This window comes from Bowmanella dokdonensis (assembly GCF_017254865.1).
GTDB lineage: Bacteria > Pseudomonadota > Gammaproteobacteria > Enterobacterales > Alteromonadaceae > Bowmanella > Bowmanella dokdonensis.
Genome location: NZ_JAFKCV010000018.1, coordinates 1 through 56,115, shown reverse-complemented (window position 1 = coordinate 56,115; position 56,115 = coordinate 1). Strand labels below are relative to the sequence as shown.

Below are 56,115 nucleotides of genomic sequence, written 5' to 3'. Positions count from 1 at the left end.
GGGCCAGGCCAGGTGACTGGTTATATGTGACCGGGACCCTCGGCGACGCCGGACTGGGCCTGGATATGCATCAGGGTAGGGCAGACGTTGCCCCCAAACATCGCAATTTTCTTGGCAACCGCCTGAATTATCCGACGCCCCGGGTGTTGGTAGGAACCATCCTGCGTCGTATCGCCACCAGTTGTATCGATATCTCCGACGGCTTGATTTCAGATCTCGGCCATATCCTCACCTCCTCGGGCTGTGGTGCCCAACTGGCAGTCGACAAGCTGCCCCTGTCTGAAGCCATGCGCGATTCCGTCGGGGCAGAGCAAGCAATCCGCTATGCCCTGACAGCCGGGGATGACTATGAGCTGTTATTCACCGTCTCTGAAGAACAGAAAGGCAATCTGGATCTGGCCCTGACCAGTGCCAGCGTGTCGGCCACCTGTATTGGCCAGATAAACGGCGTGCAAGGTAAGCTGGAGCTGCGCCATGGCAAGGACAGGTATGAGTTTGAGGGACAGGGTTATCAGCACTTCAGTTGAGTCCTCGGCCGATCCGGTTGAGCTGCTGAGCCTGAAAAACCCGGTTCACTTTCTGGCACTTGGCTTTGGTTCGGGTCTGGCGCCCAAGGCCCCCGGCACTTTTGGCACCCTGGCAGCGCTGCCCCTTGTCTGGTTGCTCATCCAACCAGGTCTTTGGTTCTATCTTTGTCTGACCCTGATTGCCTGTCTGGCCGGTGCCTGGATTTGCGGTCATGCAGCAAGGGACATGGGAGTGCATGATCACGCCGCCATCGTCTGGGACGAAGTGGCTGGGATGCTGCTGACCATGTTTGCCGTGCCCCTGAACTGGTCAACCCTGCTGGTTGGCTTTGTACTGTTTCGCCTGCTCGATATCCTCAAACCCTGGCCTATCAGTTACCTCGACAAACATGTGCATGGCGGGGTGGGAATTATGGCTGACGATATACTGGCAGGCATACTGGCCTGCGTGGGGATGCACCTTCTGCTGGAGATGGGCTGGCTGACCTGACTTTTAAAGACGAGAAGGGGCCATGCAGCCCCTTTCTCATTTTATGCGCTCGTTAAAGGCGCTGATTTGTTGGCGGATACCGGCCGCATCTATCTTCAATTCTGCGTACATCTCGGCCTGGGTTCCCTGCATAATAAACTGATCCGGCAGTCCCAGTTTGAGCAGCCGGTTGTTCAGTTGCTGTTGATGCAGGGATTCGCCTACCGCACTACCGGCTCCCCCCATGATGGCGCCATCTTCCAGGCTGACCAGCAGCTCGTGGCTGCAGGCCAGCTCTTTGAGCAGGCCTTCATCCAGGGGTTTGACAAAGCGCATATCGACGACAGTCGCATTGATCTGTTCTGCAGCCTGTAGGGCTTCACCCAGCAGGGTGCCGAAATTCAGGATGGCAATATGAGCGCCCTCTCTCACGACCTTACCCTTGCCCAGTGGCAGTTCCTGCATTTCTTTCTGGATCTCTGCACCACAGCCCTGACCCCGCGGATAGCGCACCGCTGCCGGCTGATTGAGCTTGTGGCCGGTGAACAGCATCTGCCGGCATTGATTTTCATCACTGGGGGCCATAATCACCAGGTTGGGAATACAGCGCAGAAAGGGTATATCAAAGGCGCCCTGGTGAGTGGGACCATCGGCCCCCACTATGCCGGCCCGGTCGATGGCAAACAGCACCGGCAGGTTTTGCAGGGCCACATCGTGAATTAACTGGTCATAGGCCCGCTGCAGGAAGGTCGAGTAGATGGCCACCACGGCATTCATGCCATCCTTGGCCAGGCCGGCGGCAAAGGTCACAGCATGCTGTTCGGCAATTGCCACATCGAAATACTGTGCGGGGTATTCCTGTGAGAACCGTACCATGCCCGAGCCTTCGCGCATGGCCGGCGTCACCGCCATCAGTCTGGGGTCCTGGGCGGCCATATCGCACAACCAGTCGCCAAATACTTTGGAAAAAGTCGGCCCGCTGGCCTTAGACTTGGGCAGACAGCTGTCTTTGGGATTGAATTTTGGCACCGCATGGTAGTTTATGGGGTCTTTTTCCGCCAGCTCGTAGCCTTTCCCTTTCCTGGTCACCACATGGAGGATATGCGGACCTGACAACTTGCGCATATTGCGCAGGGTATCCACCACGGCGTTCACATCGTGGCCGTCGATAGGGCCGATATAGTTAAACCCCAGCTCCTCGAAGATGGTGCCGGGTACCACCATGCCTTTGATATGCTCTTCGGCGCGGCTGGCAAATTCCTTGATGGGCGGGACATTGGACAGCAGCTTCTTGCCGCCATCCCGGATGGAGTTGAAGAAACGGCCGGTCAGTAACCTGGCCAGGTGACTGTTCAGGGCGCCGACATTTTCCGAGATGGACATTTCGTTGTCGTTCAGTACCACCAGTAGATCTTTCTTGATATCGCCTGCATGATTCATGGCTTCGAAGGCCATCCCGGCGGTCATGGCACCATCGCCGATGACGGCCACTACCTTGCGGCCCTTGCCTTCCTGTTCGGCGGCAACCGCCATCCCCAGAGCGGCACTGATGGACGTCGATGAATGACCCACGGCAAAGGTATCGTAATCGCTCTCCGGCGGCCAGGGAAAGGGGTGCAGGCCGCCTTTCTGCCGAATACTGGGCATGCTGGCCCGTCGACCGGTCAGGATTTTATGGGGATAAGCCTGATGGCCCACATCCCAGATCAGGCGATCGAAAGGGGTTTGATAGACATAATGCAGAGCCACCGTCAGTTCTACGGTGCCAAGTCCTGAGGCGAAATGTCCGCTGCTCTGACTGACACTGGTGAGCAAATACTGGCGCAGTTCCTTGGCAAGCTGGCGTAATTTGTCCTGAGACAACTCGCGGAGCTGCTCGGGTGTGTCGGCCAGGGCCAATGTGGGGTAGTGTGCTAAATCCAGGCTCATGGGTCTTTATAATAGTTAATGGTTGCGATTAATGATGTAACCGGCAAATGATCGCAGAAAGCCGGTATTGTAGGGTAAAGGCTCAAGGGCTTGAAGTGCCTGATGATAAAGCTTGTCCGTCAGCGCCCTGGCCTGTTCGAGCCCGAGCAGGGCGGGATAGGTGCTTTTATGCAGCAATTGGTCCGAGCCCTGGCGTTTTCCCAGGGTCTGGGTGTCACTGGTCACATCCAGTATGTCGTCATGGACCTGGAAGGCAAGACCGATAGCGTTGGCATAGCTGTCCAGCTGTATCTTTTCTGCTTCTGTGGCAGCCGATAAACAACAGGCCATCTGCAGAGCGGCTTTCAGCAGCGCCCCTGTCTTGTGTGTATGTAATCTTTCCAGTTGTTCCAGACTGACCGCCTGATTGGTGGCGGCCAGATCCATGGCCTGGCCTCCGCACATCCCCCCATAGCCCGATGCCCGGCTCAGCAATCTGACCAAGGCAATCCGGCGATTTTCCAGCTTCGGCGCCATGGGATAACTGGCCAGCAATTCAAAAGCCAGGGTTTGCAGGGCGTCGCCGGCGAGCACGGCGGTGGCTTCATCGAAAGCTCTATGGCAGGTGGGCTGCCCGCGGCGTAAATCGTCATCATCCATGCAGGGCAGGTCGTCATGGACCAGCGAATAGGCATGAATGCATTCAAGGGCCATGGCGCTGGCATCCAGATCCTTCAGCGGGACATTCAGCATCTCACCGGTGGCATACAACAAACCGGGCCTGGCCCGCTTGCCGCCGATGAGCAGGGCATATTCCATGGCGGATTTAAGCCTCGGCGCCAGATCAGCCAGAGACTGTACCTGTTCGCTCAACAATCGGTTGATTCTGTTCTGATATTCAGCCAACTGGGTTGGCCATTGCTCGGCCATGGCTTACTCTTTGTCTTCGTCGAACGGGATCAGCTCCGCCTGGCCCTGCTGTTGAAGCAGGATGCGGACCTTTTGTTCGGCCTGACTGAGTTTGTGCTGACTTTGCTTGGTCAGTTGAATGCCGCGCTCGAACTTTTCCAGGGCCAGTTCCAGCGGCAGATCCCCTTTTTCCATCTGTTCGACAATGGCTTCGAGTTCGGCCAGCGACTCTTCAAAGGAGAGGTTTTCGGTTTTCTTTCGACTAGTCATAGAATGTGCTTCAGGGAGCCGTTTTGCTGCGCCCGTGATGGGCTTGGAAACAGGTTTTGCACCTTACCTGAGGCCCTGTAAGGGGTCAAACACTTTCGCCGGATGACAAAAAGCCACTTCAGAAAGCGCTGTAATCGTCGATAAATTGGTGAAATAACTCAGTCACTTAAACAATAAAAACGGCTGCGATAAGCTTAATGCCCAAGTATGATGTGAAAAATGATCAGATTCTTGTCAGTCTGTCTGGCGATCCGGTTGAACCTGAGCCGCTCAGGCAGGTCTATCGCGCGTTTGCCACAGGAATCAAACTGTCAGTGTTGGACCCGGTGAAGACCGGGGTTTTGGGGAGGAGAGTGTGGATTTAGCAACCCTGATCGGCATGCTGGGGGCCATCGGCTTTATTGTCATGTCCATGGTGCTTGGCGGCGATATCATGATGTTTGTCAACGTGCCGTCGATTCTGATTGTATTTGGCGGTTCCTTATTCGTGGTCATGTCCTCCTATACCCTGGGCCAGTTTTTCGGGGCAGGGAAAATAGCCGCCAAGGCGTTTATGTTCAAGATTGAACAGCCTGAGGAGTTGATTCAGAAAATAGTGGAAATGGCAGATGCCGCCCGGAAAGGGGGATTCCTGGCCCTCGAGGAGGCAGAGATTGGCAATCCCTTTATGCAAAAAGGGGTCGACATGCTGGTGGACGGTCATGATGTGGACGTGGTGCGCGCCACCCTGGCCAAAGACATCAATATGACCAGTGAGCGACATGAATTTGGCGCTTCAATATTCAAGGCACTGGGCGATGTGGCGCCTGCCATGGGGATGATCGGTACCCTGATTGGCCTGGTAGCCATGCTGTCGAACATGGACGACCCCAAGGCCATTGGGCCTGCCATGGCAGTGGCTTTGCTGACCACTTTGTACGGTGCTTTTTTTGCCAACGTGGTGGCTCTGCCCATTCAGCAGAAACTGGTCAACCGGGCGGGGCAGGAGAAACTCAACCAATCCCTGGTGCTCGACGGCATACTGGGCATTGCCGACGGCCAGAACCCCAGAGTAATTGAGGGCCTGCTGAAGAATTACCTGGCCGCCAACAAACGCGCCACCGGCGAGACCGAGGAGTAAGCAACCAATGTCAGACGAGCAGCAATGTCCAAAGTGCCCCTCAGGCCTGCCGGCCTGGATGGCGACATTTGCCGATCTGATGTCGTTGCTCATGTGTTTCTTTGTCTTGTTGCTGGCCTTTTCTGAGATGGATGTCCTCAAGTTCAAACAGATTGCCGGCTCCATGAAGTTTGCCTTCGGTGTGCAGAACAAGATTGAAGTCAAGGATATTCCCAAGGGCACCAGTGTGATTGCCATGGAATTCCGTCCTGGCCGGCCCGATCCCACTCCTATCGAGAATATCCAGCAGCAGACCATAGAGATGACCCAGCAGATGCTGGAATTCCAGGCCGGTGAGGAAGATTCGGCCGGCGGAAGGCAGAAACAGCGGGGTAACCAGCGGGGCGGCAAGTCGCAACAGACAGCGCAGGAAACGGCCGCCAGTGCTGCACAGGCCGCCGCCCAGCAACAGCAGACCAATGATCTGGTGAAAAAGATCGCCCAGCAACTGGAGAAGCAGATCCTCGATGGCGCCATTGAAATGGAGTCATTGGGCCAACAGATCACCATTCGGATCCGTGAAAACGGTTCATTCTCTGCGGGCTCCGCCTTCCTGCAGCCCCAGTTCGTTCCAGTCCTGCGTAAGGTCGGCAGCCTGCTGGCGGATATCCCGGGTAAAATTGAAGTGTCCGGCCACAGCGACAATCAGCAGGTTTCCAATGAACTCTATCGCTCAAACTGGGATCTTTCTGCCCAGCGGGCGGTGGCCGTAGCGGAGGCCATGCGCGGAGCAGAGGGCTTCGACGAATCCCGCATGTCGGTGGTGGGCAAGGCCGACAATGCGCCCCTGGCCCCCAACACCACAGCAGAAGGTCGCAGCCGCAACCGTCGTGTGGAAATTGCCATTAATCAGGGTGAGCCCATGCAGTCAGAACCCATTTCCATCGTCGAGCCCGAAGCCCAGCAATAACGGACGATCGCCCTGCGGCTCCCCAGGGCCTCCCCGGTCTGCTATAATCCCGCGCACTTTTTTCCCTGCAGGCCAGTCTAAGCTGCCCATGAAATATATCCTCAAACTGCACCCCGAAATTGCCATCAAGAGCGACTCGGTCCGACGTCGTTTTACCCGGATGTTGGAATCCAATGTGCGCAATATCTTCAAGGCCTATGAATTCAAGGTATCCGTCTGGAACCGTTGGGACAAACTGGTCCTGCAGGCCCGCACCGAAACGCCCGAGGACGACGCCCTGGTGGTGGACCAGCTAAGACGTATACCCGGTATCGAACAGTGCCTGCGGGTCCGGGAATCAGAGTACCAGGATCTGGATGATATCTATCAGCAGGTTCGTGCGGTCTGGGGAGACAAGTTAGCCGGGAAGCGCTTTGCGGTCAGGGTCCGCCGGCGCGGCAAGCATGATTTCACTTCAATGGATGTTGCCCGTTATGTGGGTGGCGGCCTGAACCAGCACTGCCAGACCGGTGGCGTGGACCTCAGCCAGCCGGAGGTGGTGGTCGAGTTGGAAGTGGACAAGGAACACCTGTTGATCATTGATGCACGCTTTCGTTGCCTGGGCGGCATGCCCTTGCCAACCCAGGAGGATGTGTTGTCACTAATCTCCGGCGGTTTCGATTCCGGGGTGGCCAGCTACCAGATGATCCGCCGTGGCGCCCGCACCCACTATTGCTTTTTCAACCTGGGCGGCCGTCAGCATGAAATTGGGGTCAAACAGGTGGCCTGTTACCTGTGGAGGCAATTCGGGGTTTCGCACCGGGTCAAGTTTGTTGGAGTGGATTTCGAGCCGGTAGTGGCGCAGATACTGGAGCGGGTCGACAACGGCCTGATGGGGGTGGTGCTTAAACGTCTGATGCTCAAAGCTGCCAGTATCGTGGCGGACAACCTGGCCATTTCCACCCTGGTCACGGGAGAGGCCATGGGCCAGGTGTCCAGTCAGACCCTGTCTAATCTGGCGGTCATCGATCGGGCCACCGACAAGCTGATGCTGCGGCCCCTTATTTGCTGGGACAAGTCGGACATTATTCAGCAAGCCAGACAGATAGGCACGGAAGATTTTGCCAAGAGTATGCCGGAGTATTGCGGGGTAATTTCGAAAAAGCCTACCGTCAAGGCCGATTTGGCTCTGGTAGAGCTGGAAGAGGCCAAACTGGATGAGGGACTGATCGAGACAGTGGTCAGGGCGGCCAATGTGCTGGATATCCGCCGTATCGCCCAGGAAGCTGACCAGGAGGTACAGGAAGTGGCTTCCAGTGATTCACTGCCTCCTGGGGCCATAGTGCTGGATATTCGCGGCCCGGAAGAGGAGGAGGAACAGCCGTTGGAGGTCAGCGGCCATGAAGTCAAGCATCTGCCCTTTTATAAGCTTTCAACCCAGTTTGCCGATCTGGATCCTCAGCAGCAGTATTATCTGTTCTGTGGCCGGGGCGTGATGAGCAAGATGCAAGCCCTGTTGTTGCATGAACAGGGGCACCAGAACGTGTGGGTGTACCGGCCCTAGGCCGGTGCAGGCCCCGCAGGGTGGCTTTTCCTGTATCTGTCGGTCGCCCTTGGAGGAAGAGGGCGAAAGTTCAGGATCCCGTTGTTTGCTCCTGCGCCTTGATCTGGCGCCACAATGCTTCGTTGTGGGGTACCTGCAAGCCCAACTCATGGGCTTTCTTACAGACAAAACCATTGATATAGTCGATCTCAGTACGCTGGCCAAGGCGAAGATCCTGGTACATGGAGGAGTTGTTGTCGGCTGTGGCCTGAATGACCTGTAAGACCGTCGCCTCCAGGTTGCCGGCCCCCGGTAGTTTGAGGGTTTGCATCAGCTGGCCGATTTCTTTGCAAAGCTGATGGATAGCGCTGCGGTGCGCCTTGGCAGCCAGTTCACCGTTCTTAATCTGGTACAGGGCGGTCAGAGGATTGATTACCGCATTGACGGCCAGCTTCTGCCACATAGCCGGAAGCAGATCGGCATGCCAGGTGCAGGGAGACAACAGCGTGTTGAGGACGTCCTTTGCCTGAGCATTGCAGCCTGTCACCCAGGCCAGATCCGTGGCACCCCGGCCCGTCTCCCTGACCTGGCTTCCCTCTTTGAGCACCGCCAGACGGGTGATACCCTGAATCACAGTATGTCCGGCGAGCAACGGCTGTACTTCGTCCAGGACCCCCATTCCATTGTGCAAAAGCAGCAAGGGCTGTTGGTGCAGAAAAGGCTTGAGGGATTGGATGGCAGGCAATAGCTGATAAGCCTTGAGAGGAAGGAGCAATAACTCGTCGCCTCTGAGCTGGGCGGGGCTGATGGAGGGGGAGCTCAAGATCTGTCCCGCTCCGGTAAGGGGCTGGAAATGCAGAGTGTGCAAGCGGGTCTGACGCCCCATTACGGCATAGTCCAGGTGCAGTTGTTCGCACCTGGCTGCCAGCAGGGTGCCGATGGCGCCCTGGCCCAGAATCACCGTTTTCAATCTCGTTTCCTTTTTTGCCGCCAGGCAGTCATTGTGCTCAAGATAAAGCCCAGAGCAATACCCAGCAGGTTGGCCTGAAGATCTCCCCAGCTACTGTGCCGGTAGGCGATCCAGAACTGTGACAATTCGGTCAGAACGGCAAAAAGAATCAAAAGACTTACCAACCAAAAAAAGTGCAGGCGAAGGCTCAGTCTGCACAGCAACGTCAGACCGGTAAAAAACAGCAAGTGATAGTGCTTGTCCAGACTGGTATCAATAAACAGGTATTCGATGGGCACCCATAGCAATAGACAAAAGCAGGTCAGCGCCAGGAGCATCACAAAGAAAACCCGGGGATGGGTGACCAGGTTGGCAGGATAGGGATTGTTACTCATCAGCTTGTCTGCCGGATTTCAGCTCGGGCCAGGCTTGATCCCAGGGGGCAGTGAATGACTGTAGCGCGTGCTGGCAGCCGGTTGTCTCATATAGCTGGCCCTGGCTGGGTCTGCAAAGGAAGGCAAAATCCTGTTGTCGATGCCTGAATCGCAGGGCAAAAGCATGCAGATAGGTCCGATCCGCTGAGCTCCCCCCATAAAGGGTATCGCCGATAATCGGGCTGCCGAGACTTTTTAATGCCACTCTTAACTGGTGAGTCTTGCCGGTGGCAGGCTTCAACAGTACCAGACGTTGTCTGTCGCCGGTACTCCGGCTGAAAAACTGACTGACGGCAGGATTCTGGCGACTGCCGGTGAGCTTCCACTGGCCCCGCCTGGCCTTTTGCATGTCACCTATGATTGCGCCCTGCTTCTTGCCGGGCTTACGATCGATCAGGGCCAGATAGTATTTTTCCACTTCCCGTCTGGCAAACAGTCCACTGAGCTGGGCAGCACTGTCTGCATCCTTGGCCAGCAACAACAGGCCGGAGGTCACCTTGTCCAGCCTGTGGACCAGAAACAGCGGGGTATCGCCCAACTGTCGGCTGAGTACGGTAACCAGGCCGGGTGTCTCACCTTCCTGATGCATACCAAGGCCAATGGGTTTATTGACCAGAACAAAACTGTCACATTGGTACAGGATGTCAATGACGGAGGAGTTGGCCATCAGATAAGGGGATCCGGAGTACGTCTGTTTGTCAATTTCACGTCTCTTGCAGCAGCTCTAGAGCAGCGGAATAGTTGAGATCACTGATGCATTCCCTGAGTTCATGCCGTCGGGAAGCGCTCAGTGGCAGGGCCACCAGCAGAGCGTCCAGCCGATTGGGGGCGATAAATTCGTTTCGCCTGAGTGTCTCCAGCAGCATCTGACGAGCCTTGTCGCTATCCAGTTGCTGGATTGATGCTGCGGGACTGGCAGTCTGTCCGACTTGCTGGCGGCGAAATTCATTCAACGCCTCCAGGGTCAGTTGCAGGTCCTGCCGGTAATGAACCAGTTGGGCTGCCGAATCCGGCGACTTCTGCTTGAGCAACTGCTCCAATGCATTGCTCGTCTGATAAAGGGGTCGCATACCCAGATTACCAGCCACGCCTTTCACCGTGTGCACCAGTTGTCTGGCCTGTTGCCATTGACCCTGCTGCAGTAACTCTGCTACTTCTCCGGCGCTGGTGGCGTATTGCTCAACGAACCGATCCAGCAGGCGACAGAGCAGGGGCTCGTCGCCGCCCAATTGCTCGATGGCAAATGGACTGTCGAAGTATTCCTTGGCTTGCATATTAAACTCCTGACTTCAAACGATGGCTGATTTGACTGACAGCCGACCGAAAAGTGCTTCTCTTCGACGCAGGCAGTGACTTCCCACTGCCAGAGCCAGGGAGTATTCTGTTATAAGAAGCCCGGTACGGCAATGGAACATGATTTTGTTGGTCCATGCTCAGGCGGACAATACAGAGGGTGAAATCAATCTGTTGTCCGGCGGGTCATGGTGGTCCCTGGACGCAATGATTAATCAGATCGGATGGAAAGGCCAGGGTCTGGCCGTATCTGCATTGGTTGCATTGCTTGAAATTACCATTATGCTCCCCACTAAAGGGGTTCAGAAGCCAAACTAGGATCTATTTTGCAGCAACATGACTCAACTTTCGCCGCGCGGCTGGCCATATTGGCCAAACCGCAGGTCGCCGACACCCTGAAAGGCATTCTGCGGGGCATTGAGCGGGAGGCGCTGCGCATCAATGCCGATGGCAGTATTGCGCAAACCCCACACCCAAGAACGCTCGGCTCAGCACTTTGTCATGACCTGATCACCACGGATTTCTCTGAAGCCTTGCTGGAATTTATTACCCAGCCTCATGCCGATCCCAGACAAGCTCTGGCCCAACTGCGTGACATCCATAAGTTTGTGCTTGAACACCTGGGCGACGAGCGCCTGTGGCCGGTGAGTATGCCCTGTTATATAGACAGCGAGGACAGTATTCCCCTGGCCCGGTATGGCACCTCAAATGTGGGCAGGATGAAAACCCTTTACCGCACAGGGTTGAAAAATCGCTATGGCAGCATGATGCAGGCGATTGCCGGAGTGCATTTTAATTTTTCCCTGCCCAGGGCATTCTGGCAAAGTTGGCTGCCTGAGGTATCGAGTCGTCAGGCCGATCAGGACGGCATTTCCGAGGCTTATTTCGCTCTGATCCGTAACTACCGTCGCTTCTGCTGGTTAATTCCTTACTTATATGGTGCCTCGCCGGCGCTGTGCAGTTCGTTCCTGCAGGGCAAGGAAACCAGCCTGCCGTTTGAAACCCTGCCGGGCGGTTCCTGCTACCTGCCTTACGCTACCTCCTTGCGCATGAGTGATTTAGGCTATACCAACAAGGCCCAGTCCGGCCTGAACATCTGTTATAACCAGTTGGACAAGTATCTTGGTTCTCTGCGCGAGGCCATTCGTACACCTTCGAGGGAGTTTGCCCGTTTTGCGGGTAAGAAGGACGGCGAATATCAGCAGCTTAACGCCAATGTCCTGCAGATTGAAAACGAGCTTTACTCGCCCATCCGGCCCAAGCAGCCGACCCGGCGACTGGAAAAGCCGTCTGACGCCCTGGCCGAACGGGGAGTGAGTTACATAGAGGTACGGGCTCTGGACGTCAACCCTTTCAGCGAAGTGGGCATCTGTCTGAATCAGTTCTATTTTCTGGACGCGTTCTTGGTCTACTGTGCGATTCATCCGAGCGCCAGTATGACTCAGGAAGACTTTGCCGAGACGGACCGGAATCTGCGCGCCGTCGTGACCGAGGGACGCCGCCCCGGCCTGATGCTGAGCAAGTCCGGCCAGAGCTTGTCATTGCAGGCCTGGGCACAACAGTTGTTTGCCGATATAGGTCAGGTTGCCAGAGTGATGGATGAGGCAATGGGCTGTGATCATTATTCGGCTTCAGTGACCACTGAACTTGAGAAGGTGCTGGAACCGGCTCTGACACCTTCCGCCCGGATTCTGGACCATCTGCAAAGCAGCGGCCAGAATACCGGTCAGTATGCATTGGAAATGGCCCAGCAGTACAAGCAGCGATTGCTGTTGCATGAATACAGTTTCCATAGCAAGGAAGAACTACTTAGGATGGTGGAACAGTCCTGGCAACGCCAGGCAGAAGAGGAGGCATCGGACAGCCTCTCATTCGATGCGTTCCTGCAGGACTATTTTGCTTTGCAGGCCAGGACCTGTGCCTGATAAGCGAAGGTTGTGCAGATAAAAAAACGCCTGGCAGGAGCCAGGCGAAAAATAATTACAAGGGACACACTCAAACACACAGTCTGTATGAGTGGCACCAGAGAGAATAGTTCAGTGTGTTGAAGAAAAATTTTCATTATTTTTATTGTGCGCTGCTGGCAGTATCTCTGAGCGGATGTGCAACCAGTCCTCCGAAGGATACCAGCAACCTGTGTGAGATCTTTTACGAAAAACGGGACTGGTATGACGCGGCCAGCGATATGAACAGCAAGTGGGGGGTGCCCATCCATGTGCCCATGGCCATGATGTATCAGGAAAGCTCTTTCCGCCACGATGCACTCCCCCCCCGTGATTATGTCTTTTTTGGCCTGATCCCCTGGGGGCGGGTCAGTTCGGCCTATGGCTATTCCCAGGCCAAAACCCCCACCTGGCAGGACTATGTGCGTGAAACCGGCAACGGCTGGGCTTCGCGGGAGGATTTTGACGACGCCATGGATTTTATGGGGTGGTTTATCAGCAAGACCCATAAGATCAATGGTGTTTCCAAGTGGGACGCCTATGCCCAGTACCTGAACTATCATGAGGGTTGGGGCGGCTACAAACGCAAGACCTATAACCGAAAGGCCTGGCTGAAGACGGTCGCCGCCAAGGTCAAAGACAGATCCTACAGGTATGCCAAACAACTCAAAAGCTGCCAGGAAGATCTGGACACCCACTGGTTGTGGCGCTGGCTGACCAGTTAAACGCCGTCATTCAGGCCCTTGCCGACGGCGGATCCCCGTGGCTATTTTCCATACATACCCTGTTACGACCGCTGTGCTTGGCTGCATACAATGCCCGGTCGGCCCTGAGCAGTGCATCATCGAATGCCGCACTGTCTTCCTTTAAACGGGCAATGCCAAAACTGGCAGTGAGGCTTAGCTCGAGTCCATCCTGGATGCGCAGGGGACTGGCTGCCACTGTGGCCCGGAGTTTTTCAGCCAGGGCCTGAATGTCCTCCAGGCTGCTGTCGGTGACCAGTATGCCGAATTCCTCACCCCCCAGCCGGCCAAAACTGTCGTTACGGCGAATACTCTGCTGAATCAGTGCGGTGAAATGGCAAAGCATCTTGTCGCCCACGTCATGGCCGTGGCTGTCATTGACCCGCTTGAAGTGATCGATATCGGCGATAATGACAAATGAGGGCGGGCCGCCATGCCGTTTGCATCTGTTCCACTCCTGTTCAAGCTGATTGAGAAAAGCGCGTCGGTTTTCAATGCCGGTCAGTTCATCGGTCAAAGCCAGATTCTGAATACGGATCTCCATGTCCTTGCGTTCGCTGATATCGGTAATATAGCCATGCCACAGGGTACTGCCGTCCTCCAGTCGTTGTGGGCGCGAATAAGCCTCCCGCCAGCCGATCCTGGGGGAGTTCACCCTGAACTCGGCACGCCAGAGGCTGAGGTTTTGCCTGGATTCTTCGATGGACTCCAAAAAGCCAGGCAGATCATCGGGATGGATATTGGCAAAGCAGGGCTGCGCAGTTTCCCTGAGTTTCTCAACCGTTACGCCAAGCAGCTTTTCAATGGCCCCATTGGCGAAGGGAAAGCTGGCATGACCTTGCGCATCCATCCTGAACTGATAAATGGCGCCGGGTATCTGCTCAGAAATCCGGTTCAGGAAGTTGTAAGTCTTGTCCAGTTCCAGGCGGGTCTGCAACTGCTCGGTAATATCCATATGGGTGCCGCACATGCGCAGGGGGCTGCCACGAAAATCCCGCTCGGTGACAGCACCGGTAGACTGTATGTCACGCCAAGTGCCGTTGGCGTGGCGCATGCGCAACCGCAAACGGTATTGGTCGGTTTGCCCCTTCAGGTATTGTCCGATGGCCTTTTGGGTAGGATCCCGGTCCTGAGGATGCAGGAGCTCAGCAAAATCCACAAAGCGAATCTCTCCGCTTCGTGGAGGCTGACCTAACATCCTGAACCAGTTGTCGTTGACCTCAATACGGTCCTCGTCCATTCGCCAGTCCCAGGTGCCCAGATTGGTGGCACCGATAGCGTAACGCATCTGTTCGGCCTCCAGGCGGTTCTCCATGGACGTAACCGCCACGATCAGGGAGGCCATGCCCAGGCTGGTAATATATAGCCAGGTGCCCAACGGCGGGTCGGGCAGGCCGGCAAAGATGCCAGCCTGATTGAGAGCTCCGTATCCCGCCACACAGGAAAACAGCAGCACGACCCAGGACGTCACCGCCAGGTTGGTGCGCATGGCTATCCAGATAAGGCCCAGGACCGGCAACAGGGACAGAGCCAGTACGAAAGGGGTGGCTTGCCAGACAAAGAGTTCCATGCCGAGTAACAACATCAGCCCGAACACCAGCAGCATGCCCGGCTTGAACAGGATGGCCAGGCGGTTGAGATCGAATGTCAGCAGGGCAATACCAAAAATCAGCACACCTGTGATGTCTCCCAGCAACCAATTCCACCAGGCGGTGAAGAAATCTGTGACCATGATAACGTCATGCCAGGTGAGCAGTGCCACACCCATAAAGGCCAGCAAAGCCGGACAGCCAAGAATGGCAATCAGGCCAAAAAGTATCAGATCTTTTTGATGTTCCAGTCGTGCATCGAAGCTGAACTGCCTGAGCAGGCTGCAACACAGGTAAATGGGAATAGCGGAACTGAGCGAAATCTGCAGGCCAAACAGCCAATCCCTGTTTGAAGCGAGCATCTCAAGAGGGATACCACCGGCGATGATGGCGGGCCACAGTCGCAGATCCCAGCGCAACAGCAGTGCGATGGCAATGCCGATGGGTGGCCAGATCAGGCTGATGCCATAGGAGAGCGTGGCCAATTGAATGCCTAAATAGCCAAAAGCCAGGTAGCTGGAGGCCAGCAGCATAAAGCGGAGCAGGAACTGCAATGAAGCGATACGTGATCTGTCACCGGCTGCCACGGCGGTCTTGTACACCAGAAAAGGCCTGTTACTGCGGCTTACTGCTGGCAGCCCGGATCATGATTGGATCACGACTTCTGACTGCGGACTCGGTAAGCAATTATCGTTGCTTTGAGTTTAGTACGCTTTGGCATGGCTGAAAGTTCATTTGTCAGCGTTGGACAATTGTATCCGGGATCTCATTGGATACGCAGCAATACCAACAGGGCGCCCCTGCCGCCCCATTCCAGCGGTGCCTGGTGAAATGCCAGCACGTCAGGGTGTTGAATAAGCCAGTTCGGTACGCTGCGTTTGAGGACATGCTCTCCCAGGCCATGGACGATACAGACACAGGCGCAATGCTGCTTGCGGGCGGCGTGAAGCAGCGCGGCGATCTCCATCTTGGCGTCTTCCCGTCTGAGGCCGTGCAAATCCAGTATCAGATCCGGGGGATAGTCTCCCCGGCGTAGTCGCTTGAGTTCATGGCTGTCACTACCGGGTTGCACATACTTAAGCGGCTGGCTGGGGTCAAACCAAGCTTCGAAGCCATCAGAAAACTGGAAACTGGCCGCGGCCTGCCTGTCCAGCCTATGCTCTGGCTTAGACCGCTTTTGTCTATCTACTGCGGATTTCTGCTTGTTGCCCACTGAAGCAGAATGTATGTTGTCGCTGGCTTCAAGCCGCCTGTACCAAAGCGGACCATCCTCAGGGCTGGCGTGCTCAGGCAGCGTATCCTGACGCATTGGCTTGACATCCCTGATGGCTTGGCGAAACAAGGCCAGATCCTGCTCGTCGGGCTGCGGCTTCTTTGTCATTTGCTCTGCATTTGCTTGAAGAATAAGGGCATAATACCAATTCGAAACGATAATGACTGCATGAGATAACAGGTTATGAACCCGATGACTGACGATGCCCAATGGCTTGATGCCACAGGTGAGCTGCATACCCTGCTGGACTGGCTTCGATGGACGGCCAGCCGCTTCAACGAAGCGGAGTTGTATTTTGGCCATGGTACCGACAATGCCTGGGATGAAGCGGTCAGTCTGGTGTTACATGTACTGCACCTGCCTCATCAGGATCCCATGCCTTTGTTTGCCGCGCGTTTGACCAGCACTGAGAAACAACAGGTGCTGGAGCTGGTAACAAGGCGGGTAAAGGACCGGGTTCCTCTGGCTTATCTTACCCATCAGGCCTGGTTTTGCGGATTGCCCTTCTATGTGGATGAACGGGTACTGGTGCCCCGTTCACCTTTTGCCGAGTTGATTAACAGTCGCTTCGAACCCTGGCTGGGTTTCGAACCTGAGAACATCCTCGACATGTGTACCGGCAGTGCCTGTATTGCCATTGCCTGTGCCTACGCCTGGCCCGACGCCCAGGTGGATGCCGTGGATATCAGTGCCGAGGCATTGCAGGTGGCAGAGATCAATATCCAGGAGCATGGCCTGAATGAGCAGGTTTTTCCTATTCTGTCTGATGGCTATGGGGCGCTCAAAGGTCAGCGTTATGACCTGATTATTGCCAATCCACCCTATGTGGACGAAGAAGACATGGCCGACCTGCCTGAAGAATTTCATCATGAGCCTGAACTGGGACTGGCGGCCGGCCATGACGGACTGGATTTGGTGCACCGCTTGCTGAGGGATGCGCCGGACCATCTGAGCGAAAAAGGCTGGCTGTTTGTGGAAGTGGGTAATTCCATGGTACATATGCAGGCTCGTTATCCCACCCTGCCCCTCAGTTGGATAGATTTTGAGCGCGGGGGCCTTGGCGTATTTGCCATCAGCCGCCGTCAACTGGTGGAATACTTGTATCAACAACAAGCACAGGAAACGAACTAAGTGGCGGGAAATACTTTCGGTAAACTCTTTACCCTGACGACATTTGGCGAAAGCCACGGCACCGCTATAGGCGGCGTAATCGATGGCTGCCCGCCAGGACTGGCGCTCTGTGAAGCCGATTTGCAAGTGGATCTGGACAGGCGTAAACCCGGCACCTCACGCTACACCACCGCCCGGCGTGAAGCAGACGAAGTGAAGATCCTCTCAGGCGTATTTGAAGGCAGGACCACGGGCACCTCCATTGGTGTCCTCATTGAAAATACCGACCAGCGCTCCAAAGACTATTCCGATATCAAGGACATCTTCCGTCCAGGTCATGCGGATTACACTTATCAGCAGAAGTATGGCCTGCGCGACTATCGCGGTGGGGGGCGCTCCAGCGCCCGGGAGACTGCCATCCGTGTAGCCGGCGGTGCGATTGCCAAGAAGTACCTGCGTGACAGCCTGGGTATTGAGATTACCGGCTACCTTTCCCAACTCGGCCCCATTGAATTGGAACCAAAGGATTTGTCCCTGACCAATACTAACGCTTTTTTTTGCGCCGACGGGGACAAACTGGAGGCCTTGGATCAATACATGCGGGAACTGAAAAAGTCCGGGGACTCTATCGGGGCCAAAGTCTCGGTAGTGGCCCGCCATGTGCCGGTGGGGCTGGGAGAGCCGGTCTTCGACCGCCTGGACGCGGATATCGCTCATGCCATGATGGGTATCAACGCCGTTAAAGGTGTGGAGATAGGCGATGGTTTTGCTGTGGTCGGACAAAAAGGCAGCGAGCACCGGGATGCCATGACGCCCCGGGGCTTTGCCAGCAATCGTGCAGGTGGCGTGCTCGGAGGCATTTCTTCAGGACAGGATGTGGTGGTGCATCTGGCCCTCAAACCCACCTCCAGTATCAGCGTACCCGGCGCCAGCGTGGATGTGCACGGACAGGCAGCCGAAGTGGTGACCAAAGGCCGTCATGATCCTTGTGTCGGTATCCGGGCCGTGCCTATTGCCGAAGCCATGCTGGCTCTGGTGCTGATGGATCACTATCTGCGCCACCGGGGACAGAACGCCGGAGTGATGTCGTCTACGCCTGTCTTGCCGGGCAATCTGTCTGAGTAACACCATGTTGCCCTCAGGCCATCTGATGTGGCTGGGGCTGGCCTATCTGCTGTACTTTGGTCAGCTTGGTGTGCTGATCCCCTATCTGGCCATGTTTCTGGATGGGCGGGGCCTGAACTCGGTTGAAATCGGCCAGTTGCTGGCCCTGATTACCCTGACCCGCATTCTGGGTCCCAACCTGTGGGCCAACCTGGCCGATCGTACCGGAAAATGCCTGCGTATCCTGCAATTGGGCTGCCTGCTGGCGACATTGAGCTTTGTGCTGATTTTTATCGCCGACACTTTCTGGAGCCTGACCCTGTGTTTTGGCCTGGTGCTGATGTTCTGGACCGCCATCATGCCGCAGATGGAAGTCATTACCCTCAATTCGGTGGCCGGTGACTCCCACCGCTACAGCCAGATACGCCTGTGGGGCAGCCTGGGCTTTATCCTGCTGACCATCCTTGCAGGCCGGTTAATTGATTGGTTTGGGACTGAGGTACTGATACTGATCTGTGCTGCGGTGCTGATAGGCCTGCTGTTGGTCAGCCTGCGCCTGTCGGAACCGCAAAGCCTGCCAGATGACACTCCCCACACCGGCACCATCTGGCGTCGTATTGTGACGCCGGTATTCTTGGGGTTTATCCTGGCCATGTGTCTGTTACAGGTTGGCTTTGGCCCCTACAACAGCTTCTTCACCCTGTATATGAAAGACCTGGGATATTCGGGGCTGCAGACCGGTTTGTTACTGTCCCTTGGGGTGGTGGCCGAAATTCTGATCTTTCTCAAGGCCGGGCGTCTTATTCAACGATTTGGCATCAAGCATATCCTGCTGTTCAGCCTGGTTCTGACCCTGATACGTTGGTTGCTTCTGGCCTATCTGGCATTTTATCCCGGCATCCTGATCCTCAGCCAGTGTATTCATGCGGCCAGTTTTGGTCTGACCCATGCGGCGGCCATCCAGTTTATTCACCGATTCTTCGGCCGACGGTTCCAGAGTCGCGGACAGGCCTTGTATGTGAGTCTGGCCGGCGGGCTTGGCGGCGCCCTGGGAAACTTTGCCGCCGGCCTGTTATGGCAACAAGGCCAGGGCGCTACCGAGGCGTTTACTGCGGCAGCGCTGATACTGGCAGTGGCGACTCTGGTGGTAGCCCTCCTGCCAAAGGAGCAGTTGGAAGCACGGCAGCCCGTTGGCTGATTGGTCCGGTAAGTGGATTTGTCAGCAGCCCGGCCTCTGGTTACAATTCGCGCCGATTTTAGCCTAGATGGGGAACAGATTTGTCCGGCCAGCATCAGTACCAGCATCTGATTGCCCTTTTCAATGGGCAATTCGGCGCCAGTTTCAATACCCGACTGGTCCGGGGAGCCGGGGAACCCGTTTATTTGCCGGCCGACGCTGTCACGCCCTATCACAGGGTGGTATTTGCCCATGGCTATTACGCCAGTGCACTGCACGAGATTGCCCATTGGTGCCTGGCCGGGTTGAAGCGTCGCCAACTGGAAGATTACGGTTACTGGTATTGTCCCGACGGACGAAATGCCGAGCAACAGGCGGAGTTCGAGAAAGTGGAAGTCAAACCCCAGGCCATTGAGTGGGCCTTTAGTGTAGCTGCCGGCAAAGATTTCCAGGTCAGTAGCGATAATCTCAATGGCGTGGAATCCGATCGGCAGGCCTTTACCCGGCAGGTCCAGACTCAGGTCCGGCATTATCTCAATGAAGGCTTTCCGGCCAGGGCGGGCCAGTTTATTCAGGTCCTGCAGGGCTTTTACCATACCCCAGCCCTCAGGATGGAGCACTTTGCCCTGGAGTCCTGCCATGTTTAGGCTTGGTCTTATTATCAATCCCTATGCGGGAATCGGCGGCGCATTGGCCCTGAAGGGCAGCGACGGGGCTGAGGTAAGAAGCCAGGCCCTGGCCGGAGGAGCCAGGAAACTGGCTGGCGAGCGGACCAGACAGGCACTGGCTTTGCTTGCACCGCTCAAAGATCAGATCCGTATTTTCACCGCGTCGGCACAAATGGGCGAGGATTTGGCCAGGGAGATGGGCTTTGCCACCGAGGTGGTTTATCAGGCACCGAAGCAAACAGAAGCCCGGGACAGCGAAGCGACTGCCAAAGTGTTGCTCGGCAAAGATCTGGATTTGCTCCTGTTTGCCGGCGGTGATGGCACAGCGCGCAACATTTGTGCAGTGGTGGGGGACCGAATGCCGGTGCTGGGGATCCCGGCGGGTTGCAAAATTCATTCAGGAGTATATAGCGTCACCCCAAAAGCGGCCGGACGGGTGGTGGAGATGCTGGTCAGGGGGGAGCTGGTGAGTCTGGGTGAAGCCGATGTGATGGATATCGACGAGACGGCGTTTCGTCAGGGACAAGTGCGGGCAAAGCGTTATGGCGAGATGCGGGTTCCCACCGAACTGCGATATGTACAAGCGGTCAAGATGGGCGGGCGGGAATCAGAAGAATTAGTCCTTGCCGATATCGCCGCCCATGTCATTGAGTTGATGGAAGATGAAGTGTTTGTAATGGGATCGGGGTCAACAGTGGGCGGCATTATGAGCGAACTGGGCCTGGAGAATACTTTGCTTGGGGTTGACCTTGTCAGGGACAAGCAATTGCTTGGCCGCGATATGACTGCCGAGGAGCTGTTAAAAGCCATCGAGGGCAAACCGGCCAAGCTGGTAATCACCCTGATAGGTGGCCAGGGGCATGTGTTTGGCCGCGGTAATCAGCAGCTCAGCCCGACTCTGATCCGTGCTATCGGCCGGGAGAATATTCTGCTGGTGGCCACCAAGGGTAAGCTGCAAGCCCTTAATGGCCGCCCCCTGATTGCCGATACGGGAGATGCAGAGCTCGATCAGCAGCTTAGCGGCCTGATGCCGGTGATCACCGGCTATCATGACGAGGTCCTGTATCCCCTCAGTTCCCCCGATTAGTGAAAAGGTGTTAACTATGTCAGAGCAACAATTCGATCGGTTTGTGGAGCAGGTTGAAGAGGCCCTGGACCAGGTCGTGACGACGGGCAGTGATCAGCAACTCTTTGTGGCCAGTTACCTCAACGGACATTTTTCCTTGCAGGTGGCCCGGGCTCTGAATGAAAAGAACTATTGCCTCACTCAGTTGGATTTGACCATGCAGGAAAGCCTCAGTCTGGCGTTCCGAAACCGCGAGCTGGAAGGTGAAGATCAGCGCCAGGTGGAAAAACTGTGGCAATCCCTGCTGAGGGAGAATTGTCAGTCTAGTGTCCGCTCCAGTGCCTGAACCTCCGTCTGGCCAAGGGTGCGACAGGGCAGGTCCAGTTTGCGCAACAGTTTCAAGAGTGTTTGCATGTCCTGTTGATTGAGCCGCTCGCCCAAAGGCAGGCAGAGACCCCTGCCATTTATTGTCAGTTCTTGGGTGGACAGGGAGTGATGGGGCAGGTGGATGACAAACAGGCAGTCCTGACGGTCAAACTGCCACTGCTTTGTGGGGCGGGTATATCCCCATATTACCTGTATCTGCCGTTGATCGATCAGCAACATTTGTTGGCTGTAAGTGTCTTTGCAGACCCGGTAGGCCAACCAGCCGAATAACCCCACCTCCAGGCCGGCAAAAGGCAGAATCAGCCAGGCGCCGGCCAGACTCCAGAACAGGGCCACCATCAGACACAGCCCACCCAAAAAGGTGACCAACAGCTTTGTTTGTCCCCAGGAGGCGGATCGGTTGGGCTGCAACCTTATGCGAATCCGGTTATCGAAGTTGTCTTTCAGAACCATGGGTTATACCAATCGGGTTAATTTTTAGTGCAATCAGAGCAGCCCAGGAAGGATTACTTCTGCGTTCCGACTTCTCGACATAGCACCACTATGCCTTCGAAGCCGCGCCTTGAACTAATCCTTCCTGGGCACTCTCGACAACTGCTCCTGCGTTGTTCTACTTCACGCCATCCATGGCGCTCCCTGTGGGCGAAGTCAAAATGCCCGCTACCTTGTGTTGCTCGCATTCGATTTAGCGCCACTAGACCTTCATACGAGCGCCTTGGTATCGAGCATTTTGTCTTTCGCTGAATGCACTAAAGATTAAGCCGATTGGTATTAGCGATCATTAACAGTCTGTATTCTTTATAGCAGGCTGCGCAAAGGTTGCAGAACAGGGAGTGGCCGGGCTATATTGACTGTCCCGCCGGTGGGGACGACCCCACCAGGTCATTTTGGACTGCAAGGCTTTATGCAGGGACGACCCTGCCAGAATGGGAGATCCCCTGATGGCATGGTGTTACCTCACGTTTGCTTCACTTTTTGAAATCCTCTTTGCCCTGAGCCTGAAGCATTCAGACAGCTTTACCCATGTGGGCTATTCAACCATGGCGGTTCTGAATATGTTCCTGAGTCTGCTGTTATTGTCAGTGGCCATGCAGACATTGCCGCTGGCACTGAGTTATGCAGTGTGGACTGGCGCGGGCATTATAGGGACGAGTCTGACCGCTATGCTGTGGTTGAATGAGGCTGTTAATCCGCTCAAACTTGGCGGACTGGTCCTGATTGGCCTGGGTATTTTGTTGCTGAAACTGGGAGAAGCCTGATGAGCGGTGAAATTAACCTTGATCACCTGATCCAGTCCATGCAGCCCGTCTTGCATGAGGAGTTATTTGTATTTGTGACCCGGCCGGCAACTCAGGCACTGCCTGGCAATCTGATTCCCAGGATGCAATTTCTTGAGCAGGAGGGCATGACCCTTATCGTAGAACAGTACCAGGCCGATCTTCAGGGCTGGGACTATCAGTTTCCCTGTCGGATGATTACCCTGAATGTTCATTCCTCCCTGGAGGCAATAGGCTTTCTGGCGAAAATTACCGTCGCCCTGGCCAAGCGGCAGATGGGCGTTAATCCCGTGTCGGCCTTCTACCACGATCACCTGTTTGTTCCTGCAGATAAGGCCGATGAGGCGATGCAGTGCCTGATTCAACTCTCTGTTACTACATAAGCAAAATAAGTAAGGAAATCAGCCCAAAGTATTTGGCCTGCCAGAGGTATGTAGGCATACTTTTGTGTATCGATAACATTGAGCTGGGGGTTGTAAAGACGATGGCCAGTGCAACCTGTTACAGAATGGATGGAAAATGATTGCCAAACTCAGGGAATATCTGCAAATAGCTCAATACTGTGCGAGAGTCAAACAGGGGCTGACCTTGCTGCAACTCCTGAAGATAAGCTGGTGCAGACTCAAATGGGGGTTCGGGCCGGTAGATTACGTGCTGTTTGGTTTTGCCGATAAGCCGTTGAGTGCGCCTGGTTCTTATTTGAAAAAACATGAATTGGAGATTTTGCAAAAAGCGCTGAACCAGGAGGCGTTCAGGCCGCTGGTGGCAGATAAAATGAATTATCACCGCATCTGTCAGCAGCAAGGGCTGGCAGCGCCGGAGGTATTGGCGGTTGTACAAAACAGTAGCTTGTCAGACCCACAGCCCTTTGAGCAGATAAAAGACGCACAGGGGCTGCTTGTGCGACTGCAATCCTGGGGGGAAGGTCAGTATATCTTCAAACCTGCCGGGGGATCCCATGGTGAGGATATATTCTGCTTTAGGTTCGCCGGCCAAGGTTTACAGGATATCCATGGCAAGGAGCTCGACCCAACTGGCCTGATGCAAAAACTGCAGCTTGGACGATTTGTACTGCAACGTTACGCCGCTCCCCATCCTGCTCTGAACGACGTGATGCCCGGTCCCGGTCTGGGGACGCTGCGACTGGTGACGGTAAACCGGGAAGGGCAGGTCGAACTGGTCATCGGCTGCGCCAAGTTGCCGGTGGGAGGAAACCTGATAGACAATTTTAATGCAGGCAAGAGTCTTAACCTGGTATCGGCCATCAACCTGGACAGCGGCCGACTGATATCGACCTACGGGCCGGACCCGCTCAACGAGGGCAACATCAGGCTGTTTACCCAGCATCCCCAGACACAGACAAAGCTGTCCGGCTACCTGCTTCCCAACTGGCAGGAAATTGTCTCACTGGTCAAGCGGGGCGCTGAGGTGTTCAATCAACTGCCCACTATTGGATGGGATGTGGCCCTGACCACAGAGGGGCCCTTGTTAATCGAGGCCAATTCACTGTTTGACTGCGATATTCTTCAGGTAGCCCATAACCGGGGCCTGAAACCGGACTTCTCACAATGGTTGCAAAGCCAGCAGGCCCGGCCCGGCCCCTTAACCGGGGCCGAGGGGACCCTGTCTTAGATGCTCACCCGTCGGTACTGACGGTATTTGGGCGTCCAGAAGGAATGTTCTATCTTGTCTCTGAGCATCTCGTCAGACATCTCCAGCGCCAGTCCCTGCTGTTGTGCCACTTTTCCCACCTGAAAGGCAATGGCTTTGCTCAGGGAGGCCAGATCGGTCAGGGGCGGAAGCAGAGCCCCTTTGCCTTTATTGGCCAGAGGGGAGGCACTGGCCAGCGTGGAACTGGCTGCCATCAGCATTTCATCTGAGATAAGCCTGGCCTTGGTGGCCAGCACACCCAGGCCGATGCCCGGGAATATATAGCTGTTGTTGCACTGGGTGATCGGGTAGCGCCGGCCCTGGTATTCCACATCGCTAAAAGGACTCCCGGTAGCGATAATCACCTGGCCGTCCGTCCATTCGATGACCTGCTCGGGGCGGGCCTCCACTTGCCTGGACGGGTTACTGAGCGGGAAGATAATGGGCAGATCACAGCCTTGTTTCATGGCGCGGATAACCTGCTCGGTGAAGAGGCCCGCCTGACCGGAAACCCCGATCAAAATATCAGGTGTGGCGCAGTGCATGACGTCCAGCAGGGAAGGATATTCACCACTGAAATTCCAGTCACTGATAGCGTCCTTTGGCTGGCAAAGGGCTTGCTGGAAGTCACGTAAACCCGCCATGCCCTCGGTCAGCAGACCGTAGCGGTCAATCATATAAATGCGCCCCCTGGCCTGGGCATCACTCAGGCCTTCGGCGCGCATTTGCTGAATCACCTGCTCAGCTATACCACACCCTGCCGAGCCGGCACCGACAAATACTACTTTCTGTTCAGATAAGCTGGTCCCTTTGCTCCGGCATGCGGCCAGCAGGGTACCCACAGTGACAGCGGCGGTGCCCTGAATGTCGTCATTGAAGCAACACACCTTATCCCTGTACCTGTTCAACAGTGGTGTGGCGTTCTGCTGGGCGAAGTCCTCAAACTGAATCATCGCATCCGGCCAGCGACGTTGGACGGCGCGGATAAAGTCTTCTACGAAGGCATCATACTCGTCCTGGCTGATGCGCTTGTGACGAGCGCCCATGTACATTGGATCGGCCAGCAGTTTCTCGTTGTTGGTGCCGACATCCAGCATAACCGGCAACGTATACGCAGGACTGATACCGCCGCAGGCTGTATATAACGACAACTTGCCGATGGGAATGCCCATGCCGCCGATGCCCTGGTCGCCCAGACCCAGGATCCGTTCGCCGTCAGTCACCACTATCACCTTGACCTTGCGTTTGGTGGCGTTGTGCAGAATGTCGTCCATATGCTGGCGCTCGGCATAGGAAATAAACAGCCCTCGCGAACTGCGGTAAATATCGGAAAATTGTTCGCAGGCATCGCCGACGGTGGGGGTGTAGATGATTGGCATCATCTCTTCCAGGTGCTGGGTGACCAGCGCATAGAAAAGTGTTTCGTTGTTGTCCTGGATGGCGCGCAGGTAAATATGTTTATTCAGCGGGGTGTCAAAGCTGGAATATTGCATGTAAGCGCGACTGACCTGCTCCTCGATGCTTTCGTAACGGGGAGGCAACAGGCCGTTGAGGTTGAAGGCCTTGCGTTCTTCGGCGCTAAAGGCGCTGCCTTTGTTGAGCAGGGGGGTTTCCAGCAGCGACGGGCCAGCGTGGGGAATGTAGAGGGGGCGCTTTTTCGTTGTCATCCAACCTTTCCTGATTTGAGCTGATAGGGTACTTGGGCTAAGAGTGGCGGATCATCACCTATCCGGCAGGCGATTTCCAGCGATACCCGGCCTATCAGACCAGTAGCGCCCCATTAACAAATATTTTTTTGCCTGTTTAAACCCAACGCCATTATGCTGCGACTTATTGTTCGAAGCGCCAGTGACTGAATAACCAGTCTGACCGGCAAAGGTCCCGGATAACAACAAGATGGTGATGCATTGCAAACACAAGGACAGATAATAGACGCTGAGCAGCAATTTGCCGATCGCGCCCTGCTGACCTTGATTGAACAGGTCCGACAGGGAGATCGGCAGGCGTACCGGCAACTCTATACGGAGCATGTGGGCATGGTCCATGGACTTTGTTACCGCCTGACGGGGGGGGACCGGGCGCTGGCTGAGGATGCAACCCAGGAAGTCTTTATCCAGCTATGGAGGAAGATTGGCAACTACCGGGGGGATAGCAAGTTCAGTACCTGGCTTCACTCGGTGAGTTCCAATGTCTGTGTGTCATATATACGCAAGCAGCGGGGCTGGTGGCAACGCATGTTTAATATCGAGGACAGTGCGGCCATGCAGGAAACGGCCGAAGGGTCCACCGGCGAGGTAGATATTGAGGCCTATGTGCAAAGGTTGCCTGAACGGGCCAGAATGGTCTTCGTGTTGCATGCCATAGAGGGCTACCGTCATGAAGAGATTGCCGAAATGATGGACATGGCAGTGGGTTCCAGCAAAGCGCAATTTCACCGCGCCAAGCAGTTAATGCAGGAGTGGATGGGCTATGAATAAGCAGAATTTTGAGCGGGATCTGCAACGACGGATCACCGAATTGCAAAAGGATCGACAGCCACAGAGGGATCTCTGGCCCGGCATCGAGTATGCCTTGAATCGTCAGCAGGAAGAAGTGCCCCTGCGTTCAGGCAAGCCCTTTCTGGGACTGGCGGCGGCAGTGGCGGTGATTGGCTTTGTAGGCTGGTTGTCTTTCAGTCCGTCTCCTGTTGGACAGGGTGATCCTTCACTGGTTGCCGCTCTAAGCCAGCAACACCAGCAGCAGAAACAAGCGCTGCTGGCCTCTTTTGCTGACCAGCCTGCGCTGACGCAAAACTGGCAGGAACAGCTCGATGAGCTGGATGGCGCCGCAGAGGCTATCAAGCAGGCGTTGGAGGAAGATCCGAATAACCTGGCATTGCTGAAAATGCTTCAGCAGGTCTACCAGCAACAGATTGATTTGATTGAAAAGGTGCATGCTCCCAAATGGCAGCAAATTTAGGATATCCAATTATGAACAAATTCATTATCGCCCTTGGCCTGTCTGCTACCAGCCTGCTTTGTCTGGCAGGGGAGCGGGTCGACAACACGCTCGAAGCGAAGGCAGATGGGCGGGTTAATATTGAGCATCTGTCAGGCAAGGCCGTAATCAGAACCTGGGACAGGAATGAAGTCCGGGTCAGCGGTGAGTTGGATGACAGGGCAGAAGAGCTTGTTTTCAAACGTCGCGGCGATGAAATCATCATTCACGTCAGGATGCCCAAAATCAACTGGGGAAGCTGGGGTAAAGACGATGGCGACGATCTGGAAATCCATGTGCCCCGTGGCAGTTTTGTCGAGTATGAAACGGTCAATGCCGATCTCGATGCCTCGGGATTTACCGGCGGTGCCGAATTGTCTTCGGTCAACGGAGAGTTGCGGGTCACAGACCTGAAGGGCCGGTTGCTGATCGATACGGTGAACGGCAGGATCAGTGCTGAAAATCTGCAAGGTGATATCAAGTTGTCCAGTGTCAACGGAGAGATTGAGGACGAAGGATCCAGCGGTGAGGAAATCCGCTATGACTCGGTCAATGGGGATATCCGGGCCAGTACCAGTATTGGCCGGGTGAGAATGGAAACCGTCAATTCCGATGCCGAACTTAAACTGGGCAAGGTGGAAAAGCTGACCCTGGAGACCGTCAACGGTGACACCGAGGTCTGGTTGGATCTGCAGGAGCAAGGAGAGGTCAGCGCCAGTAATGTCAGTGGTAACCTGGAATTGCATTTTGCAACCATGCCGTCGGCTCGTTTTGATATTGAAGGCCATGCCGGGGGCAGTTTTACCAATCGCCTGAGCGATGACAAGGCCAGTAAGGCAAAGTACGGGCCCAGCCGTTGGCTCAAATTCAGCACCGGCAGTGGCGCGGCGCTGGTCAATGTTTCCACCGTCAGCGGCAGGGTGCTGCTGGACAAAGATTGATCGTTCAGCGGCTCTCCAAGGGGAGCCGCTTGACCTTTCTGCTATCGCATTCAGCATCCGAATCCCGCATAATAGGTTCCCCCTGTCAGAAAGATAAGAGCGAAAGTTGAAAGTCGTTTCCCACAGAGAGCGTGACAGTAAAGTCGAGAAGCTGAAGATTCCTCCGCATTCGATGGAAGCCGAGCAATCGGTCATCGGCAGCATGCTTATCGCGCCGGATTGCTGGGACAAGGTCGCCGAGATCCTGATCGAGCAGGACTTTTACAATCGCGCCCATCAGACGATTTTCCGCTCCATTCTCAAGCTGTTGTCCAACAGCCAGCCGGTTGATTTGATTACCGTCTCTGATCTGCTCGAACAGCAGGATGAGTTGGAAACCGCCGGTGGTTTTGCCTATCTGGGTGAACTGGCCAAAAACACTCCCAGCGCAGCCAATGTGGTGGCCTACGCTCAAATCATCAAGGAACGGGCGGTGCTCAGGGAGCTTATCGGGGTGGCCCATGAGATAGCCGAGACCGGCTATAACCCAGAGGGCCGCTCCAGCGGTGATGTGCTGGATATGGCCGAGAGCAAGGTATTTGAGATCGCCGAAAAGCGCTCTGGTAACAGTGAAGGACCACAGAACGTCGAGACGGTGCTGACTCATACCATCGATCGCCTGGAAGCCCTGATCAAGACCAACAAGGAAGTGACCGGGGTCTCCACCGGTTACAAGGATCTGGATAAGAAAACCAGTGGCCTGCAGCCTTCTGATCTCATCATAGTGGCTGCCCGTCCCTCCATGGGGAAAACCACCTTCGCCATGAATCTGTGTGAGAACGCCATGTTGCTGGAAGAGAAGCCGGTATTGGTATTCAGTCTTGAGATGCCGGCGGAACAGATCATGATGAGGATGCTGGCGTCCCTGAGCCGGGTCGATCAGACCAAAATTCGTACCGCTCAGCTTGACGATGAGGACTGGGCGAGGATTTCCAACACCATGGCCATGCTCAAGGATAAGGACAACCTGTTTATCGACGACTCTTCCGGCCTGACGCCCATGGAAGTGCGCACCCGGGCCCGGAAACTGGCCAGGGAGAAGGGGGGAATCGCCCTGATCATGGTCGATTATCTGCAATTGATGCAGGTGCCGGGATTGTCGGAGAACCGTACCCTGGAGATTGCCGAAATATCCCGCTCCTTAAAGGCCCTGGCCAAAGAACTGAATGTGCCGGTGGTGGCCCTGTCTCAGCTGAACAGGAGTCTGGAGCAACGGGCCGATAAGCGCCCGGTCAACTCGGACCTGAGGGAATCCGGCTCCATAGAGCAGGATGCCGACCTGATAATGTTTATTTACCGGGATGAGGTCTATCACGAGAACAGTGAATACAAAGGCATTGCCGAGATCATCATCGGCAAGCAGCGTAACGGCCCCATCGGCACCAGCCGACTGACCTTCCAGGGGCAGTTCTCCCGTTTTGACAATTATGCCGGCCCGGCCATTGCCGATGAATATTAAAGCTTAGTGGTGAGGACAGGGCGTCGTATGACGCCCTGTTTTGTTTGTGCCAGGCTATTTGGTGACTTTGACTTCTTTTATGGCACTGACTACCGCTTCAATGCGGCGATTACGCCTGTGTGCTTCGGCAGTGTTGGCTGGATCCAGTGGGCGCAGTTCGCCATAGCCTATCGTGCTGAGCCTGTCAGCACTTAAACCGAACTGACTGACCAGAAGCTCTTTTACTGCGTTGGCCCGCTTTTCCGACAACTGCTGATTGTAGGCCGTGTCACCGACGGTGGAGGTATGCCCTTCGATGACCGCTTCGGTATTGGGAAATCGCTTCATGAAATCCGCAAAGGCCCGCAATTCCGATGAATCCGGGTTACGGATTTCATAGCTGTCGTTGGCAAACAGAATATCCATCTGCTGCTGGACTCTTTCCTGGGTAAAGATACTGCAGCCATTGGCATCCACCTTGTCTTCAGGGGGGGTATTGGCACAGCGATCCTGGTCGTCCATTACCCCATCCCCATCCGAGTCGGTTGGTTCGGGCGTGGGTTGCGGTGCCGCAGGCATGGGTTGTGGCCGCGTATCTGCTATTGGTGCGGGTGAGGTTGCGCCGAAGCGATAAGCCAGGCCGAGTTTAATACCATAGTCCGTAAAGTCTTCACCAAAGTCGTGATAAGCGGCCAGTTCCGAGACCAGTTTCCATCTGTCATTCAATGTCCAGTGGCGGCCAATTCCCAGGTTGACCAGTTTGTAGTTCTCATCCAGGCTCTCATGCTTGACACCGGCAAACAGATAGGTGGCTTTCTGGTCAAAGAAATACAGGGCGTCGATACCCAGTCGGTCACCCGATTCGTCGTCGAAGCCGGCTTGTGAGTCAATGTTCAGGTGGGACCATTCCAGCCGGGTTCCCCAGCTCGGCGTCAGCCTGATACCTAATTCCAGGCCAAAGCCTTCTCCGTCTTCCAGCCCGCCCAGGGGCTCGGGTTTGTCGTTGTCGGCATTGTACCATTCTGCAAATCCCGCAGCCCATCCTTCGTAATCCGGCGGCGCAGCTGTCACAGTAAACGAGGATAAGAGGCTGGCAGTCATGAATGAGGTTAAGAGTGTTTTTTTCATCTTGATTCCTTGATTGAAAGTGATCCTGAAGGTTGTTCTGCCCGGCTATACCGGATAATTGTCAGTTGTGCTGTTCTTTGGAGCCGTCTTCTTCTGCCAGGCTGACCTGGTTGCGACCGGCCTGTTTGGATTGATAGAGGGCTTTGTCTGCCCTGCTGACCAGTGTATCAACGGAATCCCCTGCTTGGAAATGAGCTACGCCGAAACTGGCTGTAACGATCAATCCTTCTTCGTATGTTTGTTGTTCCAGGGTCGTGCGCAATTTCTCTGCCAGTTGCAATGCTTTTTCCAGCATGATACCCGGGCAAATCAGCAGAAATTCTTCGCCGCCCCAACGTCCCACGTGATCTGTCTGGCGGGTACGCTGCTTCAGTAGCTCGGCCACTTTGCAGATGACCTTATCGCCTTTGAGATGGCCAAATTTATCATTGATATGTTTGAAATGATCGATGTCCAGAATGATCACGCAAAGCGGTGTTTCATAACGACCGGCGCGGCCAATTTCGCTGACCAGTATATCGTCCAGCTTACGCCTGTTATACAGTTTGGTCAGGCTGTCCGTTTCGCTTAGTTGCTTCATCAGGTTGGCCCGCTCCTGCTGCACGCGGCTTTGCAACTGAGATTCAACCAGGCTCTGTCTGCGTTTATCCAACTGTATGGACATTTCCCTGAAGTTGTCCTGCAACTGGTCAATCTCTTCAATACCCGAGGTTTCAAAACGGACCTCCCTGCCTGTTTCCACATTCGAGGTCAACCGAGACAAGGTCTGGATGGGCTGGGCGATCTTGACTGAGAGCCTGCGGGAACGCCGCTGGGCCACATAAATAAACAAGACATAAAAAATCAGCAGACCGGCAACGGCCAGCAAGCCCAGGCTGGTGGTCATCTTCTTGGTCTGCAGGGCAGGCTGATAAAGATTGGCCTGGTCGACCAGGGCAATGACCTGCCATCCGGTTTGTTCAACCCGGGCGCTCAACACTAGATATTGGGTGCCTGACAGGGTGAGTATGGCGTCGGCTCCTTCCCTGGCTACAACCTTGCCGAAGAACTGCTTCAGCGATTCATCGCGGAAGCTTTGCACTTCGAAATAATCTTTGCGCTCAAGGGGCTGGGTAAGCAAGTCCGGATATTCCTGGCCGTGGACAATGTCCACCCCCAGGGTTTGGTTGATATGGGGGTCCATGGCCAGAATATCCCCTTGGGAATTTAACAGCAGGCTGCTGGCCTGCCAGGGTAACTCTGGATCCAGTATCTGTTCGGCCAGCCTGGCGATGGACAGGTCGATTCCGGCCACCCCCTGCAGCATGTCCTGATAATACACAGGGGCCATGGCGGTTAGAATCCAACCCATGCCAAGCGGATCGAAATAGCTCTCGGTCCAGGTGGGTAGTCTTTCTGGGTTGTGGATTTCATCTGCCAGGTAATAAAAAGGTTGCTGGCGGATGTCCACTCTGGCCCCAAATACCTCTGGCAGATTGGGTATGGGAGGATACAGGCGTACCATGCTGTCCCAACTGTTGAAATAGCTTTGCACTACAACAGGGTTGATATCGGTAATACCGATCAGCAAGGGATCCAGCCGTTCCGACCAATAGGCTTTTTGCTTCCGCTGCGAATTGATTTCGTACCGGGCGGACAGATACAGGGCGCCGCCAGGCATAGGCGCTGCCTTGTAAAAACTGCCGTTGGTATGCAAGCGGTACTGCTGCTTCACCGGCTCGGCCAGGGCCGGAGCATTTTCTGCAAACAGATCGGTGATCTGACTTTGCAGCAAAAAGGCATTGCGTTCAATTTCCCGCAGATGCAGATCCAGGTTAGTAGCCTGCTGGCGCGTAATAATCTGCAGGTTTTCTTTGGCCTGCGACAAAGCCAGATCCATGTTTTGCTGGGTGATCAGATACGTGACGGTGAAGTACATGCCAAGCAGTGCAGACTCGACGATCAGAAGAGGGATCAGCACTGACTTGAGATAGCTTCGCTTGATAAGATCCCGGAGGTTAACCGATGTCAAACAGTCATCCTTAGTCATTTACCCTGACAGCATAAAGAACAACCCTGTACTAAGGCAATGCTCTTATCCTGCTGAGCTGGTGCAATACTGGCCTTGCAGTGTCACAAGCAGATGCCTGACGCCACCTTGATTTCTGTGTTCACACAGGTAAATACCTTGCCAGGTGCCTAGAGCGAGGCGGCCATTTTGGATGGGTAATAGTAAAGAGCTGCCAAGCAGGCTGGATTTCAGATGGGCAGGCATATCATCGCTGCCCTCGAAAGTATGCTGGTAATAGGGCTCGTTCTCAGGAACCAGGTGATTGAAGAAACGCTCGAAGTCCCCTCTGACCGTGCTGTCAGCATTTTCGTTGACGGACAGGCTGGCACTGGTGTGCTGGATGAATATATGCGCCAGCCCGATAGAGAAGTCCTGCAGTTGGGGCAATTGTGACAGTATTTCGTTCGTGACCAGGTGAAATCCCCTGGGCCGGGCCGCCAAGCTGACCGGTTGCTGATACCAATGGCTCATACCTTGTCGAAGCATATCTCCAGGCTCGCGTTACCCGCTTCGTTGGTGAAAGGTAACACAATCTTCGGACCATCGACTTTGTGGGTGATAGTGTGCTGTCTGCCAGAGACCACTATGGGGGTGGCCATGTCGAAGTCATAGCCTTTCTTAGCCAGTTCCAGTTTGGCGCCACCTGTGACCATATTGGTAATTTCACCGACCATATCTGTTACCTCAGCATCAATCTTGGCGGGTTTTTCACCCAGCATACGATGCATTATTTCCAGGGCCAGGGATTCATCGAAAGAAATGGAAAACGAGCCCTTTACCTGAGGCCCTACCATACCGATCAAACCTGACACATCACCCCGTGCAACTTCATCGGCCTTCTTTTTTGGCTTGCCCGGCTGTAACTTGGTTTGTGCCATGGTTTCCAGCACATTAATCAGGGAAGCAATAAAAGGGTTTATAAATTCAACATTCATTGGTTCTTTTAACCTTTTCTGGTTTTCGGCCTACTAAGGGTTGCGCATCTGTTGTTCCCCAAGGGAATGTTTAAAGCCATCTCTGTTATATAATCAACCCTGTGCTGGCAAATCCTTTTTAGCATCCAACATATTTAACTATGGTCAAGGGCAACCTTGAAGTCTAGCAAAATCAGCTATAAGAGATTGTTATTTAGGTTGATTTCCATCAGTTCTGGCAACTGGCACAAATTCCATGGGCTTCAATAGTCTGCTTGGCAACTTTGAAGCCGAATGATCTGGCCTGCTTGTCCAAGGTTTCCTTCAAGCCTTCAGACTGAATTTCCTTCACCTCTCCGCAGCGGTCACAGATTAGAAACTGCACGGGATGATGACAGCCAAAATGGTGGCAGGCGATAAAGGAGTTGTTGGATTCGAGACGATGGATCAGGCCAAACTCCAGCAAGAAATCCAGCGTGCGATAGATGGTGGCGGGTTTGGCCGAATTTTCCGTTTCCTTCAATTCATCCAGCAACTCATAGGCCCCTGTTGCGCCCTGTTTCTGCAGCAACAGCCCGTAGACTTTCTCGCGCAGATGGGTGAATCTGGCTCCCTGGTCTTCACAGTATTTCCTGGCCTTATCGACCAACTTCTGATGGTTCATGATTCTGCAACGGTGTCTTATCTGGCGATAGTTTAACACAGTCACGCGGTTGGGGAAGGCATGCAGTTAAGCCTCCAGTGGGGTGCAGGGCTAGGCTGCAGGGGATGAGACTGGTACAATACCGGCTGTTTCTCCGCCAGCCAACTTGAGCCATTTTTACCCATGCAATCAGTTGTACAGGCACCTGCCAGCAGGCCTGCCTCCCTGTTATCCTCATTTAACCGTCGCATTTCCATTGCGCCAATGCTGGATTGGACAGATCGTCACTATCGCTATTTCATGCGGCGCATTACCCGCCACGCCCTTCTGTATACCGAGATGGTGACAACCGGTGCCATAATCTACGGCAAGGGAGATTACCTTGGCTTTCACCCTGAAGAGCATCCGCTGGCTCTGCAATTGGGAGGCTCGGATCCCGGTGCCATGGCTGAATGTGCCCTGCGCGCCGAAGCCCTGGGCTACGATGAAGTGAATATTAATGTGGGCTGTCCGTCGGATCGTGTAAAAAATGGCCGTTTCGGTGCCTGCCTGATGGCTGAACCCGCTACCGTGGCGGATTGCGTCAGGGCCATGCGGAGCGCTGTAAACATCCCCATTACGGTCAAGTGCCGTATCGGCATTGACGATATGGATGAATACAAGCATCTGGATGAGTTTATTCAGCAAGTGGCCGATGGGGGGTGCGATACTTTTATTATCCACGCCAGAAAAGCCTGGTTACAGGGGCTCAGCCCTAAGGAGAACCGGGAGATCCCCCCTTTGATGTATGACAGGGTCTATCTGCTTAAGCAACAGTTTCCGCATCTGCATGTCAGTATCAACGGCGGGGTTAAGACGCTGGAGGAGGCAGCGCTGCATCTGCAGCAACAGGATGGCGTTATGATTGGCAGGGAAGCCTATGCCAATCCCTATCTGCTGGCCCGGGTTGATAAGCTTTTTTTCAACGACTCACGTCAGGTTCCCAGCCGCGAAGAGGTGGTTTTACAGATGCTTCCCTATATCAACGAACAGGTGCAACAGGGGGCCAGGGTCTGGCATATCGCCAGGCACATGCTGGGTTTGTTCCAGAGCCAGCCAGGGGGACGAATCTGGCGTCGCTATCTGAGCCAGAACGGAACCCGGGCGAGTGATGGAAGTCTGCTGCTTGACGCTCTGGAAGAGATGAGAAAGGTCAGAGAACGAGATAATTCGGTGGAACTTGGTGAAAATAACTAACCAGATGGTCTGATTGACTATTTGTGTGCTTGAACCTCGGATTGCAATGGATTCAGACAGCCGGGTTAATCATCTAAAAACATATATAAAACAAATAGATATATTTTTCTCATTGGGTTGGCACAACTATCGCAGTACTGACTGCGACTTAGTTAATAACCTAACCCAATGGAGAAAGTAATGTTCAACAAAATCAAAGTCACTACCGCCAGCTTGCTGGTTGCCGCTTCCATGACCAGCGCTGCCCAGGCTCAGGAAGTCTCGTTGCATCAGTTTGTCGGCCAGTTGGTGAGTGCTGCAGTAACCATGACGCAACAGGAAGTGAGAGACAACCTCGAGGTGTCGATTGTCAGAAGCACTAATGCGTATGGTCTGCCAAAGAGCCGGGTTACCATCACGGACCTGGCCCTTAATGACAAGCCTGAAGGTGACAACGACAAGGCTGAGTAACCATGCTCGAACAAGCAAATCTACTCAGTCTGTTGCTATTGCCATTGTGGGCTTACCTGGCAGGAGCCATCGTCATCACGCTGCTGGAACGATTTTTCACTAAAGCTCCTGCCTGCTCTCCCCAGGATGGTCTGTAAGTCGTCTGACCATCCTGTTTCTGCTTTTTCCTGTACTACCCATTCTCTGATGTGTATCTGACTACACAATCTATCATTTTGATATAAAAGAAAATTTTAGCTCCTGCCTGCCATATCGAGCTTCATGTTTCTGGCCTTCTTAAAAGCTTTGGTCAAAGTAACCAAAGGCATGGTCAGAATGACTATTTATTAGTTCCTGCCGAATTGGATTATTGGCTAAACTCTGATGAATTCATAAAATAACTTAATATAAACAAGTGGTTATGTGTAAGGTTAGGTTTGGCATAGCTCTTGATAACTCCTATCTGAACAGATTTAAACAATGAACCAAGAGTGTGGAGGAAAATGAAATGGGCGTGTTCTCAAGAATGAATGACATAGTGCAAGCCAATATCAACGCGCTGCTGGATAAGGCCGAAGATCCACAGAAGGTGATTCGCCTGATAGTGCAGGAAATGGAAGAAACCCTGGTCGAGCTGAGGGCCGTGGCGGCTCGCAACCTGGCCGCCAAGAAAGACCTGCAACGTCGTATGGAACGTATCGAACGTCAAATGGACGAATGGCAGGAAAAGGCTGAGCTGGCCATGCAGAAAGACAGAGAAGATCTGGCCCGCCTGGCGCTCGGTGAAAAGCATAAGCTTGAGCTGCAAATAAAGGGAATGCAGGGTGAATTCCAACAGGTGGAAGAATCCCTGCAGAACCTACAGCAAGACAGCGGTCGATTGCAGGAAAAACTGAATGAAGCCAAAGCCAAGCAGAAGGTTCTGATGATGCGTGAAGATTCTGCTGTGGCCAGGCTGAAAGTCAAAGTCAGCCATGACAGCCAGAAAGTCGGCGATGTGATCGAGCGATTTGAGCATTATGAACATCGCATCGACGACCTGGAAGCACAGCTGGAGGCTTATGATTTGGTTGGCAGTCAGGCCAATCTCAGCAAACAGTTCGAAGAGCTGGAACGGGATGGACGGCTGGAAGAAGAGCTGAACGAAATGAAAGCCCGCCTCAGTAAGAAAGTGGCCTGAAGCGGACTTCTCTGACAAAACTGGCCCAAAGGAGGCTGACGATGAATACCTATTATCCGAGCAAGCGTGTCAGCAAAGACCGCAGCCGTGGCAAGATAGCCGGCGTCTGTGCCGGCCTGGCCCAGCACTGGAACATGCAACCCTGGATTGTCAGGATCCTGGCCCTGGTGTTGTTCTTCCACCTGCCATTGGCGACTTTGGTTGCTTATCTGGTAGCGGCCCTGGTGCTGCCATCCAGATAACATCATGCTGCAGGACGTTGCTAGATGGTCAATCCGTGCATGTCCCTGGCCAGGTGATTGGCTGACGCCGCACCTGACCGGGGCCCTCACCGGAGGAAAGACATGTTTAAAAACCTTTTATTAATCATCCTGATTGCCATTTTACTGGTGTACAGCCTGGGCAGTATCGCAGAATCCTGGCTGGATCTGCAGTTTGTGATTGATGACGATCGACTTGACTCGGCACAGACATTAGTGGCAGCAGTAGCGGTCGGTGCCGGCCTGGTTTTGCTCGGAGTTTTGCTTGCAGCCAGCTTGTTCGGCGTGTTGGTACTGGCCGGTGGCTGCGTTGTGATTGCGTTGCTGGTAGCGGGCTTGAGTGTTGTGTGGCCGGCTTTGTTACTGATGATACTGGTGATTTGGCTGTTCAAAGACGACAAGGACGCCCAACAGTATTAGTCAGGTCATTGGCAATCAGTCCATTTTCCTGAATAATCCCCGATGAGCGGCTGACCAGACGAAGCCGCTCTTTCACGCCCGCCGCTGGAGCGTCCCTACAGGAGTTTACCGATGAGATTGATAGCCGCCTTGCTGCTGGGCTTTTCCAGCCTGACCCATGCCGACATTCAGATTCATGAGCCCATCGTCAGGCTGTTGCCACCCGGTGTACCCAATACCGCTGCTTATCTCAAACTGACCAATACCGGTTCCGAACCCCGTATCCTGCTCGGTGGCGAAAGTGACTGGGTGGAGAAAGTAGAGCTGCACAACCATCTGGTGCAGGACGGCATGATGAAAATGGTCCGTCAGCATGAAGTGGCCGTAGGGCCAGGAGAAACCCTTGTTTTTCAGCCCGGTGGCCTGCACATCATGCTGTTTGGTCTGAAAGCGCCGCTTGAGGAGGGAGAAACCAAGCAAATCAGACTGCTGTTTGCCAATGGTGAGAAAATCCAGATCGAGGCGAGGGTAGCAAAAGAAACCTCCAACCCTTCCCACAGCCACCATCACGAATAGGGAGAGCGATAAATGAAACAGTTTCTTACCACTCGCTGGATGCTGGGAGGACTGGCTGCGTTGCTGATACTCGGCTATGCATTGTCCCTTTACTGGAGCAGTGAACCCGATATGTTTGACGTCAGTGAATATGCCCGTCAGCGAGCAAATCTGAATCAGACCTCTGTCGTCACAGGCTACACGGTCACTGCCACCTTGATAAAAGTCGGTAACACCCTGATGGATAAGCCCGGAGGCTATCTGGCCAACGATGTGATGCCGCCCTCCGTGATGATGGATGATATGCCAGCCTGGGAGTTTGGCGTGCTGGAAGTGGTACGTGACATGGCGTTGGCCATGCGCAACGACTTCAGTCGTTCCCAGTCCCAGTCCCTGGAGAATCCCCATCTGGTCAAGGCTCAGCCTCTGTTTAATATTGACAGTCGTAGCTGGTTGCTACCCTCGGCAGAGTCCAAGTACCGGGAGGGAACCCTGGCCCTGGAACGTTATCTGCACGAATTGTCCGATCCCAGTGCCGACAATGCCCAGTTTTATGTGCGTGCCGATAATCTTCGTCAGTGGTTGCAAATGGTGCAAAAAAGGATGGGCAGCCTGTCCCAGCGTCTTAGCGCGAGTGTCGGGCAGGAGCGTTTGAATACGGATCTGGCCGGTGAATCCAAGGCCACTCAGTCAACACCGGGCAAGGGTTCCCAGTACATGAAGACCAGTTGGTGGAAACTGGACGATGTATTCTATGAAGCGCGTGGCTGTAGCTGGGCGTTGCTGCACTTGCTTAAGGCCGTGGACGCCGACTTTGCCAATGTGCTGGAAAATAAAAATGCCAGGGTTAGTCTGCAACAGATCATCCGTGAGCTGGAATCCACCCAACAGACGGTATGGAGTCCGATGATTTTAAACGGCAGCGGGTTCGGCCTGGTGGCTAACCACTCCTTAGTGATGGCCAATTACATTTCCCGGGCCAATGCTGCTTTAATTGACCTGACAGAGTTACTCAGCCAAGGATAAATAATGACACTTAATCGATTCGCTTACCTGCCGGTGCTTGGTGCCTGCTTAATGATGCCGGCCCATGCCGATACGCTGCTCGGCTTGTATGCCGGCGCGCAGGGCTGGGACACCAGTGCCGATGGAGGATTTGCCAATAGCTCTGATGTGACGGAATTCAGCCTGAGTGATGAAACCCTGGGCACTTTTTACCTGGCACTGGAGCATCCGGTCCCCCTGTTGCCCAATCTCAAGGTTCGTAGCATGAAACTGGACAATACAGGTAATGCCACTTTGTCCGACAGCTTCGAATTCGGCGGTGAGGTGTATCCGGCCAACACCATGCTCAATACACAGATGGAAATCGATGCGATAGATTACATCCTTTATTATGAGCTGTTTGACAACGATATCGTCAGTTTCGATTTCGGCCTTAACGCCAAGGATGTGGATGGTTTTATCAGCGTAGCGGATGCTGCCGATCCCAGCCTGGAGGCCTCCCAGGTGTTTTCCGGCATTGTTCCTTTGGTGTACGGCAAGCTCGAGGTCGGCATGCCCCTGACGGGTTGGGGATTACTTGCAGAAGGTAACTTCCTGTCTATCGATGACAGCACACTTTATGATTATCAGGCGGCCGTCACATACCGCATGCTGGATAACCTGGCAGTGGATCTGACGTTGCAACTGGGTTACCGGGCCTTTGTGCTGGAGTTGGATGATCTGGACAATACCTATACGGATCTGCGTTTCAAGGGGCCTTATGCCGGCCTGGAGGTCCATTTCTGAGTAATAGAGCGGCGTAAGGAAACGCGTGAATGTTTATATTAAAATAAAATTTAAGCACATTCAGTAATAACGAATTTGATTTAATTCTTTCCTGATCCTGCAGTACACCGCTAACCTACCCTCAATGAGAAAAAGGTTAGTATCTATATGTCTTCATCGAAACCGCAGGTTCCGGTACCTGCCTCTGTGCTGAGCGAGTCTCAGTGGACGGAATTAAACAGGTTGATTGCGCCCCTTTCCGGAGCGCAGCTCAACTGGGTGAGCGGCTATCTGGCCGGCCTGGCCCATTCCCATCAACCTCAGGCCGCATCGCTGCCCCTGTCCCAAGCGGCTGGCAAACTGACCATACTGTACGGTTCACAGACCGGCAACGCTAAAAGTGTGGCCGAGGAATACCGCGACTATGCCCAAGGGGCGGGGCTGGTTGCAGAACTGTTTAATATGGCCGATTACAAGGCCAAAAAACTCAAAGATGAAACCCATCTGGTGATCATTGTCAGTACACATGGCGAGGGAGAAGCGCCAGACGATGCCGTGGAGTTGCACGAGTTCATTGCCAGCAAGAAGGCGCCTAAACTGCCAGCATTAAAATACGCGGTAGTGGGGCTGGGGGACAGCAGCTATGAATTTTTCTGTCAGACGGGCAAGGACTTTGACCAGCGCCTGGCGACATTAGGGGCCAGCCGGATGGCTGAGCGTCTGGATTGTGACGTGGACTTTGATGCCGACATCCAGAGCTGGCGTGAGAAGCTGACCGAACAGTTGAAAGAAGAGCTCAAGTCCCCTTCTGAGGGACAGGTGGTTGCGATGCCGGGCGTCAGCCTGAAGCCGGCCGGCACTCTCTATACCCGCAAGAACCCCTTTACGGCCACCTTGCTGACATCGCAGAAGATAACCGGACGGGATTCTTTCAAGGATGTCAGACATGTGGAAATATCCCTGGAAGGATCGGGTATTGAATACCGGCCGGGGGACGCATTGGGGGTCTGGTTCAAAAATAGTCCGTCGTTGGTGCAGTCACTGCTGGAAGCCTTGGCGCTGGATGGCAAGGCTGAGGTCAATATCGGGGATGAGAATATGTCCCTGCACAAGGCACTGGAAGAGAAACTGGAGCTGACCCAGAGTTATCCCAGTTTCGTCAGGGCATATGCCGATGCCACGCAGAACGCCAAGTTACTGCAGATAACCACCGACAGCGCGGCGTTGCGAGACTATCTGGCGACCAGGCAGATTGTCGATATAGTGCGGGAATACCCGGGCAGGCTTGGCGCCGGGCAGCTGGTGGGTATGCTAAGAGCTATCTCACCCAGGCTGTATTCCATTGCCTCCAGTCAGGCCGAGGTGGAGGATGAGGTTCACCTCACTGTCGCACTGGTGGAATATGAAGCTTTCGGAGTTCAGCATCAGGGGGGCGCATCGGGCTACCTGACCCATGGGCTGGAGGAAGGTCAGGAAGTGCGCGTTTTCGTGGAAACCAATGAAAACTTCAAATTGCCGGCCGATGCCGATACGCCTGTGATCATGGTGGGGCCTGGGACCGGTGTGGCGCCGTTCAGGGCCTTTATGCAGGAGCGGGAAGCCCAGGAAGCCAGCGGGGATAACTGGTTGTTCTTCGGTAATCCGCACTTTACCCAAGATTTTCTTTACCAGGTGGAATGGCAACGCTGGGTTAAAGAGGGATTGCTGGGTCGAGTCAGCCTGGCGTTTTCCCGTGATCAGGCTGATAAGATCTATGTGCAGCACCGGCTGCTGGAGCAGGGACAAGAGATCTTTGCCTGGCTGCAGCGGGGGGGGCACTTTTATGTCTGTGGTGATGCCCAGTATATGGCCAAAGACGTACATCAGGCGCTGCTGAGCATCGTCAGTGAACATGGCAGTATGAGTGCCGAGCAGGCTGAGGAATACGTCAATGAACTGCGCAAGGCAAAACGTTACCAAAGAGATGTTTACTAATGAGCGATAACCAGGAACAGAAACTGTCAGACAATGAACGCCTGAAGCGGGAAAGTAACTTTCTGCGCGGTACCATAGCCGAGGATCTCAAAGACGACCTGACGGGTGGTTTCACTGGCGATAATTTCCAGCTTATCCGCTTCCACGGCATGTACCAGCAGGATGACCGGGATATCCGAGCCGAGAGGGCCAAACAGAAACTGGAGCCGCTACACAATGTTATGCTGCGTTGCCGGCTTCCCGGAGGCATCATCACGCCGCAACAGTGGCTGGCCATAGACACTTTTGCTGCAGAGCATACACTTTACGGCAGTATCCGCCTGACCACCCGTCAGACTTTCCAGTTCCACGGGGTGCTTAAGCCGAACATCAAGTCCATGCACCAGATGCTCAATCGGGTCGGCCTGGATTCCATTGCCACCGCCGGTGACGTTAACCGCAATGTGTTGTGCACCTCGAACCCGGTGGAATCAGAAGTACATCAGCAGGCGTATGAGTGGGCAAAGAAAATAAGTGAGCATCTGCTGCCCAAGACCCGTGCCTATGCGGAGATCTGGCTGGATGAGGAGAAGCTCGAGACCACCGATGTGGAGCCGATTCTGGGCAGTACCTATCTGCCTCGCAAGTTCAAGACCACGGTGGTTATTCCGCCGCAAAATGACGTGGATGTGCATGCAAATGATCTGAACTTTGTCGCCATCGCCCAGGAGGGAAAACTGGTCGGATTCAACGTACTGGTCGGCGGCGGTCTGGCCATGACCCATGGTGACAAATCCACTTATCCGCGTAAGGCGGATGATTTAGGCTTTATTCCTTTGGATAAAACCCTGGCGGTGGCAGAAGCCGTGGTGACTACTCAGCGGGACTGGGGCAACCGCAGCAACCGTAAAAATGCCAAGACCAAGTATACCCTGGAGCGGGTTGGCGTGGAGGCGTTCAAGTCTGAGGTGGAAAAACGGGCCGGAATCGAGTTTGCACCGAGTCGGCCCTACGAGTTCACCGGCCGTGGCGACAGATTTGGTTGGGTAGAGGGAATAGATGGCAAGCTTCATCTGACCCTGTTCATCGAGAATGGCCGGATTCTGGATTATCCCGGTAAGCCGTTAAAAACGGGCTGCGCCGAGATAGCCAAAATACATCGGGGCGATTTCCGCCTGACCGCCAACCAGAATCTGATTGTGGCCGGTGTGACTCCACAGCACAAAGAACAGATCGAAAAGATTGCCCGGGAACATGGATTAATTCAGTCAGATGTCAGCCAGCAACGGCTGAACTCCATGGCTTGTGTATCCTTACCCACTTGTCCGCTGGCCATGGCCGAGGCCGAACGCTATCTGCCCGGCGCCGTGACCCAGTTGGAGGAGATCATGGCGAAACACGGGCTGGCAGATGAACATATTGTTTTCCGGGTTACCGGCTGTCCCAATGGATGTGGCCGAGCCATGTTGGCCGAGGTTGGTCTGGTGGGCAAGGGGCCAGGCAAGTACAACCTGCATTTGGGCGGCGACCGAATTGGTACCCGCATTCCCAGGATGTACCGGGAAAATATCGGGGAACAGGAAATCATGCAGGAGCTCGATACCCTGTTGGGGCGCTGGTCGAAGGAGCGGCAAGAGGATGAAAGCTTTGGTGATTTTGTTGTCCGGGTGGGTGTGATCAAGGCTGTGGTGGATTCAGCCAAGGATTTTTATGACTGATACGGCGCTGCACAATGGCTCACAGCTGGACAGCACCATCAGTCGTGAAGAGCTGGCGGAACTGAACAGCCAACTGGCAGACATGACAGCCCAGCAACGTATTGCATGGGGCCTTTCCAATCTGCCGGATGAGCATGTATTGTCATCGAGTTTTGGTATTCAGGCGGCAGTGATGTTGCACTTGGTTACCCGCCAGCGACCTGATATTCCGGTTGTGCTGACCGACACCGGGTATTTGTTCCCGGAAACCTATGATTTTATTGATGAGTTAACCCAAACCCTCAATCTTAATCTGAAGATCTACAGTGCTAATCTGAGTCCGGCCTGGCAGGAACGAAAGTACGGTCAACTCTGGGAGCAGGGCTTGCCGGGATTGGAAGCCTACAACCGGATGAACAAGGTCGAACCGATGCAGCGGGCACTTCGGGAGCTACAGGTGGGCACCTGGTTTTCGGGTCTGCGCAGAAGCCAGTCCAGCAGCCGGGAAAATGCGCCATTTCTGCAGTTGGTGGATGGCAGGTTCAAGTTGTTTCCCATTCTGGACTGGAGTAATAAGGATGTGCATTATTATCTGAAGGATCACGGGCTTCCTTATCACCCCTTGTGGGAACAGGGCTATGTATCAGTGGGCGACTGGCACACTTCACGTCCCCTGGAAGCCGGTATGTCGGAAGAAGATACCCGCTTTTTTGGCCTCAAACGTGAGTGCGGTCTGCATGAATTCGGTGACGGTATCTAACGCGGGCCCGCTAAGACACTTCAAATGCACCACTAAGTAACTGTCTCAGGGCCGCAACGTAAGCAGGTTGAGGTTTGCCTGGTACCAGTCTGGAGAGCTCTGCACCGGTGGCAGTGAACTTATAATACTTGAGGATACTGCCCTTATAGCGGGCGGCAAGATGCAATGTCTCGCCACTGCAACGCCATTCAGTGCGGATACTGGTATCCATTTCGCCGGACTCTATTTCACTGTTATAGATCAGGCCCAAATCCATCAGCGCCAGTAAATCCGGATAGGTCAGCCCATATTGAGCCAGGTTGAGTTGTTGTCCCTGGCGCAGGGTAAGTAACGACATAAATGTAGGTTTCTGATAGTAGCCATACAGTATTCTGGGGCTATAGTCGCCACGTTTGCGGCTGGACAGACTGACGGCCAGACTGAGCACTTTGGCATCCCTTTGCGTCAGTTGCCTGAGAATCGTCAGGCTACGCAGTGAAAATGAACCCGGATGGCTGATTTCAGCCGCAAATATTTTCCCCCACAGTTCCTGCATTCCGGGCGAGTAGATATCTTCTGCCATCTGTACAAAGTTGAAGAACCAGTCCGCATCCAGGTTTTCTTCCGTTCCCTGAGTGGGGCAAAACTCCAGCGCCAGTTCCAGTACCCGCTCCAGATTCTGCAGCCGCCGTTGCTGCTGTACTGCCCTGCGCCGTTGAATCCTCTTATGGCCGTCCTGTTCCAGCCCTGCCGCTCTGGCTGGACTGACTCCGGCCTGGGCAAACCAATGACTGATTCTGTCCCTGAGCTGTTGGGTATCGGTCTGACGCTCAGACTTAACCACAGGCTGTTCGGTTTTTCCGAGCTGATTGGGGTCGCCGGGCCGGTTGATGTTAATCGGGGCACGCGGGACAAGGGGATCTATTTTGCTCATTGTGGACCGTATTGGTACTCATGTCGGTTACTACTCTACGTTTGCAGGGTACTGTCTGGCAACCGTCAGGGGGTGTTCCGGCAACAAGTTGTTTCAGTTTCGCTTTTACAATTATTAGGATATTGTTAATCAATAGTGGGTTACGACCCTATAGAAGTTCAGAGCGGATAGTTAGATGAGTCCAACTAATTACGAAAACGACGAACTGATTTTCTTGGAAGAAGAGGAACTTCATCAGGAAGACAATCAAGAGTCTGAAGTCTGGAACGTGCTGGTCGTGGATGACGACGAGGAAATCCATTCCGTCACTCGCCTTGCACTCTCCGATCTGATGCTAAACGGCCGCCGTTTGCACTTCATGCACGCCTATTCGGGTGATGAGGCACTGAAGGTGCTCAAGGAGCATGGCAGCAGCATTGCCATTGTACTGCTCGACGTGGTGATGGAAACGGACGATGCGGGTTTGCAGGTGGCCAGGCGCATGCGCGAGGAGCTGCAACTGCATGAGCCCCGAATTATTCTGCGTACCGGCCAGCCAGGCTATGCACCGGAAGAAAATGTCATTAAGGAATATGACATCAATGACTACAAGACGAAGACTGAGCTGACCCGCAGTAAACTCGTTACCACCATTATCGCCTCGTTACGTTCATATCAACAGATTCTCACTATTAACCAAAGTCGCATCGGCCTGGAAAAGATTATTGGATCTGCCGCCAACTTGCTTGAAGAGCATTCCATTAAGGGATTCTGCGAAGGGGTTGTGACGCAGATAAGTTCATTAATCGGACTGGATGCAGGCGGGGTAGTTTGCGCCAGGGCAGGGTCTGTGCTGGACAAGGAAGATGACGGCGTTTATGTGCTTGGAGCTGCCGGACCCTTTGCAGCTTACATCAATGAGAAGCTGGAAAGCCTGCATGATGAGAAGATCATTACCCAGGTCAGCAAATGCCTGAAGCAGAAGGATCACATCTACGCCAAAGATTTCTCTGTCTTGTATATGAACAGCAGTGGCTATGAAGCTGCTGTGTATGTACAGGTCGGTTTTGACATCAATATTCTGCATCGCCAGTTGCTGGAGGTTTTCATGTCCAGCATTTCGGTGGGCTATGAGAATGTCAATCTGTTCCACCAACTTCGCAATGCTGCCTTCAGAGACATGCTGACCAAGCTGCCGAATCGTAATGAGTTCATCAACATGCTGGATGAGCTGCAGAAAACCAGCACAGATTTGGATGACCATGTGGTGGCATTGGTGGATGTCAATCATTTCTCCGACATCAATGATGGACTGGGCCAGGAAGCCGGCAACCTGTTGCTGATTGCCATTGCCGAGAGGCTTCAGCAGGTTCTGGGGCCGGATGTCCGGATGGGGCGCATCGGTGCCGACGTGTTTGGTCTGAGCGGCCATGATGACAAGATCAATCCGGAAAACATCGCCAAGGTGTTTGCTTCAGCCTTCAAGGCTGGGGACCATACCCTGCCTGTGAATGTCACCCTGGGCCTGTGCCGGTTGTTGGATGAGAACTCCAATGGCCTGAATATACTCAAGCAAACCAATATTGCCCTCAATCGGGCCAAGAAGAGCCTGACAGCTAATTATGAATACTATGCCCCTGAGATGGAGGAAAAGACCACCTGGCGTCTGGGGATGATAAGGCAATTGCGGTCAGACTTTGCGGAGCGCAAGTTGCAACTGTGGTATCAGCCCCAGGTGGATCTGGTTAATGAGTCCATCGTTGGCATGGAAGCGCTGTTACGCTGGCCGGCAAAAGAAGGGGGCTATATCTCACCGGCGGTTTTTGTGCCGTTGGCCGAATACAGCGGTCTGATAATTGATATCGGTGCCTGGGTGCTTGAAGAGGCTTGCAATAAGCTTCGCATCCTACATGAAAAGGGTTATTCCGATTTGCGTGTGGCAGTGAATATTTCCATGCCGCAGTTCCGTGACCCGCAGTTTATCGAGCTGGTCAAGAATGCGGTCATCAGCAACAAGGTGGATCCCAAGTCACTTGAGCTGGAAATCACCGAAAGTGTAGTGATGGACGAGCCGCAAATAGTGGTTGATTCGCTGAAGTCTCTCAAGGCCTTTGGCGTCACCATCGCCATTGATGACTTCGGCACCGGGTTTTCCTCAATGAGTTACTTGCAAAAGCTGCCACTGGACAGGCTCAAGGTGGATCGGTCTTTTGTCAACGAAGTCACCGCGGGCAAGAGTGCTTTTATTGCTGAAACCATCGTTACACTGGGGAACAAACTGGGGTTGCAAACCATTGCAGAAGGCGTGGAAAAGCGCGAACAGGCCAGTTATATGCTCAGGCTGGGCTGTGACGAGGCACAGGGCTTCCTCTACGCTAAACCTATGCCGTTTGAGGAACTGACCCAGTTTCTGGATAGCTATCGACCAAGGGATTAGTTCTTCCGGTTCAGAGCCTGTAAGCTTCGTTGCTTGAGTTCGGGCAAAACCTCCGTTTCAAACCAGGGGTGCCGTCTCAGCCACAGATTATTGCGTGGCGAAGGGTGGGGCAGGGCAAAGTAAGCCGGCAGATAATCCCTGAAGTGACGCACCCGCTCCGTCAGCGAGCGCTTATCTCCAAGATAGTAGGCCTGGGAATACTGGCCGATCAACAATGTCAGTTGCAGGTTTGGCAGGGTCTGGATAAATCTCTGGTGCCAGATGGGGGCACACTCCTTTCTTGGCGGCAGATCGCCGCTCTTGCCTCTGCCCGGGTAACAGAATCCCATCGGCATGATGGCAATCTGCTGTTCGTCGTAGAATCTCTCACGGCTAAGGCCCAGCCAGTCACGTAACCTGTCGCCGGAGGGATCATTCCAGGGCGTGGAGGTTTTATGGACACGGGTTCCAGGTGCCTGGCCAATAATCAGCAACCGTGCCGAGCTGGTGCCCCTGACTACAGGATTTGCGCCAAGCGGCAATCCTGGCTCGCAAAGCCGGCATTGCGTGATTTCCCGAATCAGTATTCTGGTGTGATCTGCATGGGTCATCTTTTAAAAAGATCCTCTTTTGTCATATTCCTGTCACAAAAGTCTGATGCAACCTTTGTTGCATTTCTTGTCAAGTCGATGTTAAATTGTATATACGCTCTAGCCAGAGTTGTTTCAGGAGTACAGTATGCGTAAGACAATTATTTTGACCGCTTTGCTTTCGGCATCTTTTTTGGTCCAGGCTGAAGAAGGACAAAACAAGCTGTTCGATTGTGTGGCTGCCGATACATTGGCCGTCAATAACGCATGTGTTGAACAACGAATCAGTCAGAATATCCATTACAGAGAAATGCAGCAGGACATTTATCAACAGTCCGGCAATCTGGGTGATAATGCCATGGCCACTATGCGATTCTTCCCTGAGCAATACCTGATTGAGATCGTCGCTCACCGCGATGCGCTGGAGACAGCAGCCTTGGTGGCGGCCAATCGCAAATAGTGCGACAGACGGATTGGATAAGCCGGGGTATCCCCGGCTTTTTTGTATCTGGCTGGCGGCATGGGGCTCAGAAAATCCGGTTCAGCCCGTTGATAGCGGCTACCCGGTATGCCTCTGCCATAGTCGGGTAATTAAAGGTCGTATTGACAAAATACTCAATATTATTGGCGTCTCCATCCTGTTGCATGATCGCCTGGCCTATATGCACTATCTCCGATGCCCGCTCGCCAAAACAATGAATACCGAGGATCTTCTTGCTGTCCCGGTGAAAGAGGATTTTCAGACTGCCAACCTGGGTGTTGGCAATCTGCGCCCGGGCCAGATGCATAAACTGGGCGCGACCCACCTCATAGGGTACCTTTTGTGCGGTGAGTTCCTGTTCCGTCTTACCCACAGAACTGATCTCCGGAATGGTGTAGATGCCGGTAGGAATATCCTCCACCAGGCTGGTGGGGCACTGGCCGCTTAACATCGCCTGGGCAGCGAATCGCCCCTGGTTGTAGGCAGCCGATGCTAGGCTGGGATACCCTATGACGTCCCCCACTGCATAAATATTGTCTACCTCTGTCCGGTAATTGTCATCCACCTTTAATTGCCCACGACTGTCGGCTTTAAGACCTATCGCTGAAAGATTCAGCATATCAGTATTACCGGTACGGCCATTGGCGAACAGCAGGCAATCGGCACGCATTTTTTTACCGGATTCCAGGTGCAGAATCACACAATCATCCCGCCCTTCTACGGCCTGATACATTTCATTGTGCCGAATCATTACTCCGTTGTTCCACAGGTGATAGCTTAAAGCGTCAGAAATCTCGGCATCCAGAAATGACAGCAGACGATCCCGCATATTGACCAGATCGACCTTCACCCCCATGCCGCGAAAGATGGAAGCATACTCGCTGCCGATAACACCTGCCCCGTAGATAATTACCGATTTGGGGTCATGTTTGAGGGACAAAATGGAGTCGCTGTTGTAGATACGCGGGTGGCTGAAATCTATGTCCTTGGGAGTATAGGGACGGGAACCGGTAGCGAGGATCACCTGGTTAGTAGTGAGCTGGTCGATAGAACCGTCTTCTCGGGTGATTCGAATGGTGTGGGCATCAATAAATGACGCTTCGCCATGAAATATTCTTACCCCATTCCTGTCATAGAAGCTGCCGCGCAGACGACTCTGCTTTCGGATCACGGCGCTGGCATGTTTTAGAATTTCACTGAAGGTCAAATGCCGGCTGCGGTCGCCATCGTTGAACAAGGGATTAGCGTTGTACTCAATTAATCTGCTGACCGAATGGCGTAAGGCCTTGGATGGGATGGTGCCCCAGTGCGTGCATCCGCCACCAACTGACTCGTGTCGTTCTATTACGGCAACCTGCTTGCCGGCTTTGGACAATTGCATGGCGGCGCCTTCGCCACCAGGCCCGGTGCCTATCACAACGGCGTCAAACTGAAATCCTGGGGAAGAAGTGTTCGGTTGCTTACTGGCTCGGGTCACGAAAAGCTCCAATAATCTGGATAAGATTCATAGCGTTACCGAGTTTAAAAGGGAAAGCAAGGGGCATTGCGTCAAGGCTCTGCCCACATTGGTCCAATCAGGCAAATTTTAATCTATGGACAAGTGTCCAGCGTCGTCTGGCCAGTTGCAGAGTCTGCTTGAGTTCCTTATAACGGAAATCCAGCTCCAGTCTGTCGTAGTTTTCAAGCAGTTCCTGCTTACGGGCTTCCAGCCTGGCCTTTTTGATCGAGTAATATTCGGACATTTTTTGCATCAGTTGCTCATATTCCCGCTGCACCCGTTGCATCAGCAAAGCGGCGTCGGGATGCCTGGCGATCTGGTGCTGGGCTTTTTTCAGTTGCATCTCCAGCCGGGCTTTTTCGATGCGCTCTTCCGGGCAGCGTCTCAGGTTATGAGTCAAGCGAAGCAACGACAGTAGTCTGATCAGCCATTTGGTCGGATCGAAGTGCCACCACCTGATTCCGTTTCTGTAGTCATACTCAAAAATATGATGAAAATTATGGTACCCCTCTCCAAAAGTGAACAGGGCCAGTATGCCGTTGTCTCTGGCGCTGTTCTTGTCGGTGTAGGTCTGCTTTCCCCATATATGCGCCAGGGAGTTGATAAAGAAGGTTACATGATGGACCACCACCAATCTCAGCACGCCAGCTAGCAGTAACATGCCCCAGATGTCACCATTCATCCAGCCAAGCAAAAGCGGGATACCGAAGTTAGCCGAAAGTGTAATAGGCAGATAATGCTTGTGCTGCCACATCACGATCTTGTCTTTTTGCAGATCCCGGCAATTGTTGTAGTCAGTGTAACGGCTGGCCTGGTATTCCCGGAGCATCCAGCCGATATGCGAGTACCAGAATCCCCGGCCAGCAGAATAAGGATCTTTATCATTGTCATCCACATGCTTGTGGTGAATCCTGTGATCCGAAGCCCAGTGCAGGATACTGTTTTGCAGCGCCAAGGCCCCGCCTATTGCCAGTATCAATCTGACCATCGGATGAGCGTCATAGGTCTTGTGGGACCAAAGACGGTGGTAACCGGCAGTTATGGATAAACCGGAGAACCAGATAAGAATCAGACAGCAGGTGACTTCCACCCAGTCAAAACCATTAGTGAGCGCCTCAATCGGCACAAGAATCAGACTCATCAGGGCGGTAACGGCAAAGACCAGTATGTTGGTCAGGATAAGGGCGGGTTTTTGCATTCAGGAAAAATATTGAGCGTACAAGTGTGCGCTAATTTATCCGCTTCCAGTTGGCTTGGCAAGGTGCAATATCAATTGGACTCTCAATCACCAGTCAATTAAGTGCTACACTGCGTTTCCCAACAACCAATGCCCCACAAGATGACACGTCAGCAGCAAAAACTGAAAACCCGTCGTTCAATCATAGACGCGGCCTTTAATCTTCTGGATGAGCAGCGCAGTCTGTCCAGCATCAGTTTACGTGAAGTCGCCCGGGCTGCCGGCATTGCGCCTACTTCCTTTTATCGCCATTTCAAGGATATCGACGAGTTGGGCTTGACCCTTGTGGACGAGGCAGGGCTTGCCTTGCGCCAACTGATGCGACAGGCCCGTTCAAGAATAGACGCGGGCGGCGGTGTGATCCACACCTCGGTCAATACCTTTATGGAGTTTGTGGTTTCCAACAGCAATGAGTTCCGGCTGCTGTTACGCGAACATTCCGGTACGTCTCCAGCGTTCCGGGCGGCCGTACTCAGGGAAATTCAGCATTTTATCGAAGAACTGAGCGATTATACCGCTTCTCATACCGGCATGGGCCGCCAAATGGCCAGTCTTCAGGCAGAAGCGATGGTCAAGCTGGTATTCAGTGCTGGCGCTGAGGCCATAGATGCTTCAGAAGTACAGCGTCTGGCCCAGGCCCAGCGACTGATTCAGCAACTTCGCTTCATAGCCAAAGGGGCGAGTTTTTATGCTAATAAAGCAGGCTAGTCTTTCCTGGATTCTTTGCGAAGATAGACGCCACATTCTGCATGATGGGTGTAGGGGAATTGGTCGAACAGGGCGAAGCGTTCGACCTTATGGGTTCGGCCAAGTATCTCAAGATTTTCTCTTAAGGTCTCGGGGTTACAGGAGATATAGAGGATATTGTCATAATTGCTGACCAGTCGGCAGGTCTCTTCATCCAAGCCGGCCCGGGGAGGGTCGACAAGCACAGTCCGACAGTTAAACTCCTCCAGTGAGACCCCTTCCAGCCGTTTGAAGCTCCTTTTTCCCTGCATGGCCTGAGTGAATTCTTCGCTGGACATTCTCAGCACTGTCACATTGGACAGCTCATTTATCTCCAGGTTGTAGTGGGCGGCTTCCACCGAAGCCTTGGAGATCTCTGTTGCCAGGACCCGGTTGAAGTTTTGTGCTAGAGGCAGGGTAAAGTTGCCCAGTCCACAATATAGCTCCAGTAAATCACCCGTTTCGTTGCGGGTGGCATCCAGGGCCCAGCCTATCATTTTACGATTTACCTCTGCATTGGGCTGGGTGAAGCTGTTTTCTATTTGCTTGAACCTATAAGTTCGATCGCCAATGGGCAGTGATTCCACAACAAAATTCCTGTCCAATGACAGCATCTGCTTACGAGCCCGTCCGACGATATCAATCTTAAATTGCCGGGACAGTCTGGCGCGCATGTCCCGCATGCAGGCTTCCCACTGTTCATCCAGTTGCCGGTGATACACTAAGGTGACCAGGATTTCTCCACTCAAGGTACTGAGATAATCTATCTGATAGAGTTTGCGGCGGGCTATTGGCTCAGGTTTCAGTAATACCAATAGTTGTTGCATGACGTCATTGATCAGTTTGCTGGCCGGTGGGAACTGATCAACCCGGTATTTTTCCTTGGTCACCGGGTCAAACATGATGTGATAAAGGTCTTCACCTTCATGCCACACCCTGAATTCCGCGCGCATGCGATAATGCACTTCAGGGGACGAAAATATTTCCAGTTTGGGTAAGGTGAACGTCTGGAATTGATCTTTGAGCGCCGTGATTTTATCGGCAAGCTGTTGTTCGTACTGGCGTGGATCGATATCTGTGGGTCTCATCTGCTTTCCTCAAAGTTGCGCGCCGATTGTAAAGACTTGTGCCTGTCAATCAAGGCCAGTCCGGGGATTCCCCGAAGAGGATAACGCCCGCCTTGTAAATTAGACTAAAACTTATACAGGGACGGCCGATAACCAATATTGAGGTGGTGAGGAAAAAATCATGAACATAGGCGAATTAAAGGCGTTTCTTGGTGAAAAGCAGTCTTACGTTGGTCGCTCCGAATTGCAGAACCAGTTACGGGAAACGGGTTTGCGTCAGGCGGCGAGTCAACAACAGAATGCTGTCACTTTGTCCAATGCCGTTGAATCCAGGAGTTTTGTCAGCCTTAAAGTATTCAGTGGGGCCCTGAACGAATCTCTGACTCTGGATGGCAGACGACCCAATCTGGGCGTCCCTAAAGCAGAGCAGGCGGCTGAGCAGAAAAGTCTGTTCGATTTCGAAGAGGTGGCCCGCAATGTACTGCGCTTTGTGGGTGGCGCCATCAAACATGCCCAGGCCAAGGGTATGGATAACGACGAGCTGACGAAAATGTTTGAGCAAGCCAGGAATGGGGTTGCCAAAGGCATCAAGATGGCAGAGAAGGATCTGGCCGGCTTAATGAATGATGAGATCTCCAGCGGTATCAGCAAGAGCCGGGAGATGATTGAAGAGGGTATCGAAAAACTCGAACGTGATGTCTTTGGTAAGAATGAAGAAGGTGAGCAGGATCAAGTGAGTCAACTGGGTGTTTATCAGTCTGTCAGTTACAGTCGTGAAGATCGCAGTGAGTTGTCAGTGCGCACCCATGATGGCGATGAAGTCACCATCAGATTTGAGGATCTGCGCCAGTTCGAATTGAATCGAAGTCTGCTGATCAGCTCGGGCCAGCAGAATGAAGAAGCCGGAAAGGGTGAGATTCAACCCGTACCCATTGGAGCGCCTGCGGGTCAGGGCGTAATAACTGATCAGCAAGCGGCAGCCGAATCGGATAAGGCAAATGAAGAGAACGATGGCGAGCAGAGAACACAGGGCACGTCCCCTGGTCTTCAAGCCCAGCAGAATTATCTTTATTACGAAAGAGCCGGTTTCAGCTTTTCTGTGCAGGGTAGTCTGGATGAGGGAGAGCTTGATGCCTTAGGCGAACTGGTGGGTAACGCTGCAGAGTTGGCCGATGAGTTTTTCAACGGTGATGTTGAGAAGGCTTTCAATCAAGCCCTGGAGCTTGGCTTCAACGAATCCGAGTTGACGGGGTACGCATTGCAATTGACTCGTCATGAGCAGGTCAGGGTTATTCAGACTTATGAAGCCATCTCCCATAATGAGGAGAAAGGGGCGACACCGGAAGCTTCAAATCAGGTCAAGCCGGTTGCACATTATCTTGAGCGTATGTTGGACGTGGTGGAACAGTCAAGGGAACAGTTGGAGAATGGGCGAGCCTATGAGAATCTGATCAACGGTTTGGTCAACAAAGTCCTGAATCTTGAGACCCCTGAGCTAATCAGTGCAATTAACCGTTTCCATTCGTTTAATCAAAGATTGCTGGATAATTTACCTTCGGCAGTCAATGCAGGTGAAGCCGGATCTGCAACTGAAACCAGCGAGGGTTGAACAAACAAAAAAAGGCCTGCGGTTCGCAGGCCTTTTTTCAGCAGAAAGAACTAAACTTGCCTAATTCAGTCTTCCTGTTTGTCCTTAGCCATACGAACTTTCAGGGTGCGCTCCTGGAACTCAGTATCATTAAGCGACCGGATGGCCTTTTCTGCATCGCCCTCAGGCATTTCTACAAATCCGTAACCTTTACGCTTACCTGTGCGACGATCTTTCATCAATCGGACAGACAATACACTCCCTTGAATCTCGAAGTGCTCTTTCACATCCTCTTCACTGGCCCGGTAAGGCAGGTTACCCACATAGAGAGTTCTGCTTTCGGTTGAACCTGTTGAATGAGATGAGGATGATGCAGAAGGAACAGATGAAGAGACCAAGAGTTTCGCCAGGATGGGAGTGGCGATGCCACCGACCGCCAGGCCAAGGGCCAGAGCCTGATTGGAAGATACCGCGTTAGCTGGCATGACAAAAAAACCCAATACAGCCAGCAAACCTGCGATCACTATATAAAGAAGAACCGGTGATTTCATGTAACTACCTAAAATGTAATTAAAAAAGTAAATAGCCAGTTTATGTTACTGGTTAATCTTGCTAACGCCAACTGTTGACCTTATTCATAGGGAACTTTTTATCCAGCATGATTTTCTAATCATTTTGCTCAAATAAGCAGCAAACAAACTTTTCTAGTAAAATACTGCTTGCGCTGGTGGTTGGTATAGGTAGAATGCGCCGCACTTCGAGGGGGTAGGCCAACCAGCTTAACCCGGGGCCAGGAAGGTCAGGTGAAGACGAGCAATCGGCAGGGAAGGTCAGGCAAAAAACTTCGGTTGGATGGCTTGACAGCGAAGAAGGATAGCGTAGAATTCGCGTCCCGCTTGAGAGAGGCCCAGGCCG

At 53.7% G+C, this 56,115-nt stretch carries 58 protein-coding genes (1 of these 58 only partly in view); 36 read left to right on the top strand and 22 right to left on the bottom strand.

Annotated features, from left to right (window positions below; all coding sequences use genetic code 11):
* Both thiL and J0A66_RS19680 read left to right on the top strand, forming a co-directional pair.
* A protein-coding gene (gene thiL, locus J0A66_RS19685) for a thiamine-phosphate kinase (RefSeq protein ID WP_206575572.1) crosses the window boundary here: on the top strand, positions 1-527 show its 3' portion. Its footprint begins 436 nt before the window's first position; 527 of the gene's 963 nt are visible here — the last part of the coding sequence; the start codon falls outside the window, past its left edge; its stop codon occupies positions 525-527.
* Positions 490-1,017 (top strand): phosphatidylglycerophosphatase A family protein, encoded by a 528-nt coding sequence (locus J0A66_RS19680; protein ID WP_206575571.1) that lies wholly within the window; start codon positions 490-492, stop codon positions 1,015-1,017. Before thiL ends, J0A66_RS19680 begins: the two co-directional genes overlap by 38 nt.
* Positions 1,018-1,053: 36 nt before the next feature.
* Here the strand turns inward: J0A66_RS19680 and dxs are convergent, their stop codons facing one another.
* Genes dxs through xseB form a run of 3 tightly spaced genes read right to left on the bottom strand, consistent with a single transcriptional unit; the run spans position 1,054 to position 4,083 of the window.
* Positions 1,054-2,925 carry a 1-deoxy-D-xylulose-5-phosphate synthase gene (dxs, locus tag J0A66_RS19675; protein WP_206575570.1) on the bottom strand — a complete coding sequence of 624 codons (1,872 nt, stop codon included), beginning with the start codon at positions 2,923-2,925 and terminating at the stop codon, positions 1,054-1,056.
* Positions 2,926-2,940: 15 nt separating this feature from the next.
* Positions 2,941-3,834, bottom strand: a complete 894-nt coding sequence (gene ispA, locus J0A66_RS19670; RefSeq protein WP_206575569.1) for a (2E,6E)-farnesyl diphosphate synthase — start codon at positions 3,832-3,834, stop codon at positions 2,941-2,943.
* A gap of 3 nt (positions 3,835-3,837) precedes the next feature.
* Complete coding sequence (gene xseB, locus J0A66_RS19665) at positions 3,838-4,083, bottom strand: exodeoxyribonuclease VII small subunit (RefSeq protein WP_206575568.1); 246 nt, start codon at positions 4,081-4,083, stop codon at positions 3,838-3,840.
* Positions 4,084-4,438: 355 nt separating this feature from the next.
* Here xseB and pomA point away from each other — a divergent pair, with 355 nt between their 5' ends.
* From pomA to thiI, 3 genes are all read left to right on the top strand, one after another.
* A complete protein-coding gene (gene pomA, locus J0A66_RS19660) occupies positions 4,439-5,203 on the top strand; it encodes a flagellar motor protein PomA (RefSeq protein WP_206575567.1) in 765 nt (254 codons plus the stop codon).
* A 7-nt stretch (positions 5,204-5,210) separates the two neighbouring features.
* Positions 5,211-6,152, top strand: a complete 942-nt coding sequence (locus tag J0A66_RS19655; protein WP_206575566.1) for a flagellar motor protein MotB — start codon at positions 5,211-5,213, stop codon at positions 6,150-6,152.
* Between the two features lie 88 nt (positions 6,153-6,240).
* The gene (gene thiI / locus J0A66_RS19650; protein ID WP_206575565.1) at positions 6,241-7,695 is read left to right on the top strand and encodes a tRNA uracil 4-sulfurtransferase ThiI; all 1,455 of its coding nucleotides are present in this window, start codon (positions 6,241-6,243) and stop codon (positions 7,693-7,695) included.
* A 70-nt stretch (positions 7,696-7,765) separates the two neighbouring features.
* On the opposite strand, the gene J0A66_RS19645 is transcribed toward thiI, so the two are convergent.
* Genes J0A66_RS19645 through J0A66_RS19630 form a run of 4 tightly spaced genes read right to left on the bottom strand, consistent with a single transcriptional unit; the run spans position 7,766 to position 10,331 of the window.
* Complete coding sequence (locus tag J0A66_RS19645) at positions 7,766-8,635, bottom strand: ketopantoate reductase family protein (protein WP_338143926.1); 870 nt, start codon at positions 8,633-8,635, stop codon at positions 7,766-7,768.
* Positions 8,636-8,640: 5 nt separating this feature from the next.
* Positions 8,641-9,018 (bottom strand): VanZ family protein, encoded by a 378-nt coding sequence (locus tag J0A66_RS19640; RefSeq protein ID WP_206575563.1) that lies wholly within the window; start codon positions 9,016-9,018, stop codon positions 8,641-8,643.
* The gene (locus J0A66_RS19635; RefSeq protein ID WP_206575562.1) at positions 9,011-9,724 is read right to left on the bottom strand and encodes a TIGR01621 family pseudouridine synthase; all 714 of its coding nucleotides are present in this window, start codon (positions 9,722-9,724) and stop codon (positions 9,011-9,013) included. The genes J0A66_RS19640 and J0A66_RS19635 overlap by 8 nt, the downstream gene beginning before the upstream one ends.
* Positions 9,725-9,761: 37 nt before the next feature.
* Positions 9,762-10,331: an Hpt domain-containing protein gene (locus tag J0A66_RS19630; protein WP_206575561.1), complete on the bottom strand. Its 570-nt coding sequence runs from the start codon at positions 10,329-10,331 to the stop codon at positions 9,762-9,764.
* Between the two features lie 345 nt (positions 10,332-10,676).
* On the opposite strand from J0A66_RS19630, the gene gshA reads away from it, so the two are divergent.
* Positions 10,677-12,275, top strand: a complete 1,599-nt coding sequence (gene gshA / locus J0A66_RS19625; RefSeq protein ID WP_206575560.1) for a glutamate--cysteine ligase — start codon at positions 10,677-10,679, stop codon at positions 12,273-12,275.
* Between the two features lie 116 nt (positions 12,276-12,391).
* Complete coding sequence (locus J0A66_RS19620) at positions 12,392-13,018, top strand: transglycosylase SLT domain-containing protein (protein WP_206575559.1); 627 nt, start codon at positions 12,392-12,394, stop codon at positions 13,016-13,018.
* A 10-nt stretch (positions 13,019-13,028) separates the two neighbouring features.
* Here J0A66_RS19620 and J0A66_RS19615 read toward each other — a convergent pair whose 3' ends face one another.
* Together J0A66_RS19615 and smrB are read right to left on the bottom strand one after the other, a co-directional pair.
* A complete protein-coding gene (locus J0A66_RS19615) occupies positions 13,029-15,227 on the bottom strand; it encodes a diguanylate cyclase (RefSeq protein WP_206575558.1) in 2,199 nt (732 codons plus the stop codon).
* Positions 15,228-15,391: 164 nt separating this feature from the next.
* Positions 15,392-16,006 carry an endonuclease SmrB gene (gene smrB / locus J0A66_RS19610; protein ID WP_206575557.1) on the bottom strand — a complete coding sequence of 205 codons (615 nt, stop codon included), beginning with the start codon at positions 16,004-16,006 and terminating at the stop codon, positions 15,392-15,394.
* 84 nt (positions 16,007-16,090) lie between these two features.
* Between smrB and prmB the strand changes: the two genes are divergently transcribed.
* From prmB to J0A66_RS19580, 6 genes are all read left to right on the top strand, one after another.
* On the top strand, positions 16,091-17,029 hold the full coding sequence (gene prmB, locus J0A66_RS19605) for a 50S ribosomal protein L3 N(5)-glutamine methyltransferase (protein WP_206575589.1): 939 nt from the start codon (positions 16,091-16,093) through the stop codon (positions 17,027-17,029).
* Positions 17,030-18,133: a chorismate synthase gene (aroC, locus tag J0A66_RS19600; RefSeq protein ID WP_206575556.1), complete on the top strand. Its 1,104-nt coding sequence runs from the start codon at positions 17,030-17,032 to the stop codon at positions 18,131-18,133. It begins immediately after the preceding gene.
* Positions 18,134-18,137: 4 nt separating this feature from the next.
* Positions 18,138-19,310, top strand: a complete 1,173-nt coding sequence (locus tag J0A66_RS19595; RefSeq protein ID WP_206575555.1) for an MFS transporter — start codon at positions 18,138-18,140, stop codon at positions 19,308-19,310.
* Positions 19,311-19,390: 80 nt separating this feature from the next.
* Positions 19,391-19,936 carry an elongation factor P hydroxylase gene (locus J0A66_RS19590; RefSeq protein WP_206575554.1) on the top strand — a complete coding sequence of 182 codons (546 nt, stop codon included), beginning with the start codon at positions 19,391-19,393 and terminating at the stop codon, positions 19,934-19,936.
* Positions 19,929-21,044 carry an ATP-NAD kinase family protein gene (locus tag J0A66_RS19585; RefSeq protein WP_206575553.1) on the top strand — a complete coding sequence of 372 codons (1,116 nt, stop codon included), beginning with the start codon at positions 19,929-19,931 and terminating at the stop codon, positions 21,042-21,044. The genes J0A66_RS19590 and J0A66_RS19585 overlap by 8 nt, the downstream gene beginning before the upstream one ends.
* Positions 21,045-21,060: 16 nt before the next feature.
* Positions 21,061-21,369 (top strand): YfcL family protein, encoded by a 309-nt coding sequence (locus J0A66_RS19580; protein WP_206575552.1) that lies wholly within the window; start codon positions 21,061-21,063, stop codon positions 21,367-21,369.
* Here J0A66_RS19580 and J0A66_RS19575 read toward each other — a convergent pair.
* A complete protein-coding gene (locus J0A66_RS19575) occupies positions 21,342-21,863 on the bottom strand; it encodes a DUF2244 domain-containing protein (protein ID WP_206575551.1) in 522 nt (173 codons plus the stop codon). The two genes, J0A66_RS19580 and J0A66_RS19575, sit on opposite strands and share 28 nt — an antisense overlap.
* 488 nt (positions 21,864-22,351) lie before the next feature.
* Between J0A66_RS19575 and J0A66_RS19570 the strand changes: the two genes are divergently transcribed.
* From J0A66_RS19570 to J0A66_RS19560, 3 genes are all read left to right on the top strand, one after another.
* Positions 22,352-22,669 carry a DMT family transporter gene (locus J0A66_RS19570; protein ID WP_206575550.1) on the top strand — a complete coding sequence of 106 codons (318 nt, stop codon included), beginning with the start codon at positions 22,352-22,354 and terminating at the stop codon, positions 22,667-22,669.
* Positions 22,669-23,070: an ACT domain-containing protein gene (locus J0A66_RS19565; RefSeq protein WP_206575549.1), complete on the top strand. Its 402-nt coding sequence runs from the start codon at positions 22,669-22,671 to the stop codon at positions 23,068-23,070. The genes J0A66_RS19570 and J0A66_RS19565 overlap by 1 nt, the downstream gene beginning before the upstream one ends.
* A gap of 136 nt (positions 23,071-23,206) precedes the next feature.
* Complete coding sequence (locus J0A66_RS19560) at positions 23,207-24,319, top strand: sugar-transfer associated ATP-grasp domain-containing protein (protein WP_206575548.1); 1,113 nt, start codon at positions 23,207-23,209, stop codon at positions 24,317-24,319.
* Here J0A66_RS19560 and J0A66_RS19555 read toward each other — a convergent pair.
* A complete protein-coding gene (locus tag J0A66_RS19555) occupies positions 24,316-26,004 on the bottom strand; it encodes an NAD-dependent malic enzyme (protein ID WP_206575547.1) in 1,689 nt (562 codons plus the stop codon). The two genes, J0A66_RS19560 and J0A66_RS19555, sit on opposite strands and share 4 nt — an antisense overlap.
* A gap of 261 nt (positions 26,005-26,265) precedes the next feature.
* Here J0A66_RS19555 and J0A66_RS19550 point away from each other — a divergent pair, with 261 nt between their 5' ends.
* The 4 genes from J0A66_RS19550 to dnaB all read left to right on the top strand — a co-directional run bounded on the left by J0A66_RS19550 (position 26,266) and on the right by dnaB (position 29,752).
* Positions 26,266-26,814 carry an RNA polymerase sigma factor gene (locus tag J0A66_RS19550; protein ID WP_439098884.1) on the top strand — a complete coding sequence of 183 codons (549 nt, stop codon included), beginning with the start codon at positions 26,266-26,268 and terminating at the stop codon, positions 26,812-26,814.
* Entirely contained in the window at positions 26,807-27,295 is a 489-nt protein-coding gene (locus J0A66_RS19545) for a hypothetical protein (protein ID WP_206575545.1), read from the top strand. Before J0A66_RS19550 ends, J0A66_RS19545 begins: the two co-directional genes overlap by 8 nt.
* A gap of 11 nt (positions 27,296-27,306) precedes the next feature.
* Positions 27,307-28,254, top strand: a complete 948-nt coding sequence (locus J0A66_RS19540) for a DUF4097 family beta strand repeat-containing protein (protein ID WP_206575544.1) — start codon at positions 27,307-27,309, stop codon at positions 28,252-28,254.
* Positions 28,255-28,360: 106 nt separating this feature from the next.
* Positions 28,361-29,752 (top strand): replicative DNA helicase, encoded by a 1,392-nt coding sequence (dnaB, locus tag J0A66_RS19535; RefSeq protein WP_206575543.1) that lies wholly within the window; start codon positions 28,361-28,363, stop codon positions 29,750-29,752.
* Positions 29,753-29,806: 54 nt separating this feature from the next.
* On the opposite strand, the gene J0A66_RS19530 is transcribed toward dnaB, so the two are convergent.
* The 5 genes from J0A66_RS19530 to J0A66_RS19510 all read right to left on the bottom strand — a co-directional run bounded on the left by J0A66_RS19530 (position 29,807) and on the right by J0A66_RS19510 (position 34,487).
* Positions 29,807-30,859 carry an OmpA family protein gene (locus J0A66_RS19530; protein ID WP_206575542.1) on the bottom strand — a complete coding sequence of 351 codons (1,053 nt, stop codon included), beginning with the start codon at positions 30,857-30,859 and terminating at the stop codon, positions 29,807-29,809.
* Positions 30,860-30,920: 61 nt separating this feature from the next.
* Entirely contained in the window at positions 30,921-32,870 is a 1,950-nt protein-coding gene (locus J0A66_RS19525) for a sensor domain-containing diguanylate cyclase (protein WP_206575541.1), read from the bottom strand.
* 63 nt (positions 32,871-32,933) lie between these two features.
* Entirely contained in the window at positions 32,934-33,395 is a 462-nt protein-coding gene (locus J0A66_RS19520) for a secondary thiamine-phosphate synthase enzyme YjbQ (RefSeq protein ID WP_241264325.1), read from the bottom strand.
* Positions 33,377-33,844 (bottom strand): chemotaxis protein CheX, encoded by a 468-nt coding sequence (locus tag J0A66_RS19515; RefSeq protein ID WP_206575540.1) that lies wholly within the window; start codon positions 33,842-33,844, stop codon positions 33,377-33,379. The genes J0A66_RS19520 and J0A66_RS19515 overlap by 19 nt, the downstream gene beginning before the upstream one ends.
* Before the next feature lie 208 nt (positions 33,845-34,052).
* The gene (locus J0A66_RS19510) at positions 34,053-34,487 is read right to left on the bottom strand and encodes a transcriptional repressor (RefSeq protein ID WP_206575539.1); all 435 of its coding nucleotides are present in this window, start codon (positions 34,485-34,487) and stop codon (positions 34,053-34,055) included.
* Between the two features lie 162 nt (positions 34,488-34,649).
* On the opposite strand from J0A66_RS19510, the gene dusA reads away from it, so the two are divergent.
* From dusA to J0A66_RS19455, 12 genes are all read left to right on the top strand, one after another.
* Positions 34,650-35,702, top strand: coding sequence for a tRNA dihydrouridine(20/20a) synthase DusA (gene dusA / locus J0A66_RS19505; protein WP_206575538.1), 1,053 nt, complete (start codon positions 34,650-34,652; stop codon positions 35,700-35,702).
* Positions 35,703-35,882: 180 nt separating this feature from the next.
* The gene (locus J0A66_RS19500) at positions 35,883-36,152 is read left to right on the top strand and encodes a hypothetical protein (RefSeq protein ID WP_206575537.1); all 270 of its coding nucleotides are present in this window, start codon (positions 35,883-35,885) and stop codon (positions 36,150-36,152) included.
* 2 nt (positions 36,153-36,154) lie between these two features.
* Positions 36,155-36,289, top strand: a complete 135-nt coding sequence (locus tag J0A66_RS23615; protein WP_277603597.1) for a hypothetical protein — start codon at positions 36,155-36,157, stop codon at positions 36,287-36,289.
* 350 nt (positions 36,290-36,639) lie between these two features.
* Positions 36,640-37,311 (top strand): phage shock protein PspA, encoded by a 672-nt coding sequence (gene pspA / locus J0A66_RS19495; protein WP_206575536.1) that lies wholly within the window; start codon positions 36,640-36,642, stop codon positions 37,309-37,311.
* A 41-nt stretch (positions 37,312-37,352) separates the two neighbouring features.
* Entirely contained in the window at positions 37,353-37,553 is a 201-nt protein-coding gene (locus J0A66_RS19490) for a PspC domain-containing protein (RefSeq protein WP_206575535.1), read from the top strand.
* 102 nt (positions 37,554-37,655) lie between these two features.
* On the top strand, positions 37,656-37,991 hold the full coding sequence (locus J0A66_RS19485) for a hypothetical protein (RefSeq protein ID WP_206575534.1): 336 nt from the start codon (positions 37,656-37,658) through the stop codon (positions 37,989-37,991).
* A gap of 111 nt (positions 37,992-38,102) precedes the next feature.
* A complete protein-coding gene (locus J0A66_RS19480; RefSeq protein WP_206575533.1) occupies positions 38,103-38,546 on the top strand; it encodes a copper chaperone PCu(A)C in 444 nt (147 codons plus the stop codon).
* Positions 38,547-38,558: 12 nt separating this feature from the next.
* Entirely contained in the window at positions 38,559-39,551 is a 993-nt protein-coding gene (locus tag J0A66_RS19475; protein WP_206575532.1) for a DUF2333 family protein, read from the top strand.
* A 3-nt stretch (positions 39,552-39,554) separates the two neighbouring features.
* Positions 39,555-40,316 (top strand): TIGR04219 family outer membrane beta-barrel protein, encoded by a 762-nt coding sequence (locus J0A66_RS19470; protein ID WP_206575531.1) that lies wholly within the window; start codon positions 39,555-39,557, stop codon positions 40,314-40,316.
* A 147-nt stretch (positions 40,317-40,463) separates the two neighbouring features.
* The gene (locus tag J0A66_RS19465) at positions 40,464-42,269 is read left to right on the top strand and encodes an assimilatory sulfite reductase (NADPH) flavoprotein subunit (RefSeq protein WP_206575530.1); all 1,806 of its coding nucleotides are present in this window, start codon (positions 40,464-40,466) and stop codon (positions 42,267-42,269) included.
* The gene (gene cysI / locus J0A66_RS19460) at positions 42,269-43,966 is read left to right on the top strand and encodes an assimilatory sulfite reductase (NADPH) hemoprotein subunit (protein WP_206575529.1); all 1,698 of its coding nucleotides are present in this window, start codon (positions 42,269-42,271) and stop codon (positions 43,964-43,966) included. Before J0A66_RS19465 ends, cysI begins: the two co-directional genes overlap by 1 nt.
* Positions 43,959-44,705, top strand: coding sequence for a phosphoadenylyl-sulfate reductase (locus J0A66_RS19455; RefSeq protein ID WP_206575528.1), 747 nt, complete (start codon positions 43,959-43,961; stop codon positions 44,703-44,705). The genes cysI and J0A66_RS19455 overlap by 8 nt, the downstream gene beginning before the upstream one ends.
* A gap of 10 nt (positions 44,706-44,715) precedes the next feature.
* On the opposite strand, the gene J0A66_RS19450 is transcribed toward J0A66_RS19455, so the two are convergent.
* Positions 44,716-45,618: a TIGR03899 family protein gene (locus tag J0A66_RS19450; protein ID WP_206575527.1), complete on the bottom strand. Its 903-nt coding sequence runs from the start codon at positions 45,616-45,618 to the stop codon at positions 44,716-44,718.
* Positions 45,619-45,793: 175 nt separating this feature from the next.
* Here J0A66_RS19450 and J0A66_RS19445 point away from each other — a divergent pair, with 175 nt between their 5' ends.
* A complete protein-coding gene (locus J0A66_RS19445) occupies positions 45,794-48,034 on the top strand; it encodes a bifunctional diguanylate cyclase/phosphodiesterase (RefSeq protein ID WP_206575526.1) in 2,241 nt (746 codons plus the stop codon).
* Here J0A66_RS19445 and J0A66_RS19440 read toward each other — a convergent pair.
* Positions 48,031-48,624: a uracil-DNA glycosylase family protein gene (locus J0A66_RS19440; protein WP_206575525.1), complete on the bottom strand. Its 594-nt coding sequence runs from the start codon at positions 48,622-48,624 to the stop codon at positions 48,031-48,033. The two genes, J0A66_RS19445 and J0A66_RS19440, sit on opposite strands and share 4 nt — an antisense overlap.
* 127 nt (positions 48,625-48,751) lie before the next feature.
* On the opposite strand from J0A66_RS19440, the gene J0A66_RS19435 reads away from it, so the two are divergent.
* Complete coding sequence (locus J0A66_RS19435) at positions 48,752-49,063, top strand: pyridine nucleotide transhydrogenase (RefSeq protein ID WP_206575524.1); 312 nt, start codon at positions 48,752-48,754, stop codon at positions 49,061-49,063.
* 67 nt (positions 49,064-49,130) lie between these two features.
* Here the strand turns inward: J0A66_RS19435 and sthA are convergent, their stop codons facing one another.
* Positions 49,131-50,561 (bottom strand): Si-specific NAD(P)(+) transhydrogenase, encoded by a 1,431-nt coding sequence (gene sthA / locus J0A66_RS19430; RefSeq protein ID WP_206575523.1) that lies wholly within the window; start codon positions 50,559-50,561, stop codon positions 49,131-49,133.
* Positions 50,562-50,658: 97 nt separating this feature from the next.
* On the bottom strand, positions 50,659-51,780 hold the full coding sequence (locus J0A66_RS19425) for a fatty acid desaturase (RefSeq protein ID WP_206575522.1): 1,122 nt from the start codon (positions 51,778-51,780) through the stop codon (positions 50,659-50,661).
* A gap of 141 nt (positions 51,781-51,921) precedes the next feature.
* On the opposite strand from J0A66_RS19425, the gene fabR reads away from it, so the two are divergent.
* The gene (fabR, locus tag J0A66_RS19420) at positions 51,922-52,527 is read left to right on the top strand and encodes an HTH-type transcriptional repressor FabR (protein WP_206575521.1); all 606 of its coding nucleotides are present in this window, start codon (positions 51,922-51,924) and stop codon (positions 52,525-52,527) included.
* On the opposite strand, the gene trmA is transcribed toward fabR, so the two are convergent.
* Positions 52,524-53,633 (bottom strand): tRNA (uridine(54)-C5)-methyltransferase TrmA, encoded by a 1,110-nt coding sequence (trmA, locus tag J0A66_RS19415; protein ID WP_206575520.1) that lies wholly within the window; start codon positions 53,631-53,633, stop codon positions 52,524-52,526. The genes fabR and trmA overlap by 4 nt on opposite strands.
* A 160-nt stretch (positions 53,634-53,793) precedes the next feature.
* Here trmA and J0A66_RS19410 point away from each other — a divergent pair, with 160 nt between their 5' ends.
* Positions 53,794-55,221 carry a DUF5610 domain-containing protein gene (locus J0A66_RS19410; protein WP_206575519.1) on the top strand — a complete coding sequence of 476 codons (1,428 nt, stop codon included), beginning with the start codon at positions 53,794-53,796 and terminating at the stop codon, positions 55,219-55,221.
* A 65-nt stretch (positions 55,222-55,286) separates the two neighbouring features.
* On the opposite strand, the gene J0A66_RS19405 is transcribed toward J0A66_RS19410, so the two are convergent.
* On the bottom strand, positions 55,287-55,751 hold the full coding sequence (locus tag J0A66_RS19405) for an RNA recognition motif domain-containing protein (protein WP_206575518.1): 465 nt from the start codon (positions 55,749-55,751) through the stop codon (positions 55,287-55,289).
* Positions 55,752-56,115 lie beyond the last annotated feature (364 nt).

What these genes read in the sequence shown, in the direction of transcription:
- J0A66_RS19680 (WP_206575571.1), top strand. Translation starts at nt 490, where the DNA reads ATGAGTTTGAGGGACAGGGTTATCAGCACTTCAGTTGAGTCCTCGGCC.
- dxs (WP_206575570.1), bottom strand. Translation starts at nt 2,925, where the DNA reads ATGAGCCTGGATTTAGCACACTACCCCACATTGGCCCTGGCCGACACA.
- ispA (WP_206575569.1), bottom strand. Translation starts at nt 3,834, where the DNA reads ATGGCCGAGCAATGGCCAACCCAGTTGGCTGAATATCAGAACAGAATC.
- xseB (WP_206575568.1), bottom strand. Translation starts at nt 4,083, where the DNA reads ATGACTAGTCGAAAGAAAACCGAAAACCTCTCCTTTGAAGAGTCGCTG.
- J0A66_RS19655 (WP_206575566.1), top strand. Translation starts at nt 5,211, where the DNA reads ATGTCAGACGAGCAGCAATGTCCAAAGTGCCCCTCAGGCCTGCCGGCC.
- thiI (WP_206575565.1), top strand. Translation starts at nt 6,241, where the DNA reads ATGAAATATATCCTCAAACTGCACCCCGAAATTGCCATCAAGAGCGAC.
- J0A66_RS19640 (WP_206575563.1), bottom strand. Translation starts at nt 9,018, where the DNA reads ATGAGTAACAATCCCTATCCTGCCAACCTGGTCACCCATCCCCGGGTT.
- J0A66_RS19635 (WP_206575562.1), bottom strand. Translation starts at nt 9,724, where the DNA reads ATGGCCAACTCCTCCGTCATTGACATCCTGTACCAATGTGACAGTTTT.
- J0A66_RS19630 (WP_206575561.1), bottom strand. Translation starts at nt 10,331, where the DNA reads ATGCAAGCCAAGGAATACTTCGACAGTCCATTTGCCATCGAGCAATTG.
- smrB (WP_206575557.1), bottom strand. Translation starts at nt 16,006, where the DNA reads ATGACAAAGAAGCCGCAGCCCGACGAGCAGGATCTGGCCTTGTTTCGC.
- prmB (WP_206575589.1), top strand. Translation starts at nt 16,091, where the DNA reads ATGACTGACGATGCCCAATGGCTTGATGCCACAGGTGAGCTGCATACC.
- J0A66_RS19595 (WP_206575555.1), top strand. Translation starts at nt 18,138, where the DNA reads ATGTTGCCCTCAGGCCATCTGATGTGGCTGGGGCTGGCCTATCTGCTG.
- J0A66_RS19585 (WP_206575553.1), top strand. Translation starts at nt 19,929, where the DNA reads ATGTTTAGGCTTGGTCTTATTATCAATCCCTATGCGGGAATCGGCGGC.
- J0A66_RS19580 (WP_206575552.1), top strand. Translation starts at nt 21,061, where the DNA reads ATGTCAGAGCAACAATTCGATCGGTTTGTGGAGCAGGTTGAAGAGGCC.
- J0A66_RS19575 (WP_206575551.1), bottom strand. Translation starts at nt 21,863, where the DNA reads ATGGTTCTGAAAGACAACTTCGATAACCGGATTCGCATAAGGTTGCAG.
- J0A66_RS19570 (WP_206575550.1), top strand. Translation starts at nt 22,352, where the DNA reads ATGGCATGGTGTTACCTCACGTTTGCTTCACTTTTTGAAATCCTCTTT.
- J0A66_RS19565 (WP_206575549.1), top strand. Translation starts at nt 22,669, where the DNA reads ATGAGCGGTGAAATTAACCTTGATCACCTGATCCAGTCCATGCAGCCC.
- J0A66_RS19560 (WP_206575548.1), top strand. Translation starts at nt 23,207, where the DNA reads ATGATTGCCAAACTCAGGGAATATCTGCAAATAGCTCAATACTGTGCG.
- J0A66_RS19555 (WP_206575547.1), bottom strand. Translation starts at nt 26,004, where the DNA reads ATGACAACGAAAAAGCGCCCCCTCTACATTCCCCACGCTGGCCCGTCG.
- J0A66_RS19545 (WP_206575545.1), top strand. Translation starts at nt 26,807, where the DNA reads ATGAATAAGCAGAATTTTGAGCGGGATCTGCAACGACGGATCACCGAA.
- J0A66_RS19540 (WP_206575544.1), top strand. Translation starts at nt 27,307, where the DNA reads ATGAACAAATTCATTATCGCCCTTGGCCTGTCTGCTACCAGCCTGCTT.
- J0A66_RS19530 (WP_206575542.1), bottom strand. Translation starts at nt 30,859, where the DNA reads ATGAAAAAAACACTCTTAACCTCATTCATGACTGCCAGCCTCTTATCC.
- J0A66_RS19520 (WP_241264325.1), bottom strand. Translation starts at nt 33,395, where the DNA reads ATGCTTCGACAAGGTATGAGCCATTGGTATCAGCAACCGGTCAGCTTG.
- J0A66_RS19515 (WP_206575540.1), bottom strand. Translation starts at nt 33,844, where the DNA reads ATGAATGTTGAATTTATAAACCCTTTTATTGCTTCCCTGATTAATGTG.
- J0A66_RS19510 (WP_206575539.1), bottom strand. Translation starts at nt 34,487, where the DNA reads ATGAACCATCAGAAGTTGGTCGATAAGGCCAGGAAATACTGTGAAGAC.
- dusA (WP_206575538.1), top strand. Translation starts at nt 34,650, where the DNA reads ATGCAATCAGTTGTACAGGCACCTGCCAGCAGGCCTGCCTCCCTGTTA.
- J0A66_RS19500 (WP_206575537.1), top strand. Translation starts at nt 35,883, where the DNA reads ATGTTCAACAAAATCAAAGTCACTACCGCCAGCTTGCTGGTTGCCGCT.
- J0A66_RS23615 (WP_277603597.1), top strand. Translation starts at nt 36,155, where the DNA reads ATGCTCGAACAAGCAAATCTACTCAGTCTGTTGCTATTGCCATTGTGG.
- pspA (WP_206575536.1), top strand. Translation starts at nt 36,640, where the DNA reads ATGGGCGTGTTCTCAAGAATGAATGACATAGTGCAAGCCAATATCAAC.
- J0A66_RS19490 (WP_206575535.1), top strand. Translation starts at nt 37,353, where the DNA reads ATGAATACCTATTATCCGAGCAAGCGTGTCAGCAAAGACCGCAGCCGT.
- J0A66_RS19485 (WP_206575534.1), top strand. Translation starts at nt 37,656, where the DNA reads ATGTTTAAAAACCTTTTATTAATCATCCTGATTGCCATTTTACTGGTG.
- J0A66_RS19480 (WP_206575533.1), top strand. Translation starts at nt 38,103, where the DNA reads ATGAGATTGATAGCCGCCTTGCTGCTGGGCTTTTCCAGCCTGACCCAT.
- J0A66_RS19475 (WP_206575532.1), top strand. Translation starts at nt 38,559, where the DNA reads ATGAAACAGTTTCTTACCACTCGCTGGATGCTGGGAGGACTGGCTGCG.
- J0A66_RS19470 (WP_206575531.1), top strand. Translation starts at nt 39,555, where the DNA reads ATGACACTTAATCGATTCGCTTACCTGCCGGTGCTTGGTGCCTGCTTA.
- J0A66_RS19465 (WP_206575530.1), top strand. Translation starts at nt 40,464, where the DNA reads ATGTCTTCATCGAAACCGCAGGTTCCGGTACCTGCCTCTGTGCTGAGC.
- cysI (WP_206575529.1), top strand. Translation starts at nt 42,269, where the DNA reads ATGAGCGATAACCAGGAACAGAAACTGTCAGACAATGAACGCCTGAAG.
- J0A66_RS19455 (WP_206575528.1), top strand. Translation starts at nt 43,959, where the DNA reads ATGACTGATACGGCGCTGCACAATGGCTCACAGCTGGACAGCACCATC.
- J0A66_RS19450 (WP_206575527.1), bottom strand. Translation starts at nt 45,618, where the DNA reads ATGAGCAAAATAGATCCCCTTGTCCCGCGTGCCCCGATTAACATCAAC.
- J0A66_RS19445 (WP_206575526.1), top strand. Translation starts at nt 45,794, where the DNA reads ATGAGTCCAACTAATTACGAAAACGACGAACTGATTTTCTTGGAAGAA.
- J0A66_RS19440 (WP_206575525.1), bottom strand. Translation starts at nt 48,624, where the DNA reads ATGACCCATGCAGATCACACCAGAATACTGATTCGGGAAATCACGCAA.
- J0A66_RS19435 (WP_206575524.1), top strand. Translation starts at nt 48,752, where the DNA reads ATGCGTAAGACAATTATTTTGACCGCTTTGCTTTCGGCATCTTTTTTG.
- J0A66_RS19425 (WP_206575522.1), bottom strand. Translation starts at nt 51,780, where the DNA reads ATGCAAAAACCCGCCCTTATCCTGACCAACATACTGGTCTTTGCCGTT.
- fabR (WP_206575521.1), top strand. Translation starts at nt 51,922, where the DNA reads ATGACACGTCAGCAGCAAAAACTGAAAACCCGTCGTTCAATCATAGAC.
- trmA (WP_206575520.1), bottom strand. Translation starts at nt 53,633, where the DNA reads ATGAGACCCACAGATATCGATCCACGCCAGTACGAACAACAGCTTGCC.
- J0A66_RS19410 (WP_206575519.1), top strand. Translation starts at nt 53,794, where the DNA reads ATGAACATAGGCGAATTAAAGGCGTTTCTTGGTGAAAAGCAGTCTTAC.
- J0A66_RS19405 (WP_206575518.1), bottom strand. Translation starts at nt 55,751, where the DNA reads ATGAAATCACCGGTTCTTCTTTATATAGTGATCGCAGGTTTGCTGGCT.